Source organism: Corynebacterium sp. HMSC034A01, assembly GCF_001838175.1.
In the GTDB taxonomy this organism is placed as follows: Bacteria; Actinomycetota; Actinomycetes; order Mycobacteriales; family Mycobacteriaceae; genus Corynebacterium.
The window spans coordinates 131021-187476 of the sequence record NZ_KV835919.1 but is presented as its reverse complement, the minus strand read 5'-3'; the positions used below and the strand labels follow the sequence as shown (position 1 = coordinate 187476).

50 protein-coding genes and 1 pseudogene (2 of these 51 running past the window's edge) are annotated in these 56456 nt (G+C 62.4%); 25 read left to right on the top strand and 26 right to left on the bottom strand.

From position 1 onward, the window contains the following. Positions 1 to 1252, top strand: partial view of a PucR family transcriptional regulator gene (locus HMPREF2791_RS01015; protein ID WP_070843864.1) — the 3' portion only. It extends 188 nt beyond the left edge of the window; 1252 of the gene's 1440 nt are visible here — the last part of the coding sequence; the start codon falls outside the window, past its left edge; it ends in the stop codon at positions 1250 to 1252. Positions 1253 to 1261: 9 nt separating this feature from the next. Here HMPREF2791_RS01015 and HMPREF2791_RS01010 read toward each other — a convergent pair whose 3' ends face one another. The 5 genes from HMPREF2791_RS01010 to HMPREF2791_RS00990 all read right to left on the bottom strand — a co-directional run bounded on the left by HMPREF2791_RS01010 (position 1262) and on the right by HMPREF2791_RS00990 (position 9073). Further along, positions 1262 to 3562 (bottom strand): LamG-like jellyroll fold domain-containing protein, encoded by a 2301-nt coding sequence (locus HMPREF2791_RS01010; protein WP_070843863.1) that lies wholly within the window; start codon positions 3560 to 3562, stop codon positions 1262 to 1264. A 251-nt stretch (positions 3563 to 3813) separates the two neighbouring features. Next, positions 3814 to 5550: an RNA-binding domain-containing protein gene (locus HMPREF2791_RS01005; RefSeq protein WP_070843862.1), complete on the bottom strand. Its 1737-nt coding sequence runs from the start codon at positions 5548 to 5550 to the stop codon at positions 3814 to 3816. A gap of 490 nt (positions 5551 to 6040) precedes the next feature. Continuing rightward, the gene (locus HMPREF2791_RS01000; RefSeq protein ID WP_070843861.1) at positions 6041 to 6298 is read right to left on the bottom strand and encodes a hypothetical protein; all 258 of its coding nucleotides are present in this window, start codon (positions 6296 to 6298) and stop codon (positions 6041 to 6043) included. Between the two features lie 18 nt (positions 6299 to 6316). Beyond that, complete coding sequence (locus HMPREF2791_RS00995; protein ID WP_070843860.1) at positions 6317 to 7627, bottom strand: inorganic phosphate transporter; 1311 nt, start codon at positions 7625 to 7627, stop codon at positions 6317 to 6319. An 84-nt stretch (positions 7628 to 7711) separates the two neighbouring features. Then, complete coding sequence (locus HMPREF2791_RS00990) at positions 7712 to 9073, bottom strand: amino acid permease (protein WP_070843859.1); 1362 nt, start codon at positions 9071 to 9073, stop codon at positions 7712 to 7714. Between the two features lie 310 nt (positions 9074 to 9383). Here HMPREF2791_RS00990 and HMPREF2791_RS00985 point away from each other — a divergent pair, with 310 nt between their 5' ends. Further along, on the top strand, positions 9384 to 11228 hold the full coding sequence (locus HMPREF2791_RS00985) for a CAP domain-containing protein (protein WP_070843858.1): 1845 nt from the start codon (positions 9384 to 9386) through the stop codon (positions 11226 to 11228). A gap of 4 nt (positions 11229 to 11232) precedes the next feature. On the opposite strand, the gene HMPREF2791_RS00980 is transcribed toward HMPREF2791_RS00985, so the two are convergent. From HMPREF2791_RS00980 to HMPREF2791_RS00955, 7 genes are all read right to left on the bottom strand, one after another. After that, entirely contained in the window at positions 11233 to 12402 is a 1170-nt protein-coding gene (locus HMPREF2791_RS00980; RefSeq protein ID WP_070843857.1) for a Fic family protein, read from the bottom strand. Positions 12403 to 12461: 59 nt separating this feature from the next. Continuing rightward, positions 12462 to 12836, bottom strand: a complete 375-nt coding sequence (locus HMPREF2791_RS00975; protein ID WP_070843856.1) for a helix-turn-helix transcriptional regulator — start codon at positions 12834 to 12836, stop codon at positions 12462 to 12464. A gap of 12 nt (positions 12837 to 12848) precedes the next feature. After that, a complete protein-coding gene (locus tag HMPREF2791_RS11490) occupies positions 12849 to 13148 on the bottom strand; it encodes a type II toxin-antitoxin system RelE/ParE family toxin (protein ID WP_083327845.1) in 300 nt (99 codons plus the stop codon). An 18-nt stretch (positions 13149 to 13166) separates the two neighbouring features. Further along, complete coding sequence (locus HMPREF2791_RS00970; protein WP_070843855.1) at positions 13167 to 13973, bottom strand: hypothetical protein; 807 nt, start codon at positions 13971 to 13973, stop codon at positions 13167 to 13169. Positions 13974 to 14059: 86 nt separating this feature from the next. Then, positions 14060 to 15217, bottom strand: coding sequence for a type II toxin-antitoxin system HipA family toxin (locus HMPREF2791_RS00965; protein ID WP_070843854.1), 1158 nt, complete (start codon positions 15215 to 15217; stop codon positions 14060 to 14062). Next, positions 15214 to 15471, bottom strand: coding sequence for a helix-turn-helix transcriptional regulator (locus HMPREF2791_RS00960; protein ID WP_246825282.1), 258 nt, complete (start codon positions 15469 to 15471; stop codon positions 15214 to 15216). Before HMPREF2791_RS00960 ends, HMPREF2791_RS00965 begins: the two co-directional genes overlap by 4 nt. A 190-nt stretch (positions 15472 to 15661) precedes the next feature. Beyond that, positions 15662 to 16048 (bottom strand): hypothetical protein, encoded by a 387-nt coding sequence (locus HMPREF2791_RS00955; RefSeq protein WP_070422092.1) that lies wholly within the window; start codon positions 16046 to 16048, stop codon positions 15662 to 15664. Between the two features lie 191 nt (positions 16049 to 16239). On the opposite strand from HMPREF2791_RS00955, the gene HMPREF2791_RS00950 reads away from it, so the two are divergent. Further along, positions 16240 to 17214 carry a GIY-YIG nuclease family protein gene (locus tag HMPREF2791_RS00950; protein WP_083327843.1) on the top strand — a complete coding sequence of 325 codons (975 nt, stop codon included), beginning with the start codon at positions 16240 to 16242 and terminating at the stop codon, positions 17212 to 17214. A 278-nt stretch (positions 17215 to 17492) separates the two neighbouring features. Here HMPREF2791_RS00950 and HMPREF2791_RS00945 read toward each other — a convergent pair whose 3' ends face one another. Next, positions 17493 to 19760, bottom strand: a complete 2268-nt coding sequence (locus HMPREF2791_RS00945) for a DEAD/DEAH box helicase (RefSeq protein ID WP_070843852.1) — start codon at positions 19758 to 19760, stop codon at positions 17493 to 17495. 388 nt (positions 19761 to 20148) lie between these two features. On the opposite strand from HMPREF2791_RS00945, the gene HMPREF2791_RS11485 reads away from it, so the two are divergent. Genes HMPREF2791_RS11485 through HMPREF2791_RS00935 form a run of 3 tightly spaced genes read left to right on the top strand, consistent with a single transcriptional unit; the run spans position 20149 to position 23150 of the window. Then, positions 20149 to 21207, top strand: coding sequence for a DNA adenine methylase (locus tag HMPREF2791_RS11485; RefSeq protein WP_246825281.1), 1059 nt, complete (start codon positions 20149 to 20151; stop codon positions 21205 to 21207). After that, entirely contained in the window at positions 21191 to 22207 is a 1017-nt protein-coding gene (locus HMPREF2791_RS00940) for a ParB/RepB/Spo0J family partition protein (protein ID WP_083327841.1), read from the top strand. The genes HMPREF2791_RS11485 and HMPREF2791_RS00940 overlap by 17 nt, the downstream gene beginning before the upstream one ends. Continuing rightward, positions 22194 to 23150: a PDDEXK family nuclease gene (locus HMPREF2791_RS00935; protein WP_246825280.1), complete on the top strand. Its 957-nt coding sequence runs from the start codon at positions 22194 to 22196 to the stop codon at positions 23148 to 23150. Before HMPREF2791_RS00940 ends, HMPREF2791_RS00935 begins: the two co-directional genes overlap by 14 nt. A 258-nt stretch (positions 23151 to 23408) precedes the next feature. Here HMPREF2791_RS00935 and HMPREF2791_RS00930 read toward each other — a convergent pair. Next, positions 23409 to 23771 (bottom strand): annotated as a pseudogene (locus tag HMPREF2791_RS00930) (type II restriction endonuclease subunit M); the annotation flags it as partial. A gap of 796 nt (positions 23772 to 24567) precedes the next feature. Beyond that, positions 24568 to 24879, bottom strand: coding sequence for an Abi family protein (locus tag HMPREF2791_RS12360; RefSeq protein WP_168168281.1), 312 nt, complete (start codon positions 24877 to 24879; stop codon positions 24568 to 24570). 239 nt (positions 24880 to 25118) lie between these two features. On the opposite strand from HMPREF2791_RS12360, the gene HMPREF2791_RS00925 reads away from it, so the two are divergent. Together HMPREF2791_RS00925 and HMPREF2791_RS00920 are read left to right on the top strand one after the other, a co-directional pair. Then, the gene (locus HMPREF2791_RS00925; protein ID WP_141764877.1) at positions 25119 to 27539 is read left to right on the top strand and encodes a hypothetical protein; all 2421 of its coding nucleotides are present in this window, start codon (positions 25119 to 25121) and stop codon (positions 27537 to 27539) included. Next, positions 27536 to 28156: a 5' nucleotidase, NT5C type gene (locus HMPREF2791_RS00920; RefSeq protein ID WP_070843849.1), complete on the top strand. Its 621-nt coding sequence runs from the start codon at positions 27536 to 27538 to the stop codon at positions 28154 to 28156. Before HMPREF2791_RS00925 ends, HMPREF2791_RS00920 begins: the two co-directional genes overlap by 4 nt. A 73-nt stretch (positions 28157 to 28229) precedes the next feature. Here HMPREF2791_RS00920 and HMPREF2791_RS00915 read toward each other — a convergent pair whose 3' ends face one another. From HMPREF2791_RS00915 to HMPREF2791_RS00880, 8 genes are all read right to left on the bottom strand, one after another. Then, positions 28230 to 30863, bottom strand: a complete 2634-nt coding sequence (locus tag HMPREF2791_RS00915) for a DEAD/DEAH box helicase family protein (RefSeq protein WP_083327839.1) — start codon at positions 30861 to 30863, stop codon at positions 28230 to 28232. After that, entirely contained in the window at positions 30860 to 32803 is a 1944-nt protein-coding gene (locus tag HMPREF2791_RS00910) for a DNA methyltransferase (RefSeq protein ID WP_168168280.1), read from the bottom strand. The genes HMPREF2791_RS00915 and HMPREF2791_RS00910 overlap by 4 nt, the downstream gene beginning before the upstream one ends. 127 nt (positions 32804 to 32930) lie before the next feature. Further along, positions 32931 to 33155, bottom strand: coding sequence for an antitoxin HicB (locus HMPREF2791_RS00905; RefSeq protein ID WP_070843847.1), 225 nt, complete (start codon positions 33153 to 33155; stop codon positions 32931 to 32933). After that, complete coding sequence (locus HMPREF2791_RS00900; protein ID WP_070843846.1) at positions 33148 to 34314, bottom strand: DUF3322 domain-containing protein; 1167 nt, start codon at positions 34312 to 34314, stop codon at positions 33148 to 33150. Before HMPREF2791_RS00900 ends, HMPREF2791_RS00905 begins: the two co-directional genes overlap by 8 nt. After that, a complete protein-coding gene (locus HMPREF2791_RS00895) occupies positions 34301 to 37588 on the bottom strand; it encodes an ATP-binding protein (RefSeq protein ID WP_070843845.1) in 3288 nt (1095 codons plus the stop codon). The genes HMPREF2791_RS00900 and HMPREF2791_RS00895 overlap by 14 nt, the downstream gene beginning before the upstream one ends. Beyond that, positions 37585 to 38184 carry a DUF4194 domain-containing protein gene (locus HMPREF2791_RS00890; protein WP_070843844.1) on the bottom strand — a complete coding sequence of 200 codons (600 nt, stop codon included), beginning with the start codon at positions 38182 to 38184 and terminating at the stop codon, positions 37585 to 37587. The genes HMPREF2791_RS00895 and HMPREF2791_RS00890 overlap by 4 nt, the downstream gene beginning before the upstream one ends. Continuing rightward, on the bottom strand, positions 38181 to 39647 hold the full coding sequence (locus HMPREF2791_RS00885) for a DUF3375 domain-containing protein (RefSeq protein ID WP_070843843.1): 1467 nt from the start codon (positions 39645 to 39647) through the stop codon (positions 38181 to 38183). The genes HMPREF2791_RS00890 and HMPREF2791_RS00885 overlap by 4 nt, the downstream gene beginning before the upstream one ends. Before the next feature lie 351 nt (positions 39648 to 39998). Further along, positions 39999 to 41438 carry a DUF5129 domain-containing protein gene (locus HMPREF2791_RS00880; RefSeq protein ID WP_070843842.1) on the bottom strand — a complete coding sequence of 480 codons (1440 nt, stop codon included), beginning with the start codon at positions 41436 to 41438 and terminating at the stop codon, positions 39999 to 40001. A 104-nt stretch (positions 41439 to 41542) separates the two neighbouring features. Between HMPREF2791_RS00880 and HMPREF2791_RS00875 the strand changes: the two genes are divergently transcribed. The 4 genes from HMPREF2791_RS00875 (at position 41543) to HMPREF2791_RS11970 (ending at position 43568) form a co-directional block, all read left to right on the top strand. Further along, positions 41543 to 41989: a hypothetical protein gene (locus HMPREF2791_RS00875; protein WP_070843841.1), complete on the top strand. Its 447-nt coding sequence runs from the start codon at positions 41543 to 41545 to the stop codon at positions 41987 to 41989. Positions 41990 to 42145: 156 nt separating this feature from the next. Further along, positions 42146 to 42502 (top strand): hypothetical protein, encoded by a 357-nt coding sequence (locus tag HMPREF2791_RS00870; protein WP_070843840.1) that lies wholly within the window; start codon positions 42146 to 42148, stop codon positions 42500 to 42502. Between the two features lie 110 nt (positions 42503 to 42612). After that, entirely contained in the window at positions 42613 to 43029 is a 417-nt protein-coding gene (locus HMPREF2791_RS00865) for a hypothetical protein (protein WP_070843839.1), read from the top strand. Positions 43030 to 43202: 173 nt separating this feature from the next. Further along, complete coding sequence (locus HMPREF2791_RS11970) at positions 43203 to 43568, top strand: hypothetical protein (protein WP_168168279.1); 366 nt, start codon at positions 43203 to 43205, stop codon at positions 43566 to 43568. A 64-nt stretch (positions 43569 to 43632) separates the two neighbouring features. Here HMPREF2791_RS11970 and HMPREF2791_RS00855 read toward each other — a convergent pair whose 3' ends face one another. Together HMPREF2791_RS00855 and HMPREF2791_RS00850 are read right to left on the bottom strand one after the other, a co-directional pair. Next, on the bottom strand, positions 43633 to 44340 hold the full coding sequence (locus tag HMPREF2791_RS00855) for a hypothetical protein (protein ID WP_070843837.1): 708 nt from the start codon (positions 44338 to 44340) through the stop codon (positions 43633 to 43635). 121 nt (positions 44341 to 44461) lie between these two features. Next, positions 44462 to 45694, bottom strand: a complete 1233-nt coding sequence (locus tag HMPREF2791_RS00850) for a dicarboxylate/amino acid:cation symporter (RefSeq protein WP_070843836.1) — start codon at positions 45692 to 45694, stop codon at positions 44462 to 44464. An 87-nt stretch (positions 45695 to 45781) separates the two neighbouring features. Between HMPREF2791_RS00850 and HMPREF2791_RS00845 the strand changes: the two genes are divergently transcribed. The 12 genes from HMPREF2791_RS00845 to HMPREF2791_RS00790 all read left to right on the top strand — a co-directional run bounded on the left by HMPREF2791_RS00845 (position 45782) and on the right by HMPREF2791_RS00790 (position 55420). Beyond that, a complete protein-coding gene (locus HMPREF2791_RS00845; protein ID WP_246825279.1) occupies positions 45782 to 46231 on the top strand; it encodes an SdpI family protein in 450 nt (149 codons plus the stop codon). A 6-nt stretch (positions 46232 to 46237) separates the two neighbouring features. Further along, the gene (locus HMPREF2791_RS00840; RefSeq protein WP_070843834.1) at positions 46238 to 46447 is read left to right on the top strand and encodes a winged helix-turn-helix domain-containing protein; all 210 of its coding nucleotides are present in this window, start codon (positions 46238 to 46240) and stop codon (positions 46445 to 46447) included. 185 nt (positions 46448 to 46632) lie between these two features. Then, positions 46633 to 48135: an anthranilate synthase component 1 gene (locus tag HMPREF2791_RS00835; RefSeq protein ID WP_070843833.1), complete on the top strand. Its 1503-nt coding sequence runs from the start codon at positions 46633 to 46635 to the stop codon at positions 48133 to 48135. Then, positions 48132 to 48743: a glutamine amidotransferase-related protein gene (locus tag HMPREF2791_RS00830; protein ID WP_070843832.1), complete on the top strand. Its 612-nt coding sequence runs from the start codon at positions 48132 to 48134 to the stop codon at positions 48741 to 48743. The genes HMPREF2791_RS00835 and HMPREF2791_RS00830 overlap by 4 nt, the downstream gene beginning before the upstream one ends. After that, positions 48736 to 49755 carry an anthranilate phosphoribosyltransferase gene (trpD, locus tag HMPREF2791_RS00825; protein WP_070843831.1) on the top strand — a complete coding sequence of 340 codons (1020 nt, stop codon included), beginning with the start codon at positions 48736 to 48738 and terminating at the stop codon, positions 49753 to 49755. The genes HMPREF2791_RS00830 and trpD overlap by 8 nt, the downstream gene beginning before the upstream one ends. Beyond that, positions 49679 to 51109: a bifunctional indole-3-glycerol-phosphate synthase TrpC/phosphoribosylanthranilate isomerase TrpF gene (trpCF, locus tag HMPREF2791_RS00820; protein ID WP_083327838.1), complete on the top strand. Its 1431-nt coding sequence runs from the start codon at positions 49679 to 49681 to the stop codon at positions 51107 to 51109. The genes trpD and trpCF overlap by 77 nt, the downstream gene beginning before the upstream one ends. 11 nt (positions 51110 to 51120) lie before the next feature. Then, positions 51121 to 52317 (top strand): tryptophan synthase subunit beta, encoded by a 1197-nt coding sequence (trpB, locus tag HMPREF2791_RS00815; protein ID WP_070843829.1) that lies wholly within the window; start codon positions 51121 to 51123, stop codon positions 52315 to 52317. Then, positions 52318 to 53133, top strand: coding sequence for a tryptophan synthase subunit alpha (gene trpA, locus HMPREF2791_RS00810; RefSeq protein ID WP_070843828.1), 816 nt, complete (start codon positions 52318 to 52320; stop codon positions 53131 to 53133). Then, on the top strand, positions 53130 to 53495 hold the full coding sequence (locus HMPREF2791_RS00805; RefSeq protein ID WP_083327837.1) for a Rieske (2Fe-2S) protein: 366 nt from the start codon (positions 53130 to 53132) through the stop codon (positions 53493 to 53495). Before trpA ends, HMPREF2791_RS00805 begins: the two co-directional genes overlap by 4 nt. Continuing rightward, positions 53496 to 54437, top strand: a complete 942-nt coding sequence (locus HMPREF2791_RS00800; protein ID WP_070475435.1) for a bile acid:sodium symporter family protein — start codon at positions 53496 to 53498, stop codon at positions 54435 to 54437. Positions 54438 to 54446: 9 nt separating this feature from the next. Beyond that, entirely contained in the window at positions 54447 to 54749 is a 303-nt protein-coding gene (locus HMPREF2791_RS00795; protein ID WP_070475434.1) for a hypothetical protein, read from the top strand. Between the two features lie 62 nt (positions 54750 to 54811). After that, a complete protein-coding gene (locus tag HMPREF2791_RS00790; RefSeq protein WP_070475431.1) occupies positions 54812 to 55420 on the top strand; it encodes a hypothetical protein in 609 nt (202 codons plus the stop codon). A 54-nt stretch (positions 55421 to 55474) separates the two neighbouring features. Here the strand turns inward: HMPREF2791_RS00790 and HMPREF2791_RS00785 are convergent, their stop codons facing one another. Further along, complete coding sequence (locus HMPREF2791_RS00785) at positions 55475 to 55660, bottom strand: hypothetical protein (RefSeq protein WP_210400139.1); 186 nt, start codon at positions 55658 to 55660, stop codon at positions 55475 to 55477. 259 nt (positions 55661 to 55919) lie between these two features. Here HMPREF2791_RS00785 and HMPREF2791_RS00780 point away from each other — a divergent pair, with 259 nt between their 5' ends. Continuing rightward, positions 55920 to 56456 carry the 5' portion of an HNH endonuclease signature motif containing protein gene (locus HMPREF2791_RS00780; protein ID WP_070843825.1) on the top strand. It continues 726 nt past the right edge of the window, so 537 of the gene's 1263 nt are visible here — the first part of the coding sequence; it begins with the start codon at positions 55920 to 55922; the stop codon falls past the right edge of the window.

Below are 56456 nucleotides of genomic sequence, written 5' to 3'. Positions count from 1 at the left end.
GCGCTACATCGACCACCTGGCGGACGCCGGGGCCGTGGCGATCGGCTTCGGCACCGGCCTGACGTTTACCACCATCCCCGAGCAGGTGGTCACCACGGCCCGGCGGCGCGGCATCGGACTGTTCGAGGTGCCGCGCCACATTCCGTTCATTTCGATCCTGACGGCGATACACCAGGAGCAGCGCCGCCGCGCCCAACTTGAGCAGCAGCGGCTCATCGACGACCAGGAACGCCTCACCCGCTCCGCCATCCCAGGCTCGTTGGACATGCTGGTCAGCACGGCTGCTGAGCTGCTGGATGCCAGCGTGCGCATCAACGGGCCCGGCGCGGCGCCGGTCGCAGCCGCCGAGTCCGCCGGGTACACACGCGCCGTGGACGAGGGCGCGCGCCTGCGCAGCTCAACGCACCGCCTGGTGTCGGGGCCGAAGCGCCCGTACTCGCTGGAGGTTGCCTCGGCGCAGCGTCCCCCTGCCGCGCTGCTGCGCCACTGCGCTGGTCTGGCAGACATGCTGCTGGCACGCCCCGCGGAGCTGCGCGCGGCACGCAACGAGCTCAACGCTTTCGCGCTTTCGGCACGCTTCGGACTCGGCGACGGGTCCACGCTGCTGCCCCGGGGCTTTGACACGCCTATCGACGACTCCGGGCTGACCCGCCCCGCTGTCATCACTGCCGATAGAACGCGTGCACTCGAACAGGCGCGCAACGCACTAGATACTGCGGCCGACGCGCAAGGGCATTTTCTCTACGCGGCACCACTCGACCCGTTGAGCATGGTGGTGCTGGTCCACCCAGACCAAGATGGTGCCGAGCTTCTCGCCGCGCTCGGCCCGACCGCCGAACGTGTGCGCGTGGCCGTCAGCCGTCCGCTGCCTGCTGCGGACCTCGATGCAGCCCACATCCGAGCTCTGAAATCGCGGTGCGGGGTGCTCGCACTCGGCGACAGCGCGCTTCCCGGTTCTTCGCGCGCGAGCTGGCTGACCGAACCCGCGGTGGCGGAGGCTCTGCGAGCACAACGCAAGGAACTATTCGGCGTGCTTGAGACAGAGGATGCCGAGCGCCACACCGACTACGCCCGAACTCTGACCGTGTTCTTGCAGCACGGCGGGCAACTGGCCCAGACCGCAGAAGCCTTAGGCATCCACCGGCACACCGCCCGCTCCCGCATTGCACGGATCCAGGAGCTGTGCGGCATTGACCTTGCTGATCCAGCGACGTTCGCGGAGGCGTTCTTCGCCGCAACCAGCGAGGTCTAGGCCGCGAACCTACATCTGAGGCAGGAACGGGCGCAGCTGGTCCAGAATCCACTGGAGCGTGCCGCCCGCGCCGGCAAGAACCGCGACGAGGAGGCCGAGCACGCCTACCAGCACGCCGCCGGCGAAGGCGCCGACGCTGCTGCCGACGTTGGAGGAGCCGTCGTTGGAGGAGCTGTCGTCGGCGGGCTGCGGCTCAGCGGTGACGGTGGTCGGAACCGCCACGGTCGTGGTCGCGGTGGTCGGCGTGCCAGATACGGTGCTGGTGACGGTTGTCGGGATCGCCACGGTGGTGGTCACCGGAGCAGCCGGCGCAGAAGGCGCAGCGGAAGAAGGAGCAGTCGTCGGCGCCGGGGCTTTACCGCGGGCGGTCAGCCACTGGTCCGGGCCGATCGGGTGGTCTACCATGCGGATCTCGCCGATGTTGCCGAACCAGCCGTCGACCTTGTCGTTGTCCCAGGCGGAGGTGCCCAAAAGCCACTTGTCGCCGTTGCCGCCCATGCCCAGCGGGCCGTAGCCGTCGCGCAGGATCGGGGAACCGTCGACGTACATGGTCACGGACTTGTCGGCCGGGTCGTTGACCACGGCGATGTGCATCCACTTGCCCTTGGGCACCTCGTGGGTCCAGTTGGAAAAGCCCTCGCCGTTTTCGCCGTAGGAGTACCAGCGCAGCTCGCGCAGGCTGGACACGCCGAGCATCTGGATCGGGTCGCCGTCCTCGTCTTCCGGGTGGGTGATGGTGCCGGAGGCGTCGCGGATCAGGGCGTTGGACCACTTGTTGTTGTCGGCGTTCCAGTCCTCGTCGAGCTTGAGGAAGGCCTCCATGGTGTAGCCGTTTTCAAACTCCTCCGAGTTGATGTCGGCGCCGGTGGCGGTTTCGAACCAGGCGGTGGAGTGCTTGAACTTCGGGTCCTTCCAGCGCAGGGAGCCGCGGTCCGCGGAAAGCGGGTGCTTGTCGTCGGAGAAGGTCACCGCGTCTGCGCCGGCGGCGATGCGGTGGCGTGCGCGGGTCATGTCGTCGCCGTTTGCGACGTCGGGGATGACGGCGCCGGCGGGGGCGGCTTCGCCGTCGTCAAGCAAAGTGCCCTCTACCTTTGTCTGGCCGGGGCGCCAGTGCACGACGGTGCCGTCCACGTACGCGTAGTCCTGCTCGTCCTTCGGCTTGTCCTTCTCGGTGACCTCGTAGGCCTTGTAGCCGTCCGTGATGGTCTGCTTCAGCGTCTCGTTGTAGTCCGGGTCGTTGGCGTCGCCGGCGGTGAAGCCCGGCGCGAACCCCTTGAAGCGCTCCGCGAAGTCCAGGTCGATGGTGTAGGAATCGCCCTCGCCTTCCATGATCAGGTGGTCGAAGGAGGTGAGCTGCTCGTACTTCTTGGACTTCACCCACGGCGAGTACGCGAGCATCTCCAGCTGGTTGTTGGTTAGGTCAAACTGCAGCTGGCCCATCAGGCCGTTGCCGCCCAGGTAGGCCATCTGGTAGTCCTGCAGAATGTTGATCACGTCGTGGCCAGCGTCGTTCTTCTCCACGTGGTAACCCGCGCCATGGTGGTGGCCGGCGATAGTGAGGAAGATCTGGTCGTTCTTGCGGATCAGCGTGTCCCAGAGGTGCTCGCCGTACTCTTTGGTGAAGTAGGTGGAGCCGTCGCCGTTAATGCCGGAGATCTCGTGGGCGGTGAGGATCACGGGCAGCTCCGGGTGCTTATCGATGACCTTTTGCGCCCACTCCAGCGTCTCGTCGTTGGCGCGGAAACCGAGTGCGAGCACCAGGTACTTCTGCCCCTCGGCCTCGAAGATGTGGTACTCCGAGTCCACGCTCTGGCCCGGGAAGGCGTAGCCGTCGCCGCCGTTGTGGATCTCCGTGGAGGCGGTGCGGCCCATGAACGTGGAGTTCTTCTTCGCGCGCTCCTCCGGGAAGTACTCGGTGAAAGCGGAGGTGCCGTCGAACATGGTCAGGTCGTGGTTACCCGGCAGCACGGAGTAGTTCACCCCGGCGTCCTCGAGCGCCTTCATTGCGCGGTCCGCGATGTCCCAGCTGGCGCGGTCTTCCGGCTCGTCCACCACGTCGCCCAGGTGAGTGACAAACTGCGTGCCCAGCTTCTTGTGGTTTTCCGCCAGGAACTTGGTCTGCACATCAAACGGGTTGGTGCCGTAGCGGTCGCCGAAGATGTCGCCGGCGGCCTCGGTGCCGTAGCGGGAGTAGAACTGCGTGTCCGGCATGACGCCGAGGGTGAAGCGGGAGGCCAGGTCCTCCGCGTTTGCGACAGGAACTGGAGTGAGCAGGGCAAGGGCGGTAATTGCGGCGACGTGCTTGCGCATGGCGGTCCTTCGTTTCAGAGGTGGTTTGCAGTCCAAAACGTAGCGCCCTCAGGTTTCGCTGCGGTGAAATTCAGGTGAAACTTATGCTTCTCGACGTTTAGCACCGCCCCGGCCGCCGTTTTTTCGCCATTTTCCCAGGGAATTCTTTTTGGGCCCATTTTTCGACCACGAAAGATATAGAAAAGATATAGCGTGCCGGTTTTTACTGTTTCACCTGGTCAGCGAATTGTTCCGATATCTTTCTATATCTTTCACGCCCGGATCCAGCGGGTGCCGCGCCCACGCGGGGGACCTTCAGGGTCAATCTGTGCGCGACCAAGGCTGCGCAGGTGGCGGAGAATCCGCCCCGCCTCGGCGACGCTGACGCCGGTTTGGTCTGCGATATCGGCGGACCGGAGCGATTCGCCGTCGACAAGCTTTGCTTCTATCCACTCCTGGATGCTCACCGTCGCCAGGTCGCCTGCCCGCTCGCGCCCGAGCAGCTTGCGCGCTTCGCCGCTGAGCGTCCACTCGCTGGCGTCCGCTACTGAATCGAGTAGTCCAAGCTCGACGAGCACGCCCATGAGCTCTTCCACCTCGAGGGCAGTGAGCTGCGTTTTGTGGGCTGCAGTTGCCGCAGTGATCAGAGGCGCGGAATTGAGGTGCCAAAGCACGATCAGCGTTGCGACGCTGCCAATAACCGCTTCGCCGTAGCGTTCCGACAGTTTCCTGAGCCCCTTGATAAAGGTCGTGTCGGGCTGCTGCGCGGCCAGGACCACCTGGACATGGGACTCGGTGGCAAAAACCTCCGGGACGTTTCGGCCAGTGCGGATCATCGTGGCCCACATACGGTCGAATCCGCGGGAGCTTTCCTCCGCCAGACCGAGCGTGCGCATCGCCGCCATGAGCCGGTTGTTCCGCGGAACCGATGTGGTAGTCAACAATTTGTCCACCATCACTCCCGGCGGCAGGGGACCTGGCGAGGTGATCTTCAGCGTGCGGTAGGTCTGCTCAACTACAACCGGGCCGGGCAGCCGCCAATCGCGGTGAATGAACGCGTTGGACACCACCTCATCCACAGCCTGTTCAGGGAAGCGGCTGATGGCGATCTCTTCACCGTCGTCGAACTGCACCCGTTCGATCTCTCTGTCCCCGTTTTCCGCAATCAGGCGGCGCAGGCGGGGCAACGCCAGCAAAACTGGGTCCGAAATCAGCGTGGCCTTCGGGTCTTCTCCCGGGATACTGCGCCACAGGTGCCGGACTACAACGTGTGTCGGCTCGGGTTCGGCAAAGAGGATTTCAGCCGCGCGCTTGAGCTGGCCGTCATCGCGCACTAGGCCGAGTTCGCGCAACAGTCCCGTCGTTGTTTGCGGGACCGCGGCCTCAGAGCCGCGCGCCCTCCTGTGCTCGCGGAGCATCCTCCGCGCCTCTTCAACCACTGCCAACGGCAGATCGTCTACGGAAACGTCTGCGGGGCCGTTCGAATAGTCAGGATTGCGCCGGGCCTCGTCGATCGAGCGGCGCATTTCCTCAGACATCGGCTGGCAGGAAAACTGGGCATCTGCCGTGCGTCGTTTCGCAGCGCCGTCTTTGCGGGTGTACAGCGCCCGCGCCTCAGGCACATGGATCACTAGAAGTCTCGCTCCCCACGCATGAACGGGCGCGATCTGCACATTCATGTTCGGCTTCGTGCCGTTGAAGATCTTCTGGGCGAGCTTCTCTTCGTCCATCTGAGTGCCGGTGAACGCGGCCTCGCCCGCAACCTTGTCCGCGACCCCCACAACAATGTGGCCCGTCGCAGCTTCACTGTTAGCCATGCAGATGGCTTCATTCAACAGCTTCTCGACGAGCTTCGCCTTCGCCCCCGCTTCGCCCTCCCTAACAGCAGGATCTTCTTTGAACTCCAGGATGAGCGACTCCTGCGAGTCTGCCGTCGCCCCACCATGGATCGCCTCGAGAGCGTCGCGGACGTGCGGGGCAAGATCATCCCAGGCAGATTCCGTAACCATGCCGTTGATTGTACATTTCCCCAAGGAATTCTTTTTGGTCCCGTTTTTCGGTTCCGAAAGATATAGGAAAGATATAGCGCAGTGAAAACGGCCCGCTTTGAACGTTTTCCCTGGCTAGAGAATTGTTCCGATATCTTTCGATATCTTTCCGGGCGCGAAAAACCCGGGCCCGCCCCGCAAAAGGGGATCGGCCCGGGTTGTCGCGACGCTGCTTTAGGAACGCGCGTCGACGTGCGGGAGCACGGCCAGCGGTGAGAGATCCGTCAGAGACGCGATGCCACGCTCCTCGTCGCGGAACCATGCGCGGACGTTGTTGATGAAGCCCTTCATGGCTCACCTCCTTTCGTTACCAGGGGGAGGTTGTTAACCTTCCGTTCATGTCGCGGTAACTTTAGGCTCGCGCAAATAGTTTGTCAACACCAACGATTGGCGCGCGTCCACGAAAAAGGGCCCTGGCACTCGCCAGGGCCCGGTAGAAATCAGGAGCGGGCTAGAGGAAGGGGTACGGGTCCCATCCGGTGAAGTACTCGATGCGCTCGCGGGCGATGAGCAGGATCGCGGCGATAACGGCAACGAACACGATGGCCAGGAAGATCCACCCCAGCACGCGGCGGCCGCCTTGCGGAGCGGAGCCGTCGCTGGCGGGAGAGAGGAAGTGGATGCTCAGGGCGTACAGGGCCGGCAGTCCGGCGCCGAGCAGGATGCCGACGGCGACAACGGAAACAAGCGATTTCAGCAGTTCAAGCATGCGGGTTGTCCTTTCCGGCTAGCCGCGCGGGTGGTGGTCGTGGGGGGCTGCGGTGGACCCCGGCACGCGCAGGCCGACGGAGGTGTCCACGAAGTCTGCGGGCTCGCCAGAGTCGCGGTGGGGCAGTTCGCTTTCAGACGCCCCTCCGGTGGTCTGCGCCGGCGAGTTGGAGTCGCCGTCCCAGTCGTCGTTGACGTTGTCCTTGTGCACCGGCTTCTGCGATGCCTGCCAGAACATGTAGCCGCCGCCGATGAGGATGATCAGCGCCAGGGCGACGCCGCCCCACACGAGGTCGCCGCCGAGCTCAGCGGCCCAGTGGCCGATCCACCAGGTGATGAAGGACACCAGCGCCGCAATGGGCAGGGTGGTGATCCAAGCCAGAGCCATGCGGCCGGCCACACCCCAGCGGACCTCGCCCTTCGGGCCGGTGAGGCCGGAGCCGAGGATGGAGCCGGTGGCCACGTGGGTGGTGGACAGCGCCATGCCCAAGTGCGAGGAGGTGAGGATGATCGCGGCAGAGGAGGTCTCTGCGGCCATGCCCTGCGGCGGGTGGATCTCCACCAGGCCCTTGCCCAGGGTGCGGATGACGCGGAAGCCGCCGGAGTAGGTGCCGATGGCAATCGCCAGGGCGCACGCCAGCTGGATCCAGAACGGCATGGGGTGGTCGGAGCCGAACTGGCCGGCGGCCACCATGGCCAGGAAAATCACGCCCATGGTCTTCTGCGCGTCGGAGGTGCCGTGCGCCAGCGCCACCAGGGAGGCGGTGCCGATCTGGCCCCAGCGGAAGTAGTTGTCACGGTGGTTCTTCTCGGCGTTGGCGGTGAGTTTGTAGACCAGCCAGGTGCCGATCGCGGCGACGAGGCCAGCAACAAACGGGGCGAACAGGGCGGGGACGATGATCTTGTCCAGCACGCCCTGCCACACCACGCCGTCGAAGCCGATGGCGGCGATGGCCGCGCCGATCAGGCCGCCGAACAGCGCGTGCGAGGAAGACGACGGGATGCCGAACAGCCAGGTGAACAGGTTCCACATGATGCCGCCGGCCAGGCCAGCGAACACCACGAGGAGGAGGCGTTCGGAGTCGAGGGTGTCGTTGAGGTCGAAAAGATCGAGTTTCACGATGCCGCCCGCGACCGTCTTCGCCACGGCGACGGAGAGGAACGCACCGATCAGGTTGAGTACACCGGCAAGCGCCACAGCCACTTTTGGCTTGAGCGCGCCGGTGGCGATGGAGGTGGCCATCGCGTTGGCAGTGTCATGAAAACCATTTGTGAAGTCGAAGAACAAGGCAACGACAATGATTAATACGAGGAGAATAGTGATACTCACGCGGGAGATTATGCGCCTGACTGAGAACAACCGAAACGTCCGGAGCCAATGTTCGCGCAATGTTCACCTGCCCGTCACCGGTGCCTACCCCACGAAGATGTTGCGCACCGCCACGCCCATGATCACCACGCCGACCACCAGCACAAAGATGGTGTCCGGGCGGCGAGCATAGTGCTTGAACGCGGTGGCCTTGTGGAACAGCAGCGACGGCATGATGTACACCAAAAACGCTACGAACACGCCGCCGACCACGGAGATCATGTCCAGGATCGACGGGTTCAGCACGGCGACAATCACTGCGGTGATAAACACGAAGATGTTGACTGTGAGGCGAAGCGTGGACGTCGAAAAGCGAGCCGCAAAGTTCGGCGCCACACTGCGCAGCAGGTACCCAGTGCCCTCCTCCGTGCCGAGCAGGTGCCCGAAGTAAGAGGTGATGATCGCGCAGATGGCGATGATCGGGCTGATCCACGCCATGAACGGCGCGTGCGTCTCATTGGCCAGGTACGACAGCACCGGCACGTTCGCCTCGCGCGCGGCGTCCATGCCGTCCGCACCCAGGGACAGCGCGCACGACCACACGAAGAACATGGTGAAGGTGACCAGCATCGCGGCGGTGACCATTTCCACCTTGGACACTTCGCGCTCTGTGGCGGCGACGTCACCGTCTGTCTTCTTCTGCACATCCAGCGCGAACTGGCTCAGCGCCGCCATGTGGCTGAAGGAAAACACCAGCACCGGAAGGATCAGCAGCAGGCCCTGCCACACCGAATAGGAGGATTCGTAGTCGCGGAAGCTGGCGAAGTCCCAGCTCGGGACCAGGTAGAACGACACCGCCGCCAGCGCGATGATCAGCGGATACACCAGCACGTTGGCCAGCCACAGGGTGAGTTTCTTGCCGAAGGCGTACGCGCCCGTCATCAGACCAGCCGAGGCCGTGGCCAGCACCCAGCGGCTCACCTCCGGCCCGCCCAGCTGGTTCACGATGAAGCTGTCCAGCGTGTTGGTGATGGAAATGGCGTAGATCAGCACCGTGGGGTAGATGCCCAGCCAGTACACCAGCGCCGAGGCGAATCCGCGCTTGCGGCCAGTCAGCGCCGTGATCACCTGCAGCACGTCCAGCCCCTTCACTGGGGACGCGGAGACGATGCGGGCGTAGGTGCGGTGGGAGAAAAACACCATCGGGCCGATCAGCAGCGTGGCAATCACCAGCGGCCAAAACCCGAAGCTGCCTGCGTTGATGGGCAGGAACAGAATGCCCGCGCCCACGCCGGTGCCGAACAGCGTGATCACCCAGCGCATGAACGAGCCGTCCGGCTCGTCGCCCTCGCGCTGCTCCTTGATCTGCTCGATGTCGGCGTCCGAGAGGTTCTCCCGGTCGAACTCTTGGCGCGAGAGCTCGAGATGCTCGTCGCTGTGTTGCTCAGGTAGCTGGGCGTTAGTCATAGTGATCTAGGTTACGCGTGGTGCCGCTGGGGGCGGTGTTTTGCATTCGCCTATCGACGCCCCTCCGGTTGGCGCCCGTGACAGCGCCGCCCTCGGCGCCAGCGCAGTTCCCAGCGCCGCCAATCTCGCAAATGGTGAAAGGCTAATGGTGAAAATCCAAAAATTTTCGCGGATTCACCATCTGTGCGGTTTACCGGTTGATCGGGAGGATCTGCGCCACCCCCACCAAATGTCTAGTTGTTTGCCAGGTTTTGGTGATCTAGATTTTTAAATCGTCACCGTTTGGCCTGTGTCCCGAGAGGATCACCCCATGTCCCGCTCCCGCATCGCAACCGCCACGCTCGCCTGCGCGCTCGCCGTCAGCACTGTTCACGTCCCCGTCGCTGAGGCGCAGTCGTCGGGGAGCTCTACCAGCACCGTCGACCAGCAAGGCTTCGACGCGGCCACCGCCAAGTGGCAGCAGCGTTACGACGACGCATCCGCCTCCCTCAAGCAGGCCGAACACGACGCCAATGCAGCGGAGGCACAGCGCGAATCCGCGAACGCCGCCGTACGAAACGCGGAGGCAGCAGTCGAGGAGGCGGGGGCTGCGCTGAAGAAGGCCGAGGCCGCGCTCGCGCGCGCGGATGTGGAAACACGCAAGGCAGAGCTGGACGCCGCCGAGGAAGTGCTGAAGGAGGCGGAGCGGGAGCTCGTCGCAAAGCAAAAGGGGCTCGACGCGGCGGAGGAAGACACCGCCGCCCTCGCCGAGGACGTCACCTTCGCGGAGGAAACGGCCGCCGTGGCAAACGAAGCTGCAACCGCTGCTGCGGACGAGAAGGCCGACATGCAGCAGGCCGCGGATTCCGCGCAGGCCAAACTCGCCGACGCCCAGGCTCGCGAGGCCGCCGGCGCCGACTACACCCAGGAGGACTGGGAGCGCCTGGTCGCGGACGCGATCGTGGAGATCACCAACGAATACCGCCAGCGTCACGGCATGCACCCGCTGATCAGCCACGACGTGTTCAACGACAACGCCCGCGACTGGAGCGGCGTGATGTCCGCCGACATGCAGCGCGGCGCCAGCGACGACGACTACTTCCGCCACGCCGAGTTCGAGGACTACGGGCACAGTGGGGAGAACATCGCCTACAACTGGCTCGGCTGGCCAGATGTCTCCCCGGCTACCGCAGACCGCACGCAGTGGGCAGAGCTTCCCGAGGCGCTGTTCACCCAGTGGCGCAACTCCACGTCAGGGCACAACGAAGGCATGCTGGACTCGAGTCAGACTGGTATCGGCGTCGGCGTGCGGGTCGCTCCTAACGGCCAGGCGTTTGCCACCATGCAGTTCTACAAGCTGTCCTACCCGACAACCTCCCACACGTTCGGCCCGGACGAAGGCTCCCAGAAAGCCAACGCGAGTGGGGTGCCGTACTACGTCTCCACCGGCGCGCGCGAGGCGCTGCGCACCCCCGATCTCACAGTGGACCTGGGCGACCGCAAGCGCGCGAACCCGAGCTACGACGGACTCAAGCGCGACGAGATCCGCGCCATCCCGGCCCGCATGACCAGCAGGCTCGGCGTGGCGGTCTCGCACGATTACGCCGCCGAGTTTTCCATCGCGGAGGCCGGCCTTTCCGTCGCGCAGACGGACCTCGCCGCTGCGGAGCAGCGGGACTCCGCCGCGCAGGACGCGTTGGCGCAAGCCGTGGGCGTGCTGGAGGACGCTGAGAGGCGGTTGCGGAGTGCCGTCGATAGGCAGCAGCGCCTAGAAGGCGAGCGGGATGAGCTCGCGCGCGCCGAGGCTGAGGCCGCGGATGCGAAGGATGCCGCAGAGGCCGAGCTCGCGTGGGCGGAGGCCGCGGACCAAGACGCGCTGGTGGCGGCGGTTGCGGACGCGCAGGAGCGCCTCGCCCAGGCCGAGCAAAGTGTCGAGGACGCGTACGAGCTTTCCACCGCCGAGCAGATGACCCTCGACGAGGCCGAGGCCTACGTCGCCGAAGCCGAAACCGAGTTGGCGCAGGTCAACGCGCAGCGCCCGACGCTGGCGCAGTACACCACCACCGAAACCAACACCGTCGCGGTGGTGCTGGGTGTGCTGGCCGCACTGGCGGTCGTGGGCATCTGCGTGGTGGCGCTGGCGCCGCGCCTCGGCATTGAGTTGCCCTGGCAGTAGCGGCTCAGCCCCGGCGGCCGGAGGCCTCGGCGAACTCGTCGAGCAACGCGAGCACGTCGGGCGAGCGCCACCCGCGCTGGCGTTTATCCAACTGCGCTGAGATGACGATGCCGTCAACCTCTAGCCGCTCCAGGGCGTTGCGGGCCGTCTCCGCTGACACGCCAAACTCCGCGGACACCGCCGCCGTGGTCAACACGGGCCGCTGCAGCAGCAGGTCGAGCACCCGCCAGGCCAGCGCGTCGGCGCGGGCTGTGAGCTGCTCGTTCCACTCCGCACGCACGGCACCAAGCTCCGCTGCCAGCCAGGACCCGCGCTCGGCGGCGTCGATGGCGGCGCGGGCGAACAGCTGCACGATCCGGTCGACGTCGCCGCCGCGGTAGGCATCGAGCGCGGCGAAATACCCAGCTGTGTCGGTGAGCAGGCTGGCGGACAGGGGGAGGGCGGAGCTCGTCGTTAAGCTACGCTCCCGCAACACCACATGCACAAGCGCGCGGCCCGTGCGACCGTTGCCGTCGGCGAACGGGTGGATCGTCTCAAACTGCGCGTGCGCGATCGCCGCCTGGGCGAGCGCCGGGAGGTCATCGCGCGCCATGAACTCGCCAAGATCCGCCATCAGCTCTCCAAGGCGGCGTTTGTGGGGCGGCACGAACATCGCCCCGGCGGGGGAGTAGTCGCTACCGCCGATCCACACCTGAGCGTTACGCAGCACACCCGCGATCTCTGGAGCGGAATCCGTAAGCAGGATCCGGTGCATCTCCACGATGTCGTCGACGCTCACGCGCGCCCGCTCCACGGCGGCCTCCATCTGGCGCGTGTTCGCCGCAATCAGCGCCGCATTTCCCCGCCCGCGGCCAGTGACCTCCGCCTCCAGCACCTTGCGAGCCGACGACGTGAGCTGCTCAATGCGACTAGACGCGGCCGACTCACTGCGCAGCAGCAGCGGGGTAAACGGCACGACCCGGTGCGCGTCCGTCGTATCGAACCGCACGGCCGCGACCGTCGCCTGTTCCACCAGCGCACGAGTTTCTTCGCTGAGCCCGAGCGGCTGAGTCGCAATCTTCGGGACCACTGCGGCCTCATACTCGCGCGGCATCCTCTTCGCCGCCCGCCGCGGGTACGAATCGGGCGCGGGCGACCACGGAAGCGTCTCAGTTTCCACCCGCGGCCAGTTCATACGAGGGAGACTACCAAAGTTAATCCGATATCTTTGGTAGTTGCCGGCAACCGCCAAACTTATCGACGGCTAAAGCGCGCCCAAGCAGTCAGCCCTGACTGCTGCGCATTGCGCAAGTCAGCCAGCTCGCGGTGGCGCGCCCTTTCTCTCACAGCGGCAAGGCTCGCCTGAGTTTTCTCGTCGTGGGATTGTCTCCACGCAAGAAATGTGTCCTGGAGATTGAGCCACAGCTCTGCCGAGGTACCCAGCGCTGCTCCGACCAGCTCGGCGGATTCCCGCGTAAGCTCCCGCTCACCCGAGATGAGCTCTTCAACGAAGCGCGTCGACCGTCCCATGATCGCGGCGAAATCTGCTTCGCTCCAACCACGTTCTTCCAGTTCCTCCGCGAGGAAATCTCCTACTGGGAACGCTTCTGCCAAGGGTTGAGTAGCCATTGTTCACCTCCGTCAGTGGTAGTCGACCATTTCAATAACAACTGCGATGCGTCCATCTTCGCTAGTTTCAAATCGAATAACAAGGCGATATTGCTTATTCAGCCGTATTGATGAAGTCCCTAAACGGTCTCCCCGTAGCTGCTCCAAGTGCAACGACTTCATTCTCCGCAAATCTCGTTCATCGCGAGCAGTGTGGAGAATCTGAATTTGACGCCGGTAGGACCGCGTAAGTTCAGGGCTCCACCGCTTTGAACGAAAATCGGGGTCTTCTGCTAGGCGCTGCAGATTCTTGTCCTCGTATCGGACCTTCATGCGCGTACGTGCCCGCTCCTACGCCGGCCGCACGCGCGCCCGCTCCAACCGGTGCACCACCACAACCTCCTCCACGGCGTACACGATTTCCCGCAGCGCGCCGAACCCGGAACGCTTCGTGCTCAGATCCACCGTCACTTGCACGCCGCCGACCCACATCTCCAGCACCACGTCCGGCTCCGCCTTGTTGGGTCCGAACAGCGGCAGCGGAAAGTAGATTGTGCTGGGCTCGGGCACGATCTCGACGCCGCGAACTTCTTCGCACTCGAAATCCATGCGCATGCCCGCAAGGCCTGTGCGCCTCGGACCTCCAAGTGTCGGAAGCGTCACTTCACTGATTTCGACCCGCATTGCATGGGCTACAGCGCCAAGACGCACCGGCTGGGGCAGAGCCCACGAGATGCTGGTGCACAGCACCGGCATGAATTCCATGATCCCCTGTTCAGCCTGTTCACGAGCCGTGACCGCAAGGGAGTAAATTGCAGCGAACCTCGGCTCAAGCGCCATCGCATCCCTACATATCTCCGCGAGCATCCCCGCGGCACGCGCCGCCCTGTTCGCCGTCATCGCGTCGCGCAGCATCATCAACGGGACGCCCGCCATCACGGTGTAGCTGACCAGCTCCTCGGCGCGCTCGCCAGTGACCGGCTGCCTATCGTCCACAGGCCGCCACTGCTTCGCCGTGCGGTTCACGGCGTCCACAATTTCCTGCCCGAGCGCCCGTGCAGCCACGTTCAGCTCGCGCCCCGGATTCTCAACAATTACCCGGCCCCCAACGTGCGTTCCCGCCGCCTTGGCCCCAATTTTCCAAGTTTTCATCCCCATGCCCGGCAGCGTACGTCGCGCCCGGTGCGAGCACAGCCCCTCACGTGCTCATTTCAGTGGACATCCGCCTATCGACGCACCAAAGGTCAGCCCCACAACTTCCTCCGTCGATCCAGCACCCTCCTGAGGTCACGCGCCCGGCGTGGATCGAAATCGGCCGCGGCCACGATCCGCTCCGCGGCACCATCGGTTACCCGCAGGGCTTGGGCCATAACGCGCTTGGTTGCGTTCACCGTCAAACCGATCTCCGTGCAGAATGCCCGGAACGCCTTGCCGCTGATGTTGTCCTTGCGCCCCTGCACCGACAGCGCCATCGTGGAATCCCCGTAGGGCACAGTTGATGGAATGTCGTAGATAGGGGACATCTCGGCCCTGCGGCCCCTCCAGATCAACGACAGATTCTTCGCATGTAGATCACCGTTTCCGGTCAGCCAGGCAAGGGCGACTTGGAAGGCGATTGAACGGGCAGTCAAGCTTGGCGACGCACTCACGCCCATCAACGCCTCAGCCACTTCCTCCATTGCTGGGCTGTACTTCGCGCTCGGGTACAGGCCCATGACCTGCGCAGCGTCTTCGACGTGGAGCCGGGTGCCGTCTAACCGGTCGAAGCGGGTGATGAGGAGTCCGGGGCGACCGGAGGCGTCGATAAGCAATTGCGTTTCAGCGAGCGGGTACTTGGCGGCGGCTGCGATGGCGAAGCACTCGGCCTCATTCTCTACAAGCTTCGGGTACTCGGGCGGGGACACCTTGAGAATGTATTCGGTGTTGTGGCCGCGAACTGGGGCCGCAATGGTGCGTGCCGATGCCTTGTCCTGCACGCCGGGAACGGCAATGGGGTCCGCGATTCCGGCGTCAGTGATGGCCGCCGAGAAATCGAGCGGGCCAGACAAATCGATCACGGCGGGGGAGGGCGCGAGCGGCTTGCCGTGCGCAACGACGCTGACATCACCGACCGTGTCGGAACCGACAGCGACGAGGAGGGCTAACTCATCGTCGAGCGACGCCTTGACCGAACGCTTCAACGTGGAGAGCCGCCTGCCCTCAGGCAGCAGGTTGGTGAAAAACGGCGGGAGCGCACCTGCCGAGGTGACATAGGGCGCGCCACTGATCGGCAGCGTTGAGGCCACAGCCTTCGTGGCGCCCTCCACGTAGCCGAACTCCGTGCGGCCATCGGCATGAGTGGTGAAGTGGCCGGCCAGTTCCTCGCCCACGTACACGTCTGCTGCAACAACCGGGGACGTCACAGCAGATCACCCCTATGCACAACAGGTTCGAGGTCGTAACCGAGAACCGCAAGCACCTCGATCACCTTGCCGATCTCCGCCGTCGGCTTGCCATGCTCCAGCTCCCGGAGGAACCGATCCGACACGTCCGCAAGCTCCGCGACCTCCAGTTGGGTCAGCCTCCGCTCCTTGCGCTCAGCGCGCACAAAACTGCCGAGTGCCTCAATGTCCACGCACCACGCCTCCTCGCCGATCGCATTACGGAACGTTCGCACCGAATCTGTTCCAATAGGCCGTAAGTTTAGCGCAAAACAGTGCATTTCGGTGCGTTCGATCCGAATTGGACGCACGCACCCTCGATTTTGCGATATTTTTCATCAGATCGGCGCGTTCGCTCCGCCGGGGCGAGCTCGCAGGGTGGTTTCGGCCGCATACACGCAGCGATCCGCCTATCGACGCACCGGCTTAGCCCAGCGGCGCGTAGCCAAAGTCACCGCGCTGCACCTGACTGCGGGCATTCGGGTCGAAGGTTGCGCACAGGGCTGCCGCCACGTAGCGCACACCGCCTGCCGGCGAAGAGGAGCCGACGCGCTCGGCGCAGTTCTCCAGGGCTGGCAGGCCGATACTCTCCCCGGGCGAAGTCATGGAGAAGAAGGACGCGGCCATCATGGTGTTGCCATCGGCGCGCACGTATTCCGAAGAGCCCTTAATAGCTTGCCAAGCAATCGCCCCGACGGGATCGGTGCGGAACTGGTCCCGCTCAGTTGGGGTCAGCTCGGCGTTAGCAGCAGGCGCGGACAGTGTTGTGATGAGTAGTGCTGCTGTTGCAGCAAGGAGAGGAAGCTTTTTCATAGGAACACTCTATCTCCCGCGCCACAGTTCTTCTTGGCATTGCCGACCCCGGCTTAACTGATGGCGCTGCGCAACTGTCGAATCTCGGCAGGCCCCACACGGCGCAATGCGGAGTCCGCAAGGGTTGACCCATCGGCGACCTCCGTCACCTCAATCTGAGTCAGCTTGATTTTCGGATTACTCTCAACCACATGGGTTCCCCGAAAACGCTGCAGCTTTTCATGATGGACGGCACTGCCGCCGGGCCGATCAAGGCCTCGATTAGAAATTGGGTCGGGCGGGTCTATTCAATTCCCCGAACCGAGCTCAATTCCGAGGAGCTGCGACGCCGTCCCGAGCTCAACCACCCGGCGGTGTACTTCTTGGTCGGTACGAACCCGGAAACCGATAAACCGCGTATCTACATTGGGCAGACAGCACCGCGGCAGAATGGTGTCGCGTTCGCACGGGCAGCGGAGCATGCACGCAGCGAAGACAAGGACTTTTTCAACCGCATCATCTACGTGGTTGTGGTGGATGACTCATGGGGAGCAACCGAGATCACTTTCTTGGAAAACGCTTTCCACCAGCGCGCGATCCAGGCGGGCCGCTACGAGGTAGCCAACGGCAACACCCCGTCCGCCGGCAGTGTCAGCGAGGAAACGCAGGCAGAGCTCGACGAGTTCATCGAGAACACCAACCTGATCATCAGCGCCCTGGGCATCTCGGCTTTTCAACCTAAAGCCACATCGTTGAAGTCGCGCACTGCAGCTACCACAGCTACAGGTTCGGCCCTCCAATCCCAGCACGAAGAGCCGATGTTTGAACTCACCGTTCCGCGCCACGGTGTGCAAGGCCTCGGCCAACGAACCACAAACGGGTTTCTGGTGCTTGCAGGGTCACAACTGCGGGAGGAGCTCTTGCCGAGTGCGCAACGAGGGGTGCACGCAACCCGCGACCGCTACGCGGATCAGATTCAAAACGGTGCTTTGCTCTCGGACCTTGAGTTCACCAGCCCATCGGCGGCTGCAGCGTTTCTTGTCGGAGGCGCCGCGAATGGACGGAGACTGTGGCACCTACAAGACGAACCATCCACAACGTTGGCGGACTGGGAGGATCGTGAAGGCGACGAAGCCGACCACCAGGTGCCGCAGATCGAAACGGAGAGGCGCGCTGATGACGATTAGCACAGCAGACGCGTACGACAAGCTCACAACTTTTTGGCGCGCGCTCGGAAACTACCCAACGTTCGCCAAACACGCGCAGGACGATTGGTGGTGCGCACTCCACCCTGAGGACCGTAAGGCGTTTGAAGGGTTAAGCGAATCCGACCGACTAAGCCTCCGCGAGTGGGTCTACCCCGGCTACTGGCCTAACGTGCCCCAACACTTCAAGGGTGATCCCCGGTCAGCTCGATTCGTGAGCGTCCTCATGAATCCTGGACGCGATGATGAGCTTCAGGCGCTCACAGGGGACGTTTCGGATTACCACCCGCTGCTTTCGCAGCAAGCGGACGCGCGCTGCCCGAACTCCAGCACCGCGTCCAGTTCCAGGCGCTGCAGCTCCGCGCGGGTGGCTTCGCGCCGGGCGTTCTCGTCCGCGTCCTTGGACCAGAACGGCACGAACGTGGGCGCGTCCGCGATCTCCGGCGGCAGCAGCTCGAAACGCGCGCGCAGCGGTCCTCGGCGGCGTCCGCGCGCTCCAGGATCCGCAGCGGCATCTGGGCGACCGCAACATCCTCGTCCCCGACGACGCTGCGCATGAGCGTACGAATCCCGAACCCCCTCGACCGCGACTGCACGAACCCCGCCCGGTGCGCCGCGTCCTGCACCGAGTCCGCGAACATGAGCGTTTTCTTCTCCTCCTGAGCCAGCTGCGGCATGCCGAAGAGGTTGGACAGCCCCACCGAGAGCAGCGTGGCCACGCGCGAACCGATGTAGCGCACCGCGTCCGGCTCCCCGCAGTTCGGGCACACCTGCTCGCGCGCGTAGGCCGCCGCGTCCAGCCCCGAGTACGCGAGCACCGGCACCGAGCGCCCCTCCGCACGATCCTCATCGCTCGGCTCGGTGGTACTCAAAGTGCGCATGGACGTGTGGAACCACATCAGCGCGCGTTTGCCGTCTTCGCCATCGAACGCGCCCAGCTCCATGCCTTCGGCGACCGCGCTCCGGTACTCGTTCGTGGCATCGATGAGTGGCCGCGGGAGCTCAGGCTTATCGACGGATGCCTTCCGGATCTCCCCACCATTGAGCACCACCGCGTCGGTACCCGGCTCAAGGGCTGTCATCCACCCGGCGCGGCCGCATTCGCGGCAGTAGATGGCGGGCAGCCACACCGCGGAGTCCTCCACACCGATGTGGCCGTCGTCGGCAAACCGGAACACCTGGCCATCCTCGGTAGGGGTGACGGCGCGCTCGATGCGGGAGACCTCGCGCACCCACAGGTGCGTCTCCACACCGGGCAGGCGCTTACCACCAAACCCGTACGCCTCGACGGCGAGCACGCGCAGGTGCGCCACCGCGGTGAGCAGGTGGGTGACGAACTCCCGCGCGGTGTCCTCGCCCAGGCTGCGCAGCACGATCGGGTCGAACATTTCCTCCGGCAGCGTCTTCGCGTCCTCGCCCTCGCGTTTGATGAGGGGTTTGACGTTCCCGGCGCGACCGAGCAGCGCCTGCGTAATCAGGTGCACAGCGTAGGCCGCGATGGTCGTGTCGAGGTCCGCGCCCGCATCCACACCCCAAAGCTGCGTGCGGAAGATGTCCAGCACCACGTCCGCGTGGTCGCGCCCGGAGGTGTCGTTCGCGACCGCGTCCACGATCCCGCGCAGCTCATCAATATCCGGCGGCAGGGGAGTGGTGCTACGCCCGTAGGTCTGCGCGATCTCCTCGGTCCACTCGGTGTACGTGAGCGTCTTCTCGCTCACCATCGCGTCCGGCGTGAACGCTTCGCCGAAGATGGTGCCCGCGAACTCGAGCACCTTCGAGCGATCGTCGTCACCACCCAACGTTGCCGACGTTGCCACGGGAGTGACGCGCCCCAGCGGGTTCGACGCGTACTCACCAAGGAAGTCCTCCGGCTGGTGCTCCTTCAGCATCAGCCCGAGGCGACGCAGCAGCAGCGCGACGTCGGTGCCCTGCGCGCCGTCGTACGTGTGGAACTCGTCCAACACCAGGTACAGCAGCGACGTTGCGGACCTGCGCCAGATCTCCCGGTCCTCTGGACGAAGCAGCAGCTGATCCAGCATCTTGTAGTTGGTGAGCAGGATATCCGGCGGGTTGAGTCGCATCTCGTCGCGATCATTGATTAGCGACTGCGCCGTCACCTTCTTCACACTGCCCCTGGCCTCACCGGTGTAGATACCCGCCGTAACACCCGCCAACGCCGGCTCATTCGCGATCAGCTTGGCCAAGCGGTCCGCCTGATCATTCGCCAGCGCGTTCATCGGGTACAGCAGCAGCGCCTTCACACCGGTGTGGCCTTCAGCCCGGGCACGCGCGGCGTGGTCCAGTACGGGGTAGAGAAAGGATTCCGTCTTACCCGAGCCGGTACCCGTGATCACCAGCGTGGGATCCGGGCGACGCTCCCCATGCTCGTCCCGGCTGCGCAGCCTGCGGAACGCTTCCGCCTGGTGGTGGTACGGCGTGAACCACGAGGGCATCCAGTCCAGGATCCCGTCCCACCCGATGGCACGCGCGTAGGGGAGCCGCACCCGCACGTACGGCCCGTGGAACATGCCGCGTTCCGTGTCCTCCAGAAACGCCTTCAGCGCGTTGGACGTCTCCGGGTTCGCCAGCGAAATGCGGTGGCCAGGTGCTCGGAGACACCGCCTAGGACGTGCTCGGATGCGTGGACAGGGATAAGGGTGGACACAACATCGACTCTATCGTCGTTTAGAGCATCGACGTCGCCGGTGGGAACTTCTCAATGAACTAGCATATGACCCGATACGAAATCATGGAGCATTAGGGAGCTATTTCATGGTTGTGCGATATATGGGCACAAAGCGCCATATGGCTGACCCTGTCCGAGAAACGATCATTAGTCTTACCGGTGAGAGTCGAGCGGTAGATCTATTTTCGGGAATGGGGAGCGTTGCTGAGAGTCTTTGTGATGGAGTTTCAGTGGTAACCAACGACGCGCTTAGTTTCTCAGCATGTATTTCCCGAGCGCGTTTCACTGCTCTCGAGCGATCAGCGGATTCTGTATCCACCGCTGCCCGTTTGAAACCAGCGTACGAATCTCGCTTGCGCGAGCTAGAACTGAAATACTCTGATCAACTGGCAGTAGAGAACTCCGCACTCTCGGAAGATGAAAATGCACTCGGAAACTACATGGCGCAGGCGCAGCATGTGGGGAACTCGACGAAACATAGGCAAGCCGCCCGACACGCAGCAGAAGCGAGCGGAAGCCAGCACTACGAACTAGCAACGTTATATTTTTCCGCTGGCTACCTGAGCCTTAGACAGGCAATGGAGTTAGATGCGATTCGCTCAGCCATCGATTCCGATGACTGCCCCTGCGATCGTGATTGGCTGTTAGGAGCGTGGCTCTCCGCCACCTCCGCAGTAATCAATGCGCCAGGCCACACAGCTCAATTTCTTAAACCAAATTCCAGGCCATCTCATGCTCGTATTGTTCGTTTTTGGAAACGCTCTATATGGGACGAATTCGGCGATGCCTTATTACGAGTTAACCTCGTTGGTTCGAGAAGATGGAGATCTGGGAATGTCGCACTATTGGGTGATGCCCTCGACCTAGTGCGATCTGGTCAGCTTCATAATGCCGGGGTCATATACGCCGATCCTCCTTACACAAAAGACCAGTACAGTCGCTACTACCATGTCTACGAGACACTGTACAAGTACGATTTCCCGGACTCTAGCGGAGCGGGCCGCAATCGCTCGGATCGCTTTACAACTGGATTCTGCTTGAAAGGAAAAGTAGTGGCGTCGTTCCATGAACTATGCCGGAGCGTTGCCAGGATGCGAGTACCTCTCGTCATCAGCTACCCTGCTGATGGCCTTCTTACGCAGTGGGACCTTTCTCCGGCTGATGTCGCGCGAGAATATTTTAACGACATTCATACCCTCTCATTTCCTGCGAATCATTCAACTATGGGCGGGTCTAATGGCAAATCCAAGAAGCAAGCAACGGAGAACCTTTATGTCTGCACCTTCTGACGAAATCAATCCGCAGCTCGATGACGCGCAACGCACCGACAATTTGAGCAAAGGTGCCGATCTTCGAGAACTAAATATCGATGACGTTCTGCCGAATGATGCAAACCCGAGGCTGGACTTTCCCCAGAGCGAACTCGACCGCTTGGCGACATCCATTGATCAAGAAGGCGTCCTCGTCCCAATCGTTGTTTATCCCAAGGGCGAAAAGTACGTTCTGGTAGATGGTGAACGGCGCTATCGCTGCTCCCTCGAGCTAGGAAACGAAACAATACCTGCTGTTGTGACAGAAGAGCGAAGCGAGCGCGAAATCTTGCAGCAGATGTTTAACATCCATTTGATTCGCGAACCGTGGCGTGACATCCCCACCGCTAAGGCTTTGCAACGCTTAGCGGATGAAATCGAAAAATCGGAAGGACGCGCTGCGGATGAGACCGAATTACGCGACCTTACTGGTCTCTCGCTGGACAGAGTGCGTCAACTTATGTACGTAATGACCTTGCCTGATGAGTGGCAAGATCACATCCGAAACGGCCAGATTCCGCTCAACTTCTTTTGGGAACTTAAAAAGAATGTCATTGACGCTTTGAAGAATAATCGGCCAAATCTTCTAACCGAGTACGGTGAATCCAACATCAGCGAAGCTTTCGTTAAAAAGCGCCTGGACCAGGTAATCACCGACACAGTGAGCCTTCGCAAAGTTTCTCCAATTATCAAATTTGCTGGCCAAGATGCAAAAGTAAACGACCTAGATGAGTCTGCATTCGATGCTACGATTCGCAATCTAATCGACCAACCAGACTCCACGATCGAGGACGCCTACGAAGAGACGGTTCAGACCCTCGTAGAGGTGGACAAACTGTCCCGGCGGACAGCTTCAATGGTTGCAGCATTCGATAGGCTTCTCTCAAACACGACTGACCAAGAGGACCGCGACACTATTAATCGTCTTGGTCGTGACCTGATCGCCAAACTTTCTGCGCTGCTTGATGCCGATGAATAGCTCACAAGGGAAAGATGCAGGGGGCTGCCCAACTGAATCCTTCTACGGAAAACCAGTCGATGCTAAGGACGTTGCAGCGACCCTCAAGGAAATTCTTGACTCGGAGAATCCGAAGGGCTGGCGGAAAGCGGAAGTAGTCAAGCTTGGAAAATTCAATTGGCGCCCCTCTGCGCTATCGGCCGACGGAAGGAACGTTCTTTATGTCTTTCTTGACACACAGCTGCCACTTCATACTCAGCGTCGATTGAAAGAAGCGAAGGAAAACGGGTTCAGTATAACAATAGCGCTTACTGTCGCAGCTCTTTATAAACCGGAATTAGTATCATTCCTAGTCAGTCTCGACTCAGATGTCTTAGTGGTCGATGACTTATCAAGTGAACTTCGGTTCAAGCCACGCAGCGTGTTGGTCACGTTGGCTGAGGTAGGAGTTCCCCTTAGCCCCGAGCATAGACGCAATGTAGGGGAGTTGGCTTGGGCGAATATTGACACTGGAACTCCACAGGAACGAGGACAGCGCCTCGAAGGGTTACTTGCCTTCCTATTCGCACAAGTGCGAGACCTCAAGTTGGTTTCTAGAAATTACAGGACTGAAACCGAAGAAATTGACCTAGTGCTTCAAGTTGATAACTTTAGCCCTCGCGTGTGGCTGAAATCAGGCACACCTTTTATCTTAGTAGAGGCTAAGAATCGAGCCGAAAAGGCTTCTCAACAGGTAGTTTCGGTCTTGCTCACCAAATTGCAGACAAATCGTGGAAGTTCTCGAATTGCTTTTCTTGTGTCGCTCAGCGGGTTCACTGAGAGCGCTATGCTTCAAGAGCTCCGTTTCTCAAGTCAGGACTCCTGTGTAGTCATGATTGATCGACTTGGCATTGAGGAGCTAATAAGAGCAGAAGATCTCGACGCGACTCTGGAAAAAAAGGTTGTGGACGCATTGTTGAGGTAAGCCGCAGGTAGACATAGCGCCGTGGACCGCTTCAGAGATAAGGTCCGTAGTGGGATGTTTTGGATCAAACCCAACCGGCTACCGGCTCACTAGGCTTGTCCCGTGTCGCGGTTCTCAGCGAGTCTCTTTCCAGCTGCGCCTGAAAATCGGTTGTATAATCCGTTTTCAATGGGTCGGTGTTTCTACAATTGAGGGTCCTTTCTCCTCTGACTTTTCATTGCACCTAAGCCTCCTTTCCGCTCTGAGAGAATCATCTCCAAACCGCGCGTACGCCTTCCGCATATCCGCCTCCCGATCCAACTGCCTAAACGGATACTCAAAGACGTACTCCACACCCGACTGCGGATGCACCCACGTCCGATCCGCCACCGACAACTCCTCACCATCACGCAACTTCGCCTGCAACTTCATCACATCCTTCGGCACCTCCCGACCATTCGCATCAAACCGATCCTCCTGGTCATATCGCCGCATCACCGGAAACTGCGTCCGATAAATCATGCACAACTCATCCGCCGTCACACCCAACGACAACGCCACAATCGCATCAATCTCCACCTGCGCGGCCCGACGCTCCTCATCCTTACGCATAGGCGGCGTATCGACGTCCCAAGGTTTCCCACGACCTCCTGCTATCCCGCAGCCCAGAGGTCGAGAGATCGCCAATCCGATGGGAACCCCATTGCACTCTCCTTAGTTTTGGTATCTCCGCGAAGCGATCAAACACTTCAACGGCTCGGCTATTCCACACGTTGAGCGAGTCCAAGGATGATAACGAGTAGCCCAGCAACGCGACTAAGGGATAAATCTTGTTTGACTGAGCTTACTTCAGATGATGCACCTCAGAGCCAATTGCACTCTCACCAGGAATGCGCGGCTTCGTCACCATCACTCGATTCCAGACCCTCGAATACCGTGTGTTGTGTGGCCGCATCTAGTAACACCGTGGTGGGCATCGAGTAACGGGTTGGTGAGCATCCAGTAACAGTCCGGAACAGTGTTCTGGTGACGCGCCCCTCAGTGCGCCGACATTGTCAGAGACGCCCGTTGTGATCGACTGCCGGGCGACCTCAATTCTTGTGCTAAGAGGAGAGGCTGGACTCTTCGCCAAATCTGCTCGAGCCAGCAGCGTTCGCACTTCCCCGTTCCAAAATGCCAGTGAAGCTCTCGCAGCACAAAACACCACGCTCTGCATGTAGAGTCGTGGTGTAGTTGATCACGAGGCCGGTTGCGCACGGCCAATACTCAGTTGCTACCCGGTCCCTCCTTTCGGGCCGGGCCGCGGTTCCGCTGCTACGTGCTGCTTCGCCAGCTCGTAGCTCAGCACGTCGAATCCGGCTGAGCGGACAGCTAGGAGGACCAATGGGATACGTTTAAGGCGCACTGGCCCGGCTGTTACTCGGTACCCACCCGAGCGTTACTCGAAACCCACCACACCGTTACTAAATACGTGGTCTAAACATACCGTGCCTTGAGTTACTCCATAGTTTCGAGCAATCGTATTCTTGGTCGCTACCGGCAAGAACTTGAAAAGATGAGTAACGCTGCCAAAGTCGATGATTTCCATAACGATCCAGACGGGTAACGCTTCCCCGTACCGTGCCTTGTGGTGCTTCATAAAGTCTTCACCAGAAGACCGTTCTAGCTGGCCGCGATATTTTGAAAACCAGAGCTGGTGTGCACCTAGGTCGCTATCACGTGGTCGTGTACCGCATTCGCGCGAGGTCAGCCTTCCTTAGCTCCCAGTCATCATTATCCAGGCCACGGTCTGCGGATAGCTGAAACTGTTGGTCGAGAGTCGGGTGAGGTTTGCTGTATTTCATCCGATTTACCCCCGGCTCGAAAAGAAAACCACGCCGCCACGGCATTCGCCGCAGAGGACGTGGTGTGCGTAGAGCACAATGTACGTGCTCCGTCAGTGCATTCGCTTACAGGCAGCGCAGCCTCCCGCACTCTAAACTTCACCGCATGTCGCACAGCCCGAGCCCCGCAAACCCAGGCGTGACAGCAACCGCGCCTCCAGTGTCCGAGCAAATCACCCTTGCTCAGCTCATTCAGGATCAGGCCGAGAAGACTGTGACGCAGGTGCTCCCGTTGGAGGTGAACCGCACGGTCACCGCCGGCTGGGCCGAAGAAGATGCTGCTTTGGCCAAGCTCTCATCTCTGCCCAGAGATTCACGGTCCGGGGGATTTCACCCCATCCCAGAACCGGACGACCAGCTTGCGGCCGCGGTGCTCCCGATGATCTCGGACTGGCAGTGGATGCGCCGCCGAGTCGACTCCCTCCAGCTCATTGCCAACGGGCAGACCCGCCGCCGCCTCAGCTTCGACTTCGAGCTGCCGCATGAAGAAGCTCTTCGCTATGGCAAAGGCAGCGACCAGGTCATGGTCCCCCTGACGTTCCTGCGCAAGGGCATGCTGATCAACCTCGACCTGGAGTTCAACGGCGAATCCACCTCCTCAATGCAGATGAGCCGTAACGGGCACCTACCGTTTCAAGCGCTGAGATTGCTTGCCGACGAGCTCTCGCTATCTCAGCGCCTCCTCGAGGTCCTCGACGTCCCCTGGACCGAACGCCAGGCGGATCTGCTGATTAGGCAGGGCATCCTGGACATCATCTACGACCTGCGCTGCCACCCATCGGCGGAGTTCGAGGATCTGGTCTACCCGGTGCAAGAAGGTCACCGCCACCAGCTCTTCGCTGCACTCGCGCTCGCAGCGTCGCACCAACGCAGCAAACCCGACCCCCATCTGACCGTGGCGGATATCGACCTCTCGTTCTGGGTACTAGAAGCGGGCCAGCTGATCCCGGGCGGCAAGGTGGTTGTAGACGGGACCAACCTCGAAGAGAGGAGCGTCCTCGATTCTTCGTTGCCGGTGCAGTGCCTGGCCCTCGCCATCCTTCATGCGTTGTCCATGAGCTCTGGCTACGCGGACAAAGAACACGCACTCCGTTGCCTCGAGATCATGTGCTGCCTGCTGTCGACCATGAGCATCTCGTATCTGTTCTCCGTCGTTGTCGATGCGGATGCTGTTTGGACGGGTACGGGAAACAACGTGGTTCCCCGCCGCGCGTTAGCAAAACTCACCTGCGATGCCGAGCAATCCAGCTTCAATGACCCGGAGGAGGCGGAGAAAGAGTTCCTAAGCAACCCCAACCTCAAGGAGTCGACCGAACACGAGCAGGTCAACGAGAAGGAGAAGAACAACCGGAAGATCCGGCGGGTCAGCGATGAACTAGAACGCCTCACGGAACGCTCAAACGTTCGTCTCCGCCCGAAGAGGATCATCCCGTACACGTCCGGACCGGAGGACTGGGCTGGATCAATGAACCTCGCGTACTCCACCCTCACCGCGTCGAGTACGCATTTGGAGATCCAGCCTCCCGAAGGCGCCAATCTGATCGCCATGTACGGCCTAGTCACCCACGAAGATGACCTGGAAGGCGAGTTCTCGGTGCCCGAGGCCCGCGGCTACCTCGAACCCGGCACACCATCCTGTAAGCGGTTGATTGTGCCTGGGGGAGGGGAGAGCGGAGCCGTCGATAAGCAGATGCTCGATCGCTTCCGCCACAGGATGGGGAAGCGGCATCTGCACGGCACGTCGCGCCCCTCGCAGTCGCGGGTGCACGTGTACAACCCGTCGCCTGAGCGGTCCCTGGAATGGCTGCGAGTGTGGTTCGCGCCGACCCTGGGGGCATCGCCGTTGGCTGCGGCATGGCTGATGCTCCTTTCGTCTGCAGCAGCCTGCCTCATGTTCGCAGACCGGGTGTTGTGGAGCGGTGTGCTGGATCTGGGCAATCTTCTGGACATCAACGCCATCGCGTTACCGCTCCTGCTTGCGCTGTTCGGTTTTATGTGGTTCACCACCGGCACCCACCGGCTCGCCCGCGAGATCCATGCCACGGCCAAACTTCATGTGGTCTGGAGCGCCGTGGTCTCCATGCTGGTCTTTCTTCTCCCCCTAGTGGCGATGCTGCTGGATGAGAGCAATGGGCCACCGAAGTGCCGTCCGGGACGCCCTCAGCATGTTTATCCGCCTTACGACATCATCATCGGGTTCCTGCTGGTGGTCATCCTCGTCCATGCGGTGTTGGTGCTGATCTGGGTGCACAAGTACGAACGCTTCTGCAACCACGATTACGAGAACAAGGAGTACATCATTCGCAGTGTGCTTCTCGACGGCACGCTCCAGCGCGAAGCTATCTCGGTTATGGAAACCGGCGCATGGGATGTGGAGTATCTGACCGACCGGTACTGCTGGTTCTACGCAGGCAAATTCGATATTCGCGACTACTTGCGAGATTTGCAGGCGACTGCGTCGGAGGTGGCAGCTAAAGTGCCTAAACCAGATAATGAACCGGATTGCGGGCAGAAGGAAGCACCATGATTGAGCTTCAGGATAACCAGAGAACCTTCCGCGGCCGAGCCATCGTTGGCTTGGACCTCGACGGGGTGTGTGCCGATTACACCAATGGCATCCGCGCTGTGGTCGCCGAGCGGCGCGGTGTCGATCCAGCGACGCTCCCGGACCCCGAGGTCTACTCCCTGCACCGCGCGGGTTGGGGCTTCGACACCGTCGAAGGTTTCCTAGGGCACCACAAAGCGGCAGTGGCGCAGGGCCTTTACCGCGATCTCGAACCCATCCCTGGGGCACCTGAAGCGATGCGCAAGATCGCGGCCGCTGGCGCGCATATCCGCGTGGTGACACACCGGCTGATCTTCGGCGGGTCTCACGCAAAGGTGGTGTCAGACACCGCAGCCTGGCTGGACCGCATGAACATTCCGTACATGTCCCTCTGCTTCACGGGCCTGAAGGACTCGGTTGGTGCGCACGTGTACATCGACGACGCACCCGAGAACGTTGACAGCCTGCGCGAGATGAACATCCCCACTTTCGTCTACGACCAGCCGTATAACCAAGACGTCGCGGGCCCCCGGATCACCAACTGGGAGACTGGTGCCGAACAAATAATCGACTTCCTGCGTGGGACAGGACAGATTTAGGAATGATGCTCTCCGTGTCCCGACGGAGAGTCTTGGGCTAGCACCTAACAACCATATTTAGCCATCTCTCTGATCACCTGTGTTGAAGGCTCCTTCGAGATGCATTAGAAGCTATCTCACGAAACGCTTCCTCTACCTTAGATGCCTGAGTTGAGTCAGCATGGGAATAAAGAGGGACACCGAAAATACGGTAATCACGACTGTCTACGTAAGTTTTCACGAGACGCGCTTCAGACTCAATTTTCTCGAGAAATTGTCCTTTCCACGCATCTTGCTCGAGCAAATGCTGGCCTTTGGGTTCGACGTATATCTGCTCTTGGCTAAAGTCTTCTCCGTTACTCTTACGCAGGAATAATAGAAAATCTGGCTCGAAACGTTCGCCAGTTTCAAATTCGTAGATTGCAAGCTCGGCGAAGCGCTCGTTTCGGACCAAAAAGACTTCTTGGTACTCTTCCTGTAGAGATTCCATAATGCCACTCAAGTAGCGAACAAAATGCTTTTCTTCGGTGGTGCCGTAGTTATCGTTAAACACGTACCAATCCTCGGCTTCCAAATCCAAAAATAGGTTGGCATCAGAAACCTCGCGCTGCGAAATGCCTAATCCATCCTGATGGCGTTCCTTCAGGTTGAGCGTCTTATCTCTCAGAACCTCTCTAATCGGCTGGGCGACGAACTCCCGGCTACCCTCATATTGGGCATTAGAGGAATCGAGATATTTAGCCACACCCTCCAGTACTTGGCGGATACCTTGGCGCAGATCGCGTGCACAGATTGCATAACCGTCGGGGATTCGGATGTGAACTTTAGCGGCGCCCAAATAACTATCCCCAACAAGAAACTCTCGAATTCCAGCCAAATCCGGAAAGAACTCCTTTAGCTTCGCGAAGCGCAAGTTCGTGAACTCGTCCAGGGTGCCAATTAGCAGGTTCAACGGAATTTCATCGAATCTAAAAGTATGGGGCTTCATATGGCTGCTTATCCCAGCATCAGTTTTAGACGTAAGCAGATCCACGACCCGAGAATCGCCACTGAAGGGGGTGACAGTTGCCTCTTCGATTCGCAACCGGTGGGGTAGTGCGGCTGTCTTACTGCGTCTCTCAATTCGCCGATTGCTGAAGACAAGGCCATTATGCCAAAAGTCTGTTTTTTTGAACTCATCCTTCAAACGGTAAGTAACAGTAAAGAGGTCGGGATTGATCAACCCATTGGTGGTGAGAGTACGGCGCAGATCGCTGATGTACTCCGAGTCCTCGATCGAGTGGAAATACATCGTTTCAAGGACACGAAACGGATTTTCAATATCCCCATCATATTTTCGTTTGCCAGCTTCTTGCCCCTCTTCAACCACAAATGGGTTGTACCGTGCGGCGCGCCCGATCAACTGTGCTTCTCGAGTTGTAAACGACTTACCTCTCTTGGTCTGCGAGAGCCTGACAATGTCGTAAAGATTGAGAACATCCCAGCCTTCGTTCAATTTATCCACAGCGAACACTAGCCGGTAAGGGTTGGACTCATCTTCCAAAGTGTTGACTGCAATTTGAACGGACGCGTCTTCCGTCGCTGTCTTAGAATCGATAGCCAATGTACGGTCAACATCAAACGCAAGTCTCAGCTTCAGGACGAGGCTTTCGAGGGACTTATCTTGGGACTTAAAGTATTCGACTGCTGTACTGAAGATCCCAGATCCGCCGTCTAAAGCCAGAATCTCTCGAGGGGTGACAGAAGACAGTCGCTCGAAAAATTCCTCTCGGAACTCATGCGAAGCATTGATTGTATCCGCCTTTACCATCACAATAGGCTTGAGGAAGAGGCGCGCATCAGCTGCCAAGGATCGCCGATACTCGCTCAAAACGAGCGCCATGAGCACTCGCTGCCAAGGTGTCGCACCTGACTGAAAATTTTGGAATTCTTTGGTGCGACCGGACTCCCTAAACTCCGCGAGAGTAAAATTGTAGACGATTTTATCGCGGTACTTAGCCAGAACGTTGTCGTCCTTCAGGTTAGCGGTAGCGGTAAATTCCAGAAGGGCGTTTTGTGAGTTCTGAGCAAATGCCTGCTGAACCGAATACTCCCAAGAACGCTCATTCTCAGTTTCGTCCTTCGATGCGTTCTTAGTCATTGTGTTGACGTGATGGGCTTCGTCCGCAAGGATCGCAACTTTGTGATCGGCAAAATCGTCAAGCGATAGCCCGTTCTCTTTGGGAAGCGCCAGAGCACTGTGGAACCCGCTAACTGTATCGAAGCATATGTTGATTGCTTCTTCGTCAACAATCGCGAAGTTTCTAACCTCTTGAATCGGAACTTTTCTGCCATCAATAATGACCGAGTGGGCGAAAAGGTACTTACTCGCAGACGAATCAAGGAAGTTCAGTCGGGTCTTCTCGACGATAGCTTTCCGGTCTACGAGGAATATAAAACGGCGGTACCCCATGGTGTACAGCTGGAGAATGAGCGCCGCCATTATCACGGTCTTTCCTGATCCAGTTGCCATGTGGAAGAGCGTATGGAGTTGCTTATTCTTCCTCAGCGAAGGCGACCCGACATAGGTTAGGAAGTTCTTTATCGCGGCCTCCTGGTAATCTCTAAGAATCACACCGCTCGCTAGATTCAAATTGATATGACTGGGAAGCTCGGTAACAGAGGCACCATGTTGAACAAGCGTGTCGAGTTCCTCATAGAGAAAGCGTGAAGAACGAGCAGCCATCATTGAGCCTCCGATCCAAAGAAACTTCTAGTAAAAGCTTTGTCTTCATCTAACAATGCGTATTCAGGGTCATCGATCTCCAGATAGGGAATGTACAGTCGATTTTTGTTGACGACTTCCGCTACGATCCTCTGTTGATCACCGAAGGGCAGTTCCTCAAAGTCTCCAAGATTCTGTTGAAGACTGGAAGGCAGTACTTCTGGGCGGAGAAGCCCACGTTGGACCAATTGATCAAGAACGCTTAAGAGCTCATCAGTTGTCTGGGACTCTTGAATCTCCTGCATGGCCTTTTGATTGAGCTCGGCCATTTCGCAGTACACAAACTCGCCTCCGCCCTGCCAATTGACTTCACCGGATATCCCCGTGGTCTCACCAGCGATCACCTGTTGCAATCGATCGACAGCAAGCGTCTCGATGTAATCCATCTGCTCAACACCGACATAGCGCCGCCCCATTTTATGGGCGACGGCAGCGGTGGTTCCAGAGCCCAAGTGGTAATCCAACACCTTCTGTCCCGGCACTGTGAACAGTTCAATTAGAAAGGCAATGAGCTTCTCGGGCTTCTTTCCTTTCCGGAAGCTGACGCCCCCCTCGCCAGCAACATTGTTGAATTCATCTACAAAATTCTGGAAATTTGCATAGGGCGTTTCAGTCGTCGAAGACGACTGTGGCATTCCTTGAAAATAGGTCCCGTTCTTATTTCCCTTTTTTGGGGTCATGAAGTACCGATATCCCCGTCCATCATCTCCAATTCCGGGAACTCGGATCAACGTCGTTGGCTCCATGCTGCCAGCCTGAGGTTCAATGTGTGCTACATAGAATCTTCCCGAGGAATTTCCTTCGCGAAGGCTACCTCGGATACTGATGGATTTAAGCGCAGACGCATTCGGCTCGACCTTTTCAAGCCGCCATTCATTGGGCTGAAAAATTGTTACTTCCTTGCCACCAACCATTTCTTTTTGGCCCTCCCCAAAGATTTCCACCTCTAAACCGTATTCTCCCGGGTCTTTGGGTGTCACTTTTTTCGGCATCTTGCGGTTGGGACTCTTTGAATAAAGAAGTACCATTTCCATCACGTCGTTAAAGGACTTATCGCCCGTGAGACTTCGGTCAGGGTGGCGAACCAAAACGTGCATAGACATCAGATGATGAATTCCAGCCACCTGATCGAGGAGGACTTGTAGGTACGCACCCTGGTGGAAACTAATTTGGATAGCAAGCACACCATTTTCAGACATCAGGGGGACTGCCTGCTCAACACGATTTTTCATGAATGTCAGCCAAGTCGATCTTGAAAAGCGATCGTTGTAGCGAAAGGAATCGTCACCAGTGTTGTAGGGGGGGTCAATGTAAATTAGCTCAAATCCATTCTCGTAATTTGCTTTGAGAGTGGTTAAAGCTTGCAAATTATTTCCCCGAAGAATCAGATTGTCTCTATCCGGGTCGAAACTCTTCGCTGGGATTGCACCGTCTTTCGAGTAGCGAATTGCTCTCTTCAGCGCTTTTGGCTCCAATAGCGCCGTAATTTGGTCTGGTGCCAAGGTTTCGTTGTAGAATATTTCTTTACGCTCAGCTTCTTCATGCGTCATCCCCCCTTCCAGGATGCAATCGGCAAACGGCCATACGAGGGAAACATCGTTACTCGAGCTGACAAATCGTCCATTCGAATCGGCGAGACCAACTTTGTTTCTAAATCTTGTGTAACTGTCAGGGAGAAATTCTTTGGATTCAACCGCCCATATGAACTTCTGCTTGTCGAACACTTCAATCCCATCCACATGGGTGAAGAAATTGGCCTTCAATTCCGGTGCTGACATGAGCACTTGAATTAACTTCGCATCCATAGAGAGGGCGGCGTTGACGACCGCAGACCTCAACAAGTTTCCATTTTCATCAATAAATCGGCTGTCGTTAGCTAAAGCAGTTTTCAATGCCTCGATCATGACCCCATGCATCCTCTCGATTCAGAGCTACTAGGGGGTGATCTTAGCTAATCCGATAATGCAGCTCAGCGGTTACGATCGTTTACTTTTCAGACCTCGTTGACAAAGTCGACTGCCCGTAAGGCTCTCAAGGCGCTACGCGCTGACCGAACGGCTGGGGGATAGGTTCACCGGTTTGCTGCATGTCTGCGATTACCTCGGCGACAAGCTTCCGTAGTCCAGCACTTGACCGCTGGGCGTCCTCATCGAGCCAGCTCAAGGACGGGAACTCGGCAACGGTGGACACGTACTCACCGTCCTCTTCAGACCAGAAGGTTTGGTAGGTGTATTTATCCGACAAGCGTTCAGTCATCGTCTACTCCTGCGTCGGCAATGGTACCGCCCACGGTACCACCCCACACCGCCGCGAACTCCGGCATCGCCAACGCCCACTCCAACGACACGCGCTCCTGCTCCAGGCGCTTCGCACCGGAGGCGACCAGGAACCGGCGGGCGCGTTCCTCGTCGTCGGTGAGGTGGGGGAGCACCCGGGTCGTGTCGCCGGGGTCGGCCACCGCGAGATGCAGGAAACGCTGCACCGTGTCCACGTCCATGGCCACGCTAACCACGGGAACCAAAGAACCCTCGCCAGTCAGCCGCGACCGCAGCGCGTTGAGGATGGCGTAGCCGTCCGCATCCGCGTCACCCCAGTACAGGACCCGGCGCGCCGCGCGCACCCACGGCAGCTCTGGCAGCGCGCCGGCGGTGTACCCGGAGCCCCACACCAGGACCGCGCCCGAACCCTCGGGAGCTTGGGGGAGGGCCAAGAACGTCTCTTTGTTCTCCACCACGATCACCAACAAACCGTCCGGCAAATCCAATGACCCGAACGGCACGGCCACATCGAGCAACCCCGCAGCGGGCGCAAGCGAGCCATCTAAGAATCGCACGCGCATCATCCGGTCGCCCTCGGCAAGACCCAGGTCAGCCACCTCGAGCAGGCGCTGTAGCAACCTCCGGTGGGCGGCGATCCACTTCGTGTCCAGGCCTTCGATGGGCACGGCGCGGGCGCGCAAACCGGAGGATGGTTTCACGTGAAACCATCGCAGAGCGAGGCACAGGCGGGTGAAGTCATCATCCTCCAACGCCAGCCACGACGACCACAAGTGCGCCGCCCGCTCCCGGAACTCCGGCCACTCCGGGAACACCCCAACCAACACCGCGAACCGCTCGCGGGCCAGCGCAACCTCCCCGGCGCGGCCGGCCACCTCCGCGATACGGTCCCACCCGCTCAACGTCACACGCACGGGCACGTCCTGTTTGCCCAGACCCGCCCAGGACCGGGTGACCCACTCCACCTCCTCGGCTGGCTCCCATGCCTGCCAGGCGCGGACGAAATCGCGGGCGGCGGCTTCGTCGGCAAGCACCTGCGCGCGTGTTGGGGGATGCAGGGGAACGGAGGTGGCCGAAGGTTCGTCGAGAAGCAAAAGCTCCATGTTGAACTTGACGGGCAGCTGGTCAGGCAGACGCATGGGTATCAATGAACTCGAAGGTGGAACGCGCGACGGGGTCCTCGGTGTAGTGGACCACGATGGTGCCGTCGACGTAAGGGGAGAGAGTCTTGATCAGCTTCATCGGCGTGGCCAGCACCATATGGAAACCGAAGCTTTCAAACACGTCCATCGCGGTGCGGGTGAACACGGGGTCGGCGCGGTCGAAAGCCTCGTCGAGCACCACGGTGGCGTAGCGGGGCACGTCCGCGTCCACGCCCGCAAGGCGGTAACGCAGCGCCGCGGCGAGGCAGAAGAACACAAGCTTCTGCGCCTGGCCGCCTGACAACGACGCGGAATCCACGTGGGTGTTGTGCACAGTGCCCTCGGCGTCCACCTCGTTGCCCACGAACTTCACGTGGCGGCGGGTGTCCAGCACGACGGTGCGCCAGCTGCGGTCGGCGCGCTCGGAGGAGCCGAGGCGGTCCATGATCTTGGCCAGGCGGTGGTAGCGCTCGATGGCGGTCTTCTCGTCCGCCTCGCTCAGGCTGCCGGCGGTCGCCTCGCGTAGGTCCTGCAGGAAGTCGCGCACGACGCGGTCGCGGTTGTCGCGGACCTCAATCTGCAGGTAGCGCCCCTCGGTGTAGGGGGAGCGGCGCAGCGACGCGTTGATGGGGCCCAGGTTGGTCTCAATGTCGCCCTTCGCGCGCTGCAGCTCCTTGTAAATCGTGTTCAGGTGCATCACGGACTGGCCGTTGAGCAGGTCCAGGAAGCGGCCGCGGAACTCCGGCAGGCGGTCCGAGCGCAGCATCTCCAGCCGCGCGATGGCCTCGCCGGCGAAATCGGCCGTGGCCTGCAGTTCCGCGGACTCCGCGGACCACTGGGACTTGTAGTTGGACAGGATGTTCACAACGGCGTTGCTGGACTCCGTGATCGTCTTCGCCGCCTGCTTCGCCTGCGCGTCCAGCTGCGCGGTGACCTTGAAGGCGCTGTCGCTCAAATTCTCCGGGGTCAGGCGGCGCGTGGTGGCCGCCAGCATCGCCTCCAATTCTGCCGCCAGCGCCGGGTCCACCTCCACGTGCTCCAATTCGATCCGCTTCAGCCGCGCCTGGTCGTCCTGCAGCGCCCGCTTGGCCACGGCGAGCTCGTCGCGCACGCCGCGCAACTCCTGCTCGGTTGCCTTCAGCGTGTCGGAGGCCTCACGCCACGCCCGCTCAAGCTCCTTGGCTTCGGGGGAGGAGGTGAGCCGCTCAAGCTCAGCGCGCAGCCCCGCCAACTGCTCCTCGACGCTCGCGGTGTCCACGCTGGCCCACTCCATGCCGGCAATATCCCGAGCCTTAGCAACGTCGCTGGCCAGCGCCTCCTGCTTGCGCTGTGCCTCCGCCAGACGGTTGCCCGCCGCCGTCGTTGCGCGTTTCGCCTTCGCAAGCTCCGCGCGGAGTGCTTCCACCTTTGCGTGGTTGGAGGAGCCGAGGCGGTAGTTGCGCCGCTCGCCCAGGCGCAGCCGGTCGTTCTTCACGTACCTGGCGGAGCCGGTCCTATCGGCCGGGTTGCGCTCCAAGCCGTCGATGGTGGCCGCGCGCTGGGTCTGCCTCTCCAGCTCGTCCACGGTGCGCACCAGGGCGTAGTCGAAGGTGGTGGCCAGCATGCGCATCAGCCACGGGCGCATCGGGTGCTCCACCACGCGCACCTTGTGAAACAGGCTCTGCGGGTTCCTCGGCCCGCGCGGGACTTCCACGCCCTCGGGCACGGTGCGGTACTCCAGCCGCATCCCCAGGTGCCGCCCGTTGACCCAACCGCTCACCTCGCGCTCACGCTCCGCCGGCACCAAAAGGGTCGCGGCAAACCCGCCGAGCAGGCGCTGGATCACGGGTTCCCATTCGGCGTGTTCGGGCAGCACGTCGATAAGCTCGCCCACGTACGGCAGCTCGCGCACCGTCAGCCCGGTATCCGCGCACAGCTGCGCGCGCACCTCCACGTAGCGCTGGTCAATGTTGGAGGAGCGGTTGCCTAACGACGCCAACTCCGCCTCCACCGCCGCCTCCGCGCCAGCACACCTCTCGTGTTCGCTTCGGGCCTTGAACCACTGTTCGCGCAGGCGCTCCTCCTGCTCCGGCGCGGCCGCCAGCTCCGCCGAGGCCTGGGCCTTCAGCTCCGCGAAGCGCTCGGTGTCCAGCGCACCGTCCAACTGCACCAGAGCCGCCAGTTCGCGCAGCTTCGCGCCCCGCGCAACAAGCTCGTGCTCCTCACGGGCGATGTTGCGCTCGATCTCACCCAGGCTCTGACCGGCCACCTGCTCCCGCTGCACCGCCGCGCGCTGCACCGCCTCCTGCTGCACTTCCTTCCTCGCAGAGAGGGATTGCGTCTGCACTTCGAGGGCGGCGAGTTGGGCGGAGCTGACGTCGATACGCTCGCTCAGCTGCTTCGCCTCAATCGCGCGCCGCACGTGCGGCAGGGCCGCGGAGAGCGCGGCGGTGTTCTCCTGCGTGGCCTGCGCATCCTTGAGCTTGGTGTTCAGCCCAGGCAGGGGAGCCAGCGTCTCAATCTGCTGGTGGACGTCCTCGAGCCGCTCGTACGCCTGGCGCAGGTCCTCGTGCGTGGCCACGGCATCTTCCGCGACCTGGAACGTGCCCGGTACGTCCAGCATGTAGTTGCGGAACAGCTCGTCCATGCTGGACAGGGACTTCGCGGACTGCGTGCGGTGCAGCAGCATCTGCGCTTCCTCGCTACCGATGCCCAGCTTGGAGCGGAAGCGGTTGGCAAACACGGAGTACTGCTCCGTGAACGTCACGCCAGCGGTCTTGTACTTCGCCTCCAGTTTGCGTTTGTCCAGGGAGTTCTGCAGCAACGGCACAAACCCGTCCACGTCCACCTCGCTGGGGAAAATGCCGTAGAGCGTTTTCACCTGCGCTTCCTGCTGCTGGCCCGCGTTCAAGCGGTAGATCGCCGCGAGCGTGAGCACCTCGCTGCCGGCGCGGTAGGTCAGCGCGACGATGCTGGCGGTCGCCCCGGAGCGCAAGTACTGGCTGCGGATCTCGCCGGTGGCCGGGTCCTCGCTGCGTCGCCAAGCGCCGCGGATGTAAGACACGCGGCTGCGCCCCTTGTCGCGGCCTGTTTCTTGCTGGGCCGCGGCGTTGAAACGCAGTTTCCCGGGAGGGACGAGCACGGCGGAAAACGCGTCGATAAGTGTGGACTTGCCCGAGCCGGACGCGCCGGTGATCAAAAACCCGCGCTGGCCGACGGGGATGTCGTAGTAGCCGTCGAACGTGCCCCAGTTGACCAGCTGCACGCGCGCCAGACGAAATTGTGCTGTCACTGCTTATCCCCTTCCTGGGCCAGGCGCAGGTACTCCTCGCGCAGCGCGTGCACCGTGTCCGCGTCGAAGATGTGACGCAGCACCGGGGAGACCTCCCAGCGGCCCTCGGTCTCCGTGTCGGTGAGCAGGCTGTACTTGCGGATGGTGTTCACCGCCGCGGTGAACCGCTTCTTAAACCCGGACTCGTCTCGGTTGTCCACCGCGCGGACGTAACTGATGGCGCCGTACAGCTCGTCTTCGCCCACCACGACGCGCTCGCCCGGCGTGGACATGCCCAGCTCGTGGCGCAGCTGCAGCAAAATCGCGGTTTGCAGGTGCGTCAGCGCCTCGGTGCGCAGCACCGGCGGCACCTTCACGTCCTCGTTGTCCGGGCGGACGTGGCGCGTGAACGCGATGCCGGCGTCCTCGTCCACCACCAGCTCCAAAAACACGTCGTGCAGCCGCGAGCGCAGCGCCTCAGTGTCCGTGGTGATGGCGTGCCACGTCTCCTTCTTCCGGTCCGCGGTGATCAGCGGGCCTTTCAGCAGGTCCACCAGGGCGCGCCGGGTTTCCTCGGACAGGGTGCCTGTGTCGCCCGTCCACAGCGGTTCCGTCATTGCATCTCCTTTACTGCTTCCGCGTCGAAGTGCCACCGCGGGACCGTCGCTAAGCGAATGCTGCCATCGTCCTCCTCGAAGCGCACCTCTTCGCTGCCGTCCTGCTGCACCCCGTGCTTGAGGGCCAGGTACACAAGGCCCACCACCGACCCCAAGCCCTGGGTGGCGGGGTGGCGCTCGAGCACCTTGCCTATCGACGCCCCTCCGGCCCGCCCAACCGTCTCACCCACCGCCGCAATCAGCTCCTCCAAATCGATCTCGCTTTCGCGCACCGCTTGGTAGAGCGCCTCCGCGTCGCCCTCTCCGGGTTCGAACGCCTCCACCTCGGTGGTGATGACCTCCGCGCCCGGGTCCGCGAGCTTGATCTGCGCCACCGAGGCGATCTGCATGCCGATGCGCTGCAAGGGCGTGTCCATCTTGTGCGTGGCTGAAAGCTCCTCGCGCTCCGCAGCGTCGGCGGCGAGCTTGCGGGTGTCGCGCAACAGCTCGATCATGCGACGGTCCTCGGCGAACTGCTCGCTGGCCACGTAGTTGCGCAAGTTGCGGGCCAGTCGCGTCATCATGCGGTTGACCTCGTAGCCGGCGTCCTCCATGTCGCGGAACAGGGTGCGGAACTGCGCGCGCTCTTCTGCCGTCATCGCCGCGTTGTCCGCGCGCTCGAGCACCTGCCCGATCCACGTGTCCAGCCACGCGCCGCGCTCCGGGTCCACCACCAGCGAGTAGAACGCGTTGAAGCTTCTGCCTGCGTCGGATTCGCCGATCAGGTCCACGCCGGCGAAGATCTCGTCCAGCACGTCGCCTCGCGAGCCCTCCGGGTCCAGCAGCTGGCGGCGCAGCTGCGAATTCAGCGTTTCCAGCTCGTGGCGCACGCGGGCGAAGTCGCCCGGGATCGCGCTCGCCTGGCCCAAGATGTCGCCCACCCGTTCGCGCACGGTCGCAGGGGAGGGCAGCTCGAACTCACCGCGCTCAACCTGCTCAATCTCCGCCTCGATGCGGGTGCGTTCGGCCTCGAGGTGCTTCAGGCGCGAATCGATGTCCGGGTCCGTGTCCCGCGCGAGCGCTTGCAGGGCATTGCTTATCGACGCCACCCGGCTCGCCGTCACCGCCGATCTCGGCGCACTGACCCTGTCCATCATGTGCAGGGCGGTGAGCGCCTGCTCGCTAGGCTCGAGCGTCTCGCCCGTCTCTTTGGTGCCGGACTTGCGCACGAGCCACCCGGCTTTGACCCAGTCGTTGCAGTACGCTTGCGGTGTTTTCGGGAGCTCGAAGGTGCCGCGCAGCACTGCAAAGTCGTCCGCCATGAGCTGGTAGAGCTGCTCCGCCGGCCTCGCCTCTGCGCCGCGTGGGAAGTGCTCCGCCACTACCGCCAGCAGCACCGGGGCGTTGTCCGCGTGCAACAGCCGGATCGCGGCCGACTGCTCCTTCTCACGCTTATACGTCAGCGCCCGGGCCTGGATGGTCATGCCGGCTATCTTCCCATAGCCCCCTCCCACCTGCACCGAGAAACTTTTTCGCGCTACATGTAGACACACTGGTGGCGATAGTCTATATTCGCTTTTGGGCCCCTCCGCCCACGGTCCATCCCCCCCCCGAGACCGGTTGAGCACTCACCCACCCCCCCATTTAGAGTGCGAGTAGGCGGAGGGGATTCCGCTATTCTTTGGCGTTTTAACCCGATGCCCCCACCAAAAAGAAGTGGCCCGCCACCTCGTGTTCTAGGTGGCGGGCCGCGCTTCGAATTTCTCCGCGTCTAAGTATAAGCACGGATTGATTAAAGGAAAGTTGAAATCCAAAAAGTGGGGCAAATCACTCTTTTAGAAGCGGGAGCTGCCACCCCCGGCGCTAAATCCCGAGGAAGACACGGAGCTGCTGCTCGAGGATGCCGCCTGATCCGCCTTCACGTTGGACTCGTGCCAGGCGTGCATGTGCACGTACGGGACGTACCCGCCGTACCAGAACCCGGATTCGTAGACCGCCGGCGCGGTGAGCTTCTCACGTTCCTTGACGTCGCTGAACTGCTTCTTCTTCACCTGGTCCAGGATCACGCGGTAATCGCCCAACACGCGCACGAAGTCGTCCACGAAGGTGGGGGAGGAGGGGTTGGCGTCCAGCGCCTCGATCCGCTGCATCAAATAGTCCAGCTCCTGGCGCAGCCCGGCATCCTTCACCTCGGTGCGGGCGCGCAGCATGTCCTCACGGATCGTGCTCAGGTCCGCCCGGCGCGTGGCCGGATCGCCGTGCTCAACGCCGAATAGGCGGTCGATGTTGTCCTCGGCGTTGGAGACGTGGTCCACGGACTCGGCGGCGTCCGCAAGCTGCTTGCGGTGCTTATACACGTCCTTGTCGTCGTCCATGTTGATCGAGCTCAGCCCCTGCGCGCCGTGGACCAGCTCGTTCATGCCCAGGAAGCGGTCGCGCACTTCGGCCCACTGGCGGCGCAGCGTCTCGTCCGCGAACGCCGAGGACAGCGAGTTCGCCCGCACATCCACCTCGTCCAGGCGGCCCGCGAGGCGGGTGTACTCGTGGGTGACAAGCTCGTAGTCCTCGCGGGCCTTCGCAATTGCCTTACGACGATTGCTCCGCACCGCCACCACACCCGCACCAACCGCGGTGGAAGCGCCGAACCCGCCCATGCCTGCGCCAATAATCGCCCCGCCTCGGTCGTTCTCTGCGTCGCTGAACTTCCTATCCGAGAGCCCATCCGCGTCCATGGCCAGGTTCGCCGTGCGGAACAGGCCGGAGGGAATGTTGCCTTCGTTCACGCCGGGTTTCATGGCATCCAGCAGGGATTCGCGATACGAGTCGTCGTCAAGCATGAGCTCTTGCGTGACATCGTCGCCGCCGTAGATGAACGCCTGGCGCGGATCCAGGCCGACGCCCACGATGAGCACGCCGTCGGCGGGGCGGCCGTTTTCACCCTTGGACTGGTCGATCAGCTCCGGGTATTGCGAGCGCAGCAGCTCCTCAACGTCGTCGAGGATGTTCTCGTGGTTGGTTTTGAACACCATGTAGTGGAAATCCGTGACCACGTCGGCCGCGTTGATGTTGGCGGTGTCGCGCTGGAGGCGCTGCTCGTCCTCGGGGGTGAGGACGTCCTGCGGGTCGTCGATAGTCGCGCTCGGCGCACCGGCTGCCTGGACGGTGAACTGGTCGCGCTCAGGGACGTCGATGGCGCTGTAGACGGCACCCGCGCCACCAAGGCCCACAAGTGTGGAAATACCGAGGACAGCAGCAATCTCTTTCATCTTTGGCATGTGTTCAGGGTAACCCCGTGTAACGCAATGTGACGGGTGGGCGATACGACTTTTACACTTGTCAGATCACTGGCAGGTACCCGATTTACTTAAAGGAGATTGCCATGAAGCGCATCGCCACCGCTGCCGTCGCAGCAACCCTGTCCCTGTCCGCACTGTCCGCCCCGGCATTCGCGGCCGACGCCGACACCGTCCCGGCCAAGGAGAACCAGGGCAGCTCCGCCCAGGCTGAGGGCGACCAGGCTGCTGGCGAGAAGGTCGGATCCTCCGAGGTGTACAAGAAGTGCAAGGAGGGCAAGAAGGCCGAGTCCGAGAAGGGCAAGGCAGCCACCGCTGGCAAGGGCGGCGACAAGGCTGAGCCGGGCAAGGAGAAGGGCTCCAACAACGCCACCGGCGAGTGCATCCAGGAGCTCATCGTCAACCCGGACACCAAGTCCGGCATCCTGGGCCTGCTGATCGGCGTCCCGGTTGCCCTCGTCGCACTGCTCGGCGCAGCAGCAGCCTTCACCGGCGCTATCCCGGGTGTCTCCCTCCCGGCTCTGCCGTTCTAATTCAGCTCGCCTGAGCGTTTCTCGGCCCGTTCCCTCGGTGGGGCGGGCCGTTTTTCGTGTCTCAGTTTGGACACATTTTGCTGAGTTGCCGTGCGGGATTCTGTGGACACGTGTTGTTCTGGCTTCGGGTTACCCGATCAACACAAGGAGAACACCATGAAGCGCATGACCACCGCTGCCGTTGCGGCACCACTGTCCCTGTCCGTCCTGGCCTCGCCGGCACATGCGGCGGAGGACGAGAAGACCTCATCCGAGGTTTACCAGCACTGCCGCGGTCTGGTTGGCTCCGCGAATGAGAAGGAGAAGGAAGAACTGCGACAGAACGGCGGCTCTTCTAACCCGGACGCCGTGTGCATCAAGAGCATGCTCAACAGCCCGACCTACCGCGGCGGCGTCATCGCCGTCCTGGTCGGTGTGCCGCTCGCCCTTGTGGCGCTACTCGGCGCAGCAGCCGCGGCTGCAGGCATAGTCCCGGGCGTTTCCCTTCCGAGTATGCCGAAACTGCCGGCGTAATCCGCCACTTTTGTCTCATTTTGAAAACGATTCCCCGAATCGGTTGAAAGCGCCTATTAGACACGTGTTAACTCCTTGGCAGGTAATCAAACCGACACAAGGAGACGATTATGCAGCGAATCACTACCGCTGCTCTCGCAGCAACCCTGTCCCTGTCCGCCCTCACCGCACCGGCATACGCTGCCGACGGCGAGGGGAAGATGGGTTCCTCTGAGGCGTACCAGAAGTGCCTGGAGGCTCAGAAAGAAGCAAAGGAGTACATCGAGAGCGCCCCGAACGAGAAGGAGAAGGAGCGCCGCCAGAAGGCTCTGGACGACGCCTACGACAAGGCTGGTGTGGGCAGCTCCACCAATTCCGGCGTGTGCATCAAGGGCCTGACGCACGAGGACAGCGACTACCGTTCCTCCGCCCTGGGCGTGCTGATCGGTGTGCCGCTCGCCCTCGTTGCCCTGCTCGGCGCCGCAGCGGCGTTCTCCGGCTCCATCCCGGGCCTCTCCCTCCCGGCAATGCCGGGCCTGCCGATGTAAATCCCGCACCCGAATAGCCCGGTTCCCGCAGCGTAGGGGCCGGGTTATTCTTCTGCCACGAAGCAGTACGAGAGTTCCCCCTCGGCTCACAAGGGTTTCGCAGACAGGCCCCGTAGAAAGTTTGTGATCCGGGCGAGACACCCCGGGATGAATCCGACACGAGAAGGAGAATTATGTCTGCAAACACTCGTATTGCCGCATCGGCTACCGCACTCGTGCTGGCTACCGCCGGCCTCACCGCCTGCAATGACAGCGACGGCGACACCGACACCACCGGGGTCACCCCGTCCGACGCCATCACCTCGGAGGACCCGGTGTCCGGCGGCTCTTCCTCCGGCGGCTCCGCATCCGACGGTTCCGCTGGCGGCTCCTCCGCTGGTGGTTCCTCGGTCGGCGGCTCCGCTTCCGGCGACACCGGTCTCGGCGGCGCCGAGGTGTCCGACTCCCCGCTGGGTGGCGCCGAGGTGTCCGATTCGCCGCTGGGCGGCGCTGAGGCCCCGGAGCAGGTTGATCCGCTGAGCCCGCAGATGACGCCGTAACCACGGCGCTGAAAAAAGCACCGGCGCGGAGTTTCCCTTCCTCCGCGCCGGTGCTTTTTCGTGCCTAAAACGGCTCCTGCACCGCGCGCGTGATCACCACGGCGTCAGTTTCGATGTGTTCGTGCAGTTGCCTATCGACGTCCTCCGGTCCATCCGACGTCAACAACCACCCCGCCCACGCGTCCTTGCCGGGGGAGAAGTACCCGTCGCCCTTGCCGATAATGTTCAGCGTGGCATCGCGAAGCCACAGGGGACCGACCAGCCCCGCGTGCTCCGTGCCCTCAAGCGGGGCCACGTACGGCTGGTAGGCGACGGCGTTGAGGTCGGCCACGGTGTCGTCGAAAAGCTTCTGCGCACGCAGCATGTGCTCGGGTGAGCCGAGGTAGACGATAGTGGTGAGCGACAGGGTGCCGTGCGGCTCGTCGCGGAGCGTGAGGTCAGTCAGGCCGCCGAGGCTGGCGGGGAGGTGCGTCGGCGCGTCGTGGTCCTCGAAGAAGAATTTCTCGATGGCGTTGTCGCGGTTGGTGGTGGCGAAGTCCACGAGCGCGTTGAGCTCGTACAGCCGCATCTGGTCCGGGGCGGGCAGGTTGTCGTACGCGGCCTGGCAGCGCAGGTCCCAGAGGGTGAACTCCTCCTCGATGGGGTGCGGTCGAGGGGAGACCGCGGAGATGACAGCGCCGCTCGTTTCGATGCGCTCGCGGTAGAGCTCGTACGCCTCCTCGAGGTCGCGCTCGTGGGCCACGAAGTGGGTGGTGACGATCTCGAAGGGCATGCGCAAGAGGGTAGTCGATTGCGCCGGGCGCGGGGTGGCGCGGACACAGACGATGTTTCACGTGAAACACGGCAAAAGAAAACCGCCCCGGAGGGCGGTTCAGCTCGGCAGCAGGGGACTGCTACACGGCGGTGGAGCCGGCGGCGGGGGCGGCCGAAGGCTCGTCGTTAAGCTTCTGCTCCTTGATCTTGCCCGACGCGAACTTGTTCACGATCAGCGCGACCGCGCCGTCGCCGGTGACGTTTGCGGCGGTGCCGAAGGAGTCGACGACGATGTAGGAGGCGATCATGAGCGAGAGCATCGAGTCGTCGAAGCCCAGGTTGGACTGCAGCAGGCCCGCGGCCGCCATGATGGCGCCGCCCGGCACGCCCGGGGCCGCGATCATCATGATGCCCAGCAGGAGGATAAAGCCGATGATTTGGCCGCCCGAGATGTCCAAGCTGGCCATGTAGACGATGGACAGGGCGTAGAGCATGATCTTCATCATCGAGCCGGACAGCTGAATCGTCGCGCACAGCGGGACCACAAAGCCGGCGACGTCCTCGTCAACGTTGTTCTTCAGCGTGGACTCGTATGTGACCGGGATGGTCGCGGCGGACGACGAGGTGCCCAGGGCGGTGAAGTACGCCGGCAGCATGTTCTTCAGGGCGCGGAACGGGTTCACGCCCGCGACGACACCGGCCACCAGGTACTGCAGCAGCACGATGACCACGGTCATGACCACGGACAACAGCAGCACCACGCCCATGGCGGCCATGGTGTCGCCGAAGTTCTCGTTCATGCCCAGACCCAGGAAGGTGCCGAAGATGTACAGCGGCAGCAGCGGGATCACGAACGTGACCACGACCTTGAGCACGACGTCGTTGAGCTCCTGCAGCACGTTGTACAGGTTGTCGGACTTCACCGCCGTCATGGCCAGGCCGACGATGAACGCAAGCAGGAGGGCAGACATGATCGCCAGTGGCGGCGGCATCTCAACTTCGAAGTAGGGGGCCAGACCGCCCTCATCCGGGTCGGCGACGTTGGTGATCAGGTCCTTGCCCGCCAACAGCTTGGGGTAGAGGAAGGCGCCGGTCGCCCATGCGAGCAGGCCGGAAAGCACGGTGGATCCGTACGCCACACCCGCGGTAATGCCCAGCCACTTACCTGCGCCGCGGCCCAGGCCCGCGATCGCGGGCGCGATGAGCGCGAAGATCAGCACCGGCACGAAGAAGCCGAGGAAGTTGGAGAACAGACCGTTGAAGGTGATAAAGACACGAGCAAGCCAGTCCGGGAAGAACAGGCTGCACAGGAACCCGAGAATGATGGCGACAACTACCCAGAAGAGCAGTGACCCTAAGAGCTTACTTTTCATGTGTCCAGGGTAGCCGGTAATTATACAGCACACTGCATTTTGTTGCCCTTTTCTTTCGTGTCTGCCCACGCCGTATGCTTGAAAGCCATGAGCCCGTTTGAAAATATGAGCACCCTCAACGTCGTTGTCGGCATCGTCTTCATCCTGCTGACCCTGCTTCTGCTCATCCCCGGCATGCTGGCGTCCATGGGCAACCTGCCGGGCAACAAGTGGTTCGGCCTCCACGTCCCGGCGGTGCGCAAGGACCGCGCGATTTGGGACCAGGCCCACAAGGTCGCCGGCCCGTTCTGGGTGCTTGCGGCGGTGGCGCTCGCGTTCGGCGCTGCGTTTTCCTTCATCGCCTCCGGGTGGATGTGGGTGCTACCGGCGGTGGCGCTGGTGGCGGCCGTCGTTGCAGCGTCGCTCGGCGGCAACTTCGGCGCGCGTGCAGCCGCGGCCGTGGAGCAGGCGCGTGAGAAGCAGGCGGAGGAGCCGAAGCCCGCAGTGAACATCGATGCTTTACGACGAGCCGCCGGCCACGCCGACGAACAGAAGTAGGTGCCCATGACCTGGCAAGAAGCGATTCTGGATGTGTTGCGCGAGGCGGGGGAGCCGATGGCGTACAAGGACATCGCCGCCGAGATTGTCCGCCGCGGCCTTGTGGACGCCCCGCACACGAATCCGGAGGTTGCCACCCACGCCGCCATCACCGGCTTGAAGGTGGACGGCCTAGTCGATTCAGCCCCGCGCGGACAGTACCGCCTGTCTGAATAAAATTCCCGGCAGAATATCGGTTCCGCTATAGTTGTCCTCTGTGACGTACATGACTTCTTTGAACTGGTGGTGGCTCGCCTAACTGGCGCGCCACCTACGAAGTCACGGCCCGCCAGCTTGCACCCCAAGCGCCGCGGGCCTTTTTTCACCCTCGGTGCGACGAATACGACAGAACCGAGGACCATATGCACTACACCCACCGCGAGGTGCGCTACCACGAGGACGTGGCCAGCCTCTTCGCCCACATCGGCGGGCTCGACGCGGACGATTCCGTGCTGCTCGAGTCCGCCGACATCACCACCCGCAACGGCCTGCAGTCAGTGGCAGTGCTGCGCGCTTCGGTGCGCGTGACCTGCAGCGGCAACCGCGTGACGGTGGAGCCGCTCACCCCGTCCGGCGAGGTGATCGCGGCGAACCTGGGTTTGGACGACTACCGCGTCGCCGAGCACACCTACGAGTTCCCGGCGTCCGAGGCCGCGGACGAGCGCGAGCGCCTTACCGCGCCGTCCTCCGCCGACGTGTTGCGCGCGCTGACCACCCGCGCCGGCTACGGCAACGAGGACTTCCCGTTCCTCGCCGGCGGCTTCGCCTATGACTACCTCGACTCCTTCGAGCAGCTGCCGCCCGTCGCCGAGGGTCCGAATACCTACCCGGACTTCCAGTTCGTGCTCGCCGAGGTGCTCCTGCGCGTCAACCACGAAACGTCCACGGCCTACCTCGCCGGGGTGGACGCCGCAGGGGAGGGCATCGACCTCGAGCCGCTCGCATCGCTTATCGACGGCCCAGTGCCCGCCTACCAGCCTTCCACCGGGTCGGCGGAGCGTGCCGTGGTCAAGGCGAATGTTTCCGACTCGGACTTCCGCGCTCAGGTGGAAGACCTCAAAGACCACATCGCGAACGGGGACATCTACCAGGTGGTGCCGGCGCGCGCGTTCACTACGCAGTGCGCGGACGCGTTCGGGGCGTACCGCAGGCTGCGCGGGTCCAACCCCTCGCCGTACATGTTCTACCTGCGCGGACCCGGCTACGAGCTGTTCGGCGCCTCGCCGGAATCCAACCTGAAGTTCGACCACGCCACCCGCCAGGTGGAGCTGTACCCGATCGCCGGCACGCGCCCGCGCGGGCTGAACCCGGACGGGACGGTGAACCACGAGCTGGATACCCGCATGGAGCTTGAGCTGCGCACCGATGCCAAAGAGGTGGCCGAGCACACCATGCTGGTGGACCTGGCCCGCAACGACATGGCGCGCGTGGCCGAGCCGCGCACCCGCCGTGTGCGCGAACTGCTGCAGGTGGACCGCTACTCGCGGGTGATGCACCTGGTCAGCCGGGTGACCGCAACGCTGGCTGCGGACCTGGACGCGCTGGACGCGTACCGCGCCTGCATGAACATGGGCACGCTCACCGGCGCCCCGAAGCTGCGCGCCACCGAGCTGCTGCGCGGGGTGGAGGGCACGCGCCGCGGCTCCTACGGCGGGGCGGTGGGCTACCTGCACGGCAGCGGCGACTTCGACACCTGCATTGTCATCCGCTCGGCGTTCGTGGCCGATAGCGTTGCCACGGTGCAGGCCGGCGCCGGCGTGGTGCGCGATTCCGTACCGCAGGCCGAGGCCGACGAGACCCTGCACAAGGCCTACGCGGTGCTCCAGGCACTCGCCGCGGGCCGCGAACTGGAGGTGCGCAAGTGATCGTTTTGCTGGATAACCAGGACTCTTTCGTCTACAACCTCGTCGACGCGCTCGCAGGGTTCGACACCGTGGTCTACCGCAACACGGTGTCCGCCGACACGGTGCTCGCCGCAGACCCGGAGCTCATCGTGCTCTCGCCCGGCCCCGGCTATCCCGCGGATGCCGGCTGCATGATGGAGGTCATCGAACGCTCCCAGGGCCGCATTCCCATTCTGGGCATTTGCCTGGGCTACCAGGCGCTCATCGAGCATTTCGGCGGCCGCGTGCAACCTTGCGGGCCGGAGCACGGCACCTCGGTGCCCATGCGGCTCACCGCTTCGCACTCGCTTTTCGACGGCCTCACGGTCGGCGGCGCCCCCGGCCAACCCGGCCTGGACGTGCCGGTTGCCCGCTACCACTCCCTGGGCGCGACCGAGGCGCCTCAAGGGATCACGCCGCTGGCCTGGACGGACACCCAGATCGGCGAGGTGATCATGGCCGCTGAGACCGACGATGGCTACTCCATCGGCTTCCAATTCCACCCCGAATCCATCCTCACCCCCGCAGGGCCCCAGCTCCTGGAGCGCTGCGTGGAACACCTGCTGCAGAAAGGACGCGACAATGGCTGACCACGTAGAGATCTTCCGCCGCTTCATCAACAACCCCGAGCCGAACCTGGAGGAGGCCATTGAGGCATTCACCCCGCTGACCGTCGGCGACTACGACGACGTCCACATCGCCGCGTTGTTGGCGACAATCCGTACCCGCGGGGAGACCTTCGCCGATGTCGCGGGCGCGGCCAAGGCGTTCCTCGCTGCGGGCCGTCCGTTCCCGGTGACGGGGGAGGGGATCATGGACACCGCGGGCACCGGCGGCGACGGCGCCAACACCATCAACATCACCACCGCCGCCTCCCTCGTCGCGGCGGCCGGCGGGGTGAAGATGATCAAGTGCGGCAACCGCTCGGTGTCCTCTAAATCCGGTTCGGCCGACGTGCTGGAGGCGCTAAACATCCCGCTCGACTTGGACCCGGATCGCGCGGTGCGCCAGTTCGAGTCCTCGAACTTCACCTTCCTGTTTGCCCCGGCGTACAATCCGGCCATCGCCTTCGTGCAGCCGGTGCGTAAAAAACTCGGCGTGAGCACCCTCTTTAATACGATGGGCCCATTATTGAGTCCCGCAAGGCCTGAATTCCAAATTATGGGGATTGCAAACCCTGGGTTAGGGCCAACTATTACGGAGACCATGCAAACGCTCGGCCGCTCCCGTGCGCTGGTTGTCCACGGCGCCGGCACCGACGAGATAGCGGTCCACGGCGACACCCTCGTCTGGGAGCTGAAAGACGGCGAGATCTCGCACTATACGGTGGCGCCGGCGGAGCTTGGCGTCGATAAGCATACGCTCGAGGACCTCCGCGGAGGCGACGGCGCAGAGAACGCCGCCGCCATGCGCGCGACGTTCGCGGGGGAGGGGCCGGCCGCGCACCGCGACGCCGTGGCCGTCAACGCCGGCGCGATGTTCTACCTCTACGGCATGGCGGACTCGCTCGCCGAGGGCACCGCGCATGCGAAGCAATTGCTTGCCGACGGCTCCGTGTCCCAGTGGCTGCGCACCCACGAGGAGGCGGACTACAGTGGCTAAGATTTTGACCGAGATTGTGGCGAACCGTAAACGTCACATTGACGGAATACATGGGCGTATGGGTCACGTTAGTTTCGACACGTTACGTTATTCTGAGCGGTCCCTTTACGATGCCCTGGCCGCCCCCGGCGCCTCCTACATCATGGAGTGCAAGTCCGCCTCGCCCTCGCTCGGCACCATCCGCGATGATTACAAACCGGGGGAGATCGCGAGCGTGTACTCCCGCTACGCGTCGGCGATCTCCGTGCTGTGCGAGCCCGACTACTTCGGCGGGGACTACGACCACCTCGCCACCGTCGCCGCCACCACGCACCTGCCTGTGCTGTGCAAGGACTTCATCATTGACGAGGTGCAGATCTACGCCGCCCGCTACTTCGGCGCGGACGCGGTGCTGCTGATGCTGTCGGTGCTGTCGGACGAGGAGTACACGCACCTCGCCTCGGTGGCGGAGTCTTTGCGCATGGACGTGCTCACCGAGGTCATCGACGAGGACGAGGCAGCGAGGGCCGCCCGGTTGGGCGCGAAGATCTTCGGCGTGAACCACCGCAACCTCCACGACCTGAGCATCGACCTCGACCGCTCCGCGCGCCTCGCTGCGCTCGCGCCGGACGGGGCAGTGGTGGTGGCCGAGTCCGGCATCCGCGACGCCGCGACCGTGCGGTGCCTCGGCGGACACTCCGACGGCTTCCTCGTCGGCTCGCAGCTGACCTCCCAACCGGACATCGACCGCGCATGCCGCGAGCTGATCTACGGACCGAACAAGGTCTGCGGCCTGCGCTCGGCATCCGCGGCCCAGGCGGCGAAGGCGGCCGGCGCGGTATACGGCGGGCTGATCTTCGAAGAAGCTTCCCCGCGCAATGTTTCACGTGAAACGGCCGCAGAGATCATCGCCGCGGAGCCGGGCCTGGACTACGTTGCGGTGTCGCGACGCACCGAAGGCTACGGCGAACTGGTCCAGCCCGGCGTCGCCGCCGTGCAGGTCCACGCCCCGTACCAGGGCTCGCTCGAGGCGGAACGCGCGCTGATCGAGCGCGTCCGCGGCGAGGTCGACGTCCAGGTGTGGCGCGCCGTCGACATGACCGGGCCCAACGATGCGGTGGGGGTGGCGGAGCTCGTCGACAAGCTTGTGCTCGATTCCGGCGCCGGCGGGACGGGGGAGCGGTTCGACTGGTCCCGCATCCCCACCACCGACGCGCTGCTCGCCGGGGGGCTGACGCCCGACAACCTCACCGACGCACTGCGCACCGGCTGCGCCGGCCTCGACCTCAACTCCGGCTTCGAACACCCCCGCGGACACAAGGACGCCGCCGCTTTGACGCGCGGCTTCGCCACTATCCGCGACTTCCACAACTAAGGACTGACACAATGACCCTGCTCCCTGCGTACTACGGCGAGTTCGGCGGACAGTTCGTCCCCGAATCGCTGATCCCGGCGCTCGACCAGCTCGAGCAAGCCTTCGTCGACGCGTTTAACGACGAGGCGTTCATGGCCGAGTACCGCGGCCTGCTCCGCGACTACCTCGGCCGGCCCACCCCGCTAACCGAGTGCCGCAACCTGCCGCTCGAGGGCAACGCGCGCATCTTCCTCAAGCGCGAAGACCTCGTCCACGGCGGCGCGCACAAGACCAACCAGGTGATCGGCCAGGCGCTACTGGCCAAACAGATGGGCAAAACCCGCATCATCGCGGAGACCGGCGCCGGCCAACACGGCACCGCCACCGCACTCGCCTGCGCGCTGCTCGGGCTGGAGTGCGTGATCTACATGGGCAAAACCGACATGGAACGCCAGGCGCCGAACGTGTACCGCATGCGCCTGATGGGCGCCGAGGTTGTCGGCGTGGAATCCGGCGCGGGCACCCTAAAAGACGCGGTGAACGAGGCGCTGCGCGACTGGACCGCCACCTTCCACGAGTCCCACTACCTCCTCGGCACCGCAGCCGGGCCGCACCCGTTCCCGAAGATTGTCAAGGAGTTCCACCGCGTGATCTCCACCGAGGCCCGCGCCCAGATCCTCGAGCGCACAGAGCGGCTACCGGACGTGGTGGTCGCCTGCGTCGGCGGCGGCTCCAACGCGATTGGCACTTTCGCGGACTTCATCGACGACGACGGCGTCGAGCTCATCGGCGCCGAGCCCGGGGGAGAGGGCTTTGGCCTCGGCGCCCACGGCGCCGCCATCGCCCAGGGCACGACCGGCCTGCTCCACGGCACGTACTCGTACCTGATGTGCGACGGCGACGGCCAGGTGGAGGAGTCCTACTCCATCTCCGCCGGACTGGACTACCCGGGCGTCGGCCCGGAGCACGCCCACCTGGCCAAGTCCGGCCGCGCTTCCTACGTGCCCGTCACCGACGACGAGGCCCTCGACGCCTTCCAGGCCCTGTCCCGCCACGAAGGCATCATCCCCGCGCTCGAGTCCTCCCACGCCCTCGGCTACGCCCTGAAGCGCGCCGCCGAGCACCCGTCTGATGCCGAACCGTTGCACATCCTGGTTACCCTGTCCGGCCGCGGTGACAAGGACATCGCCCACGTGCGAGCAACGCTTGAAGAGAAGAAGGAGAAGTAAATGAGCCGCTACGAGAAACTCTTCACCGCCGGCAATGGCGCGTTCGTGCCCTTCATCATGCTCTCTGACCCAAACCCGGAGGACGCGGTGGAAATCGTCTCCGCCGTCGTCGACGCCGGCGCGGACGCCGTGGAGCTCGGCGTTCCGTTCTCCGACCCCGTCGCGGACGGCCCAGCTATCCAGGGTGCGCATGTGAGGGCGTTGGCGGGCGGAGCGAGCGTCGATAAGGCGCTTGCGCAAATCCGCACCATCCGCGAGCGCTACCCGGACCTGCCGATCGGCATGCTGGTGTACGGCAACGTCGCGCACGCGCGCGGCCTCGAGCGGTTCTACGCCGAGTTCAAGGAGGCGGGTGCGGACAGCGTGTTGCTTCCCGACGTCCCCGTGCGCGAGTCCGCCCCCTTCAGCGCAGCCGCCACAGCGGCCGGCATCAACCCGATCTACATCGCCCCGGCGAAGGCCTCGGAAGCCACGCTCGAGGCGGTGGCCACGAACTCGCGGGGCTACATCTACGCCATCTCCCGCGACGGCGTGACTGGCGCGGACAAGGAGGCGACGGTGGAGGGCCTGCGCGAGGTCGTCGATAATGTGCGCAAGTTCGGCGGGGCCCCGGTGCTGCTGGGCTTCGGCATCTCCAGACAGGAGCACGTGCGCGACGCGATCGCCGCGGGGGCCGCGGGCGCCATCACCGGCTCGGCGATCACCAACATCATCGACAAGCACATCGACGGCAACCGCGTGACCGACATGGACGCGCTGAAAACCGAGCTGACCGAGTACGTCGCGGCCATGAAGGGCGCTACGATCGCATCATGACCTGTTCACGACGCATGTTCCTGCTCGGCACCGCAACCACGTTTGCCGGTGCGTTCCTCGCCGCCTGCGGAGAAGCGGCCCCCGAAGAAGTTGCCAAGACCGACGTGCCCGTCGGCTCCGCGGTGATCCTGGACAAGTTCATCATCGCCCAGCCCACCGCCGGCACCTACGTGGCGTACTCCAGCGTGTGCCCGCACCAGCAGAAGAAGATCACCAAGGTTGAGGGCGACACCGTCAAGTGCACCGCCCACGGCTCGGTATTCAGCATCGCCGACGGCGCCCGCGTCTCAGGCCCGGCCGTCACCGGCATGCGCGAGGTCCCCGTGACCGACGCCGGCGACAACATCTCCGTTTCCGAGTAGATGAAGAAGCTCGACCCGCTTCTCGTCGGCATCGTTCTCGCGGCGGCACTCGCGTTCGTGCTGCCCGCCCAGGGCGCGTTCGCGGACGGGTTCGCCGTCGCGGTGAAGCTGGGCATCGCGCTGCTGTTCTTCCTCTACGGCGCGCGCCTGTCCACCCAGGAGGCGCTGAAAGGCCTGACCAACTGGCGCCTGCACGCGCTGATCCTGGCGTTCACGTTCGTCATCTATCCGGTGATCGGCCTCCTCGCGCGGCCCACCACGGCGTTTATGTCGGAGGAGCTGTACCAGGGCCTGCTGTTCATGTCGCTGGTGCCGTCCACCGTGCAGTCCTCGGTGGCGCTCACCGGCGTGGCGCGCGGCAACGTCTCGGGCGCGGTGGTGGCGGCGTCGGTGTCCTCGCTCGTCGGCGTTGTGGCCACGCCGCTTTTGGTGATGTGGCTGATGGGCGCCGGCGACGGGGTGTCCGTGGACGCCTCCGTGTTCGGCGACATCGCCCTACAGCTTCTCCTCCCGTTCATCCTGGGCCAGCTGGCGCACAACTTCATCCCGCGGGTGGGGGAGCTGGCCAAGTCGAAGGCGACCAAGCTCGTGGACCGCGGCTCCATCTGGATGGTGGTCTACTCCGCGTTCTCCCGCGGCGTCGTCTCTGGCGTCTGGTCCAACGTCTCCGCGTGGGAGATCGTGTTCCTCACGGTGTTCTCGTGCGTGCTGGTCGTCGCTATGCTGTGGCTCAGCCGCATCCTCCCGAAGGCGCTACGTTTCCCGCGCGAGGATCGCGTCGCCATCCAGATGTGCGGCACCCAGAAGTCGCTCGCGACCGGCCTGCCCATGGCCACCGTGATCTTCGGCGGCGCCTCGCTCGGCGTGCTGATCATCCCGCTGATGATCTACCACATGTGCCAACTGGTCATCTGCTCCGCGTACGCCTCCCGAATTTCCTAGGAGTTTCACGTGAAACATTTCGTCCGCATCCACTACAACGTCCCCGAACTCGGCGGCGAGTTGCTCAATATCGCCGAGCTCGAGGAGATCTCAGCCCACGAGTGCACCATGATCCGCATGATCGAGCTCGACCCGGCCGAGACCATCACGGGCATCTACGTCGACGGCCGAGTCATCGGCCAGGCGAACCAACCCATGGGCACCGTTCCGCACCCACGCACCTACGACTCCATGGAGGGCATCACCGCCACCCACCTCAGCGAGGAGGAGTTCGAGGGCCTCTGGTCCGAGGCTCAAGCAAAGTTGCAATAGCCTATCGACGTCCCTCCGGTTTTCCACGCCCGCCCCACCCGGCGGGCGCTTATTCTTGGCCCATGGACGGATTCTTCGACACCATCATTGAGTTGCTCCAGCGGTACATTGGCCAGCCGATCTTGTTTGTCATGGAGAAGTACGTCGGACTCTTCGAGAGCATCTTCGGCCCTCCAGGCTTCATGCTCGCATTCGCTTTGCCAATCGCGGCCGGGTTCGCCCTCATCTTCGCCCTGAAACCTGGCCAGGCCTTCATCTGGTTCCGCCGCGACCTCATCGACGGCATGGCCGTGGCCGTCCGGATCCGCTACAACCCCGACTGGCGCAGCGAGGGATCCGAGCACAGGGACACCTACGACTGGCGCCACAACTCAGTGATCATCGAGGTTCCGACCCCCAGCGGACCCCGCCGCTACATCGACAAGCCGGTGGAGCAGAAGAATCTCGCGCCGAAAGTTCGCCGACAGGTATACAAGCGCGCACTCCACGAAATTCGCTACAACCTGAACGTCAGCGACACGGTAGAGGAGCGCAACATCAACCAGGCGATCCGCGAGGACTACTACGACTTCCCGCTCCGTGATCCGGTTCCCGTCAGACTCATTCCGCCGAAGCAGGAGGAGGGGCGCATCTGGTTCCGGGTGGTTGAGAAGAACAGCTTGAAAAATTAAATAGTTGGTGCGGGCCCAGTTGTCCGCAATGCGGAGTCGTAGGGGACATGCCCATCAGACAAACGGACCGGACAACAACGCCACCGCGAGAGTGATCGGCCAGGCAAGCAGGGTAAGAACAGACAATATCCCCAGCAGGGGGCGCTTTTCACGCACCGCGATAACAAACCCCAAAACAGTTACGGCGATCAAGCCAGCCCAATAAAGCCATTGGCCCCACATGGGAACGTGGTCACCCATAAACGGTGTTGCGATCCAAACCGCCACAAAATCGCGTAGATATACGCGGTGCGGTGACCTTTCCCCATGTTCAGGCGCCTCCTTGTACCCCTCGTTGTCGCATCACAATAGTTGGTGCAGGCCCAGTTGTCCGCAATGCGGAGTTGCGGGCGAGTTATAGCAATCGCTATAAACTGCATTTCCGCAGGTCAGAGAAATGTCGGGGGTGAGTTTTATAATGTCCGCAATCGAACTCGCATTCGCCTCAAGGGGGCCCGACATGACCGCCGCAGTTGCCACAGAACCCAACCCCATCGCCGTCGCATTAAGCCAGCAAATCGAAGACTCTCACCGCGCAATGACCCAAAGCAAAGCGGAGCTGTTGTCCGCAATCCAGACGTTCGACGAGCTCGCACTCGCTATCGAATGTGGCTCCACGACCACCGCGCACTTCCTCATGCGCCGCCTGGGCGTGTCATCCTCAACCGCCCACGAGTACGTCAGCGTCGCGCACCGCCTGCGGCCCTTCCGTTACCTACACAAACACTTCACTGCCGCTGCACTGAGCTACTCGGTGGTGCGGCTGCTGTTGAAGTACATGACGCCCGAAAATGAGCGTGAGCTGGTGGATCTCGCCCTCGGGATGGGTTACCACGAGCTCGAATGCGCGCTGGCGGGGAAGAAGCCGCAGGACGGGGAGGGCGACGACAGCCCCCAGTATTACCTGAGCCTGCACAAGCGCGAGAACGGAGATATCGCGTTCCACGGCAATATGAACGCCGCGGACGGCGCCGCTTTCATCGCCGCGCTGAAGATC

What these genes read in the sequence shown, in the direction of transcription:
- HMPREF2791_RS01010 (WP_070843863.1), bottom strand. Translation starts at nt 3,562, where the DNA reads ATGCGCAAGCACGTCGCCGCAATTACCGCCCTTGCCCTGCTCACTCCA.
- HMPREF2791_RS01005 (WP_070843862.1), bottom strand. Translation starts at nt 5,550, where the DNA reads ATGGTTACGGAATCTGCCTGGGATGATCTTGCCCCGCACGTCCGCGAC.
- HMPREF2791_RS01000 (WP_070843861.1), bottom strand. Translation starts at nt 6,298, where the DNA reads ATGCTTGAACTGCTGAAATCGCTTGTTTCCGTTGTCGCCGTCGGCATC.
- HMPREF2791_RS00990 (WP_070843859.1), bottom strand. Translation starts at nt 9,073, where the DNA reads ATGACTAACGCCCAGCTACCTGAGCAACACAGCGACGAGCATCTCGAG.
- HMPREF2791_RS00985 (WP_070843858.1), top strand. Translation starts at nt 9,384, where the DNA reads ATGTCCCGCTCCCGCATCGCAACCGCCACGCTCGCCTGCGCGCTCGCC.
- HMPREF2791_RS00980 (WP_070843857.1), bottom strand. Translation starts at nt 12,402, where the DNA reads ATGAACTGGCCGCGGGTGGAAACTGAGACGCTTCCGTGGTCGCCCGCG.
- HMPREF2791_RS00975 (WP_070843856.1), bottom strand. Translation starts at nt 12,836, where the DNA reads ATGGCTACTCAACCCTTGGCAGAAGCGTTCCCAGTAGGAGATTTCCTC.
- HMPREF2791_RS11490 (WP_083327845.1), bottom strand. Translation starts at nt 13,148, where the DNA reads ATGAAGGTCCGATACGAGGACAAGAATCTGCAGCGCCTAGCAGAAGAC.
- HMPREF2791_RS00970 (WP_070843855.1), bottom strand. Translation starts at nt 13,973, where the DNA reads ATGGGGATGAAAACTTGGAAAATTGGGGCCAAGGCGGCGGGAACGCAC.
- HMPREF2791_RS00955 (WP_070422092.1), bottom strand. Translation starts at nt 16,048, where the DNA reads ATGAAAAAGCTTCCTCTCCTTGCTGCAACAGCAGCACTACTCATCACA.
- HMPREF2791_RS00950 (WP_083327843.1), top strand. Translation starts at nt 16,240, where the DNA reads ATGGGTTCCCCGAAAACGCTGCAGCTTTTCATGATGGACGGCACTGCC.
- HMPREF2791_RS00945 (WP_070843852.1), bottom strand. Translation starts at nt 19,760, where the DNA reads ATGTTCCACGGGCCGTACGTGCGGGTGCGGCTCCCCTACGCGCGTGCC.
- HMPREF2791_RS00940 (WP_083327841.1), top strand. Translation starts at nt 21,191, where the DNA reads ATGTCTGCACCTTCTGACGAAATCAATCCGCAGCTCGATGACGCGCAA.
- HMPREF2791_RS00935 (WP_246825280.1), top strand. Translation starts at nt 22,194, where the DNA reads ATGCCGATGAATAGCTCACAAGGGAAAGATGCAGGGGGCTGCCCAACT.
- HMPREF2791_RS00925 (WP_141764877.1), top strand. Translation starts at nt 25,119, where the DNA reads ATGTCGCACAGCCCGAGCCCCGCAAACCCAGGCGTGACAGCAACCGCG.
- HMPREF2791_RS00920 (WP_070843849.1), top strand. Translation starts at nt 27,536, where the DNA reads ATGATTGAGCTTCAGGATAACCAGAGAACCTTCCGCGGCCGAGCCATC.
- HMPREF2791_RS00915 (WP_083327839.1), bottom strand. Translation starts at nt 30,863, where the DNA reads ATGATGGCTGCTCGTTCTTCACGCTTTCTCTATGAGGAACTCGACACG.
- HMPREF2791_RS00910 (WP_168168280.1), bottom strand. Translation starts at nt 32,803, where the DNA reads ATGATCGAGGCATTGAAAACTGCTTTAGCTAACGACAGCCGATTTATT.
- HMPREF2791_RS00905 (WP_070843847.1), bottom strand. Translation starts at nt 33,155, where the DNA reads ATGACTGAACGCTTGTCGGATAAATACACCTACCAAACCTTCTGGTCT.
- HMPREF2791_RS00900 (WP_070843846.1), bottom strand. Translation starts at nt 34,314, where the DNA reads ATGCGTCTGCCTGACCAGCTGCCCGTCAAGTTCAACATGGAGCTTTTG.
- HMPREF2791_RS00890 (WP_070843844.1), bottom strand. Translation starts at nt 38,184, where the DNA reads ATGACGGAACCGCTGTGGACGGGCGACACAGGCACCCTGTCCGAGGAA.
- HMPREF2791_RS00885 (WP_070843843.1), bottom strand. Translation starts at nt 39,647, where the DNA reads ATGACCATCCAGGCCCGGGCGCTGACGTATAAGCGTGAGAAGGAGCAG.
- HMPREF2791_RS00880 (WP_070843842.1), bottom strand. Translation starts at nt 41,438, where the DNA reads ATGCCAAAGATGAAAGAGATTGCTGCTGTCCTCGGTATTTCCACACTT.
- HMPREF2791_RS00875 (WP_070843841.1), top strand. Translation starts at nt 41,543, where the DNA reads ATGAAGCGCATCGCCACCGCTGCCGTCGCAGCAACCCTGTCCCTGTCC.
- HMPREF2791_RS00870 (WP_070843840.1), top strand. Translation starts at nt 42,146, where the DNA reads ATGAAGCGCATGACCACCGCTGCCGTTGCGGCACCACTGTCCCTGTCC.
- HMPREF2791_RS00865 (WP_070843839.1), top strand. Translation starts at nt 42,613, where the DNA reads ATGCAGCGAATCACTACCGCTGCTCTCGCAGCAACCCTGTCCCTGTCC.
- HMPREF2791_RS11970 (WP_168168279.1), top strand. Translation starts at nt 43,203, where the DNA reads ATGTCTGCAAACACTCGTATTGCCGCATCGGCTACCGCACTCGTGCTG.
- HMPREF2791_RS00855 (WP_070843837.1), bottom strand. Translation starts at nt 44,340, where the DNA reads ATGCCCTTCGAGATCGTCACCACCCACTTCGTGGCCCACGAGCGCGAC.
- HMPREF2791_RS00850 (WP_070843836.1), bottom strand. Translation starts at nt 45,694, where the DNA reads ATGAAAAGTAAGCTCTTAGGGTCACTGCTCTTCTGGGTAGTTGTCGCC.
- HMPREF2791_RS00845 (WP_246825279.1), top strand. Translation starts at nt 45,782, where the DNA reads ATGAGCCCGTTTGAAAATATGAGCACCCTCAACGTCGTTGTCGGCATC.
- HMPREF2791_RS00840 (WP_070843834.1), top strand. Translation starts at nt 46,238, where the DNA reads ATGACCTGGCAAGAAGCGATTCTGGATGTGTTGCGCGAGGCGGGGGAG.
- HMPREF2791_RS00835 (WP_070843833.1), top strand. Translation starts at nt 46,633, where the DNA reads ATGCACTACACCCACCGCGAGGTGCGCTACCACGAGGACGTGGCCAGC.
- trpD (WP_070843831.1), top strand. Translation starts at nt 48,736, where the DNA reads ATGGCTGACCACGTAGAGATCTTCCGCCGCTTCATCAACAACCCCGAG.
- trpCF (WP_083327838.1), top strand. Translation starts at nt 49,679, where the DNA reads ATGCGAAGCAATTGCTTGCCGACGGCTCCGTGTCCCAGTGGCTGCGCA.
- trpB (WP_070843829.1), top strand. Translation starts at nt 51,121, where the DNA reads ATGACCCTGCTCCCTGCGTACTACGGCGAGTTCGGCGGACAGTTCGTC.
- trpA (WP_070843828.1), top strand. Translation starts at nt 52,318, where the DNA reads ATGAGCCGCTACGAGAAACTCTTCACCGCCGGCAATGGCGCGTTCGTG.
- HMPREF2791_RS00805 (WP_083327837.1), top strand. Translation starts at nt 53,130, where the DNA reads ATGACCTGTTCACGACGCATGTTCCTGCTCGGCACCGCAACCACGTTT.
- HMPREF2791_RS00800 (WP_070475435.1), top strand. Translation starts at nt 53,496, where the DNA reads ATGAAGAAGCTCGACCCGCTTCTCGTCGGCATCGTTCTCGCGGCGGCA.
- HMPREF2791_RS00790 (WP_070475431.1), top strand. Translation starts at nt 54,812, where the DNA reads ATGGACGGATTCTTCGACACCATCATTGAGTTGCTCCAGCGGTACATT.
- HMPREF2791_RS00785 (WP_210400139.1), bottom strand. Translation starts at nt 55,660, where the DNA reads ATGGGTGACCACGTTCCCATGTGGGGCCAATGGCTTTATTGGGCTGGC.